The organism is Staphylococcus lloydii, from assembly GCF_015775975.1.
In the GTDB taxonomy this organism is placed as follows: domain Bacteria; phylum Bacillota; class Bacilli; order Staphylococcales; family Staphylococcaceae; genus Staphylococcus; species Staphylococcus lloydii.
In genome coordinates this window covers 346,029-403,699 of the sequence record NZ_CP064056.1, presented here as the reverse complement: position 1 = coordinate 403,699, position 57,671 = coordinate 346,029, and the positions used below count along the sequence as shown (strand labels likewise).

The following is a 57,671-nucleotide window of genomic DNA, read 5'->3' as shown; positions in this document are numbered from 1 at the left end:
CTATAACAGCAATACTTTTATTCGTCTTATTATTAGTCATTTTATATTCCTTCTTTATTTATATAATTTATCTAAATCTGCTGATGTTTGTTCAACAAACTTTTTAAATTGTTGTTTCTTTTCATCGTCATTCATCGCTTCTTTGCCAGCTAACATGAATTTTTTAAATAACTCCTGTAGCTCACCGCGCATGGCTTTCATTGCTTCAAAGTCCATATTTTTAAATTGTTCCATACGTTGTAACATATCATCATTTTGCATATTATCTGCTAAAAATTGTTCGCCTTCTTCTGTGATTGTATATACTTTTTTCTTACCATCTTGCGAAGTTGAAACAAATTCTCTGTCTTCTAACATTTGTAATATTGGATATACAGATCCTGGACTTGGAGAATAAAATCCTTTGAAACGTTCTTCTAAATCTTTAATAATTTGATAACCGTGTTTCGATTCATCTTGTAACATCTTCAAAATTACAAATTGTAAGTTTCCTTTTTTGAAAAATCGATCTTTACCTCGTGCTCTAAATGCACGTTCCATATCTTCTGGACCATGTCCACCAAATCCAAATCCGTCTCTATTCATCATTCTGCTTCTCATATGGTGAGCCTTTTTCTCAAATTGTTTTCTAAACATAATAATCACCTTTCCTTATTTCGATATATCGAAAGTATAAGCGATATATCGAAATAAGTCAACGATATATCGTAATTTTTTATCGATTTATATATAAATGCCTCTATATCAGCGTTTAAAACCAAAAAATACCTAACAGAAAGTTAATTCTGTTAGGCTATGCGCAATTATTTTATTATTGTTTGTCCTTAAAATTGATTGAAAATCAAATTATCAATCGTATGGTTTTCAGCTTTATGCAATATTAAATCTGCTCTACTTTTTGTTGGATAAATATTATTTATCACATTAGGTTCATTTATATTCGTCCATAATTGTGTCGCTAATTTAATTGCTTCGTCTCGTGATAAATTTTTATACTGATAAAAGTGAGACTCTGGTTTTTGGAAAGCACTTTCTTGTAATTTTAAAAATCTTTGAATATACCATGATTTCATTAAATCTAACGAAACGTCTAAGAATATTTTATAGTCAATATAATCACTTACTAATTGTTCTGCATTTCCATGCACTTGGAAAATATTAACCCCTTCAATAATTAAAATATCTGGTTGGTCAACATAGTGAAAATCATCTTTCAAACGGTCATACGTTAAATGCGAATAAGTATAAGTCGGTACTTGTTCACCATCTTTTATACTTTTCAAATGTTGAATCAATGTGTTGGATTCATAGCTTTCAGGAAATCCTTTTTTAGACATGATATCTTGTGCCAATAGTTCTTTCTTCGGCAAAATATAACCGTCTGTCGTTATTAAATCCACATTCCAATCAGGGTTATGTTTACTTAACAATTCAGCTAATAAACGCGCAACAGTACTTTTACCAGCGGCTACACCACCTGACACACCAATAACAAATGGTATCGTACGTTTGCGATCCACTATTTTTTGTTGAATATAGTTAATATATTCTTTATGGCTACGTGTTTTTTCACTCAACATCTCTATTAAAGGAAAGTACAATGTTTTAATTTCTTGTTTTGTAGCATAGTCATTCAAACTTAATAAGCTTTCAAAATCGATATCTTCCAAATTTATATCTACTGAGCTATCTATATTTTGCCACTGCTTTTTTGAAAATTCCAAGTTACTATCTCCTTTTAAACAACACATTACTGGTTATATTTACCAATAAAATTTTAAGCGCCTTCATTTAATAATCTCACCCAGTATAATGCAACATGTGCTGTGATTCAATACAACTTTTCAAAAAAATTGAACACAATTACTTTTATAAACTTAAATAATGAAATTGTCGCACCTTGAACATCTTCAATGCATTACTATATTTTTAAATTCAGATATTTCGTATTATAATGAAAGTGCTTACAAATTAATTTTAAATAGGATGCCAATTGTTACTGGAGTGATTATTTTTGAGAACAGAAATTTTATACGGTAAATCAAACATCGATATTGAAGTTCCAGATAGTAGTACGCTCATTGAGCCTCAAGACATAGAGCCTCTGAATGATGATATAGCAGCAATAAATTCTGCATTAGAAAGTCCTATAGGTACGCCACCATTAAAAGAAATGGTTAAGTCTGATGATACAGTGTCTATTGTTATTAGTGATATTACGCGCCCTACTCCAAACCATATTTTAGTACCTTGTATTTTAAATGCATTACCTCACGTACCGCGTGAAAATTTTGTCATTATTAATGGTACAGGTACACACAGAGACCAAACAAGAGAAGAATTAATCCAAATGCTAGGTGAAGATATCGTAGACTCAGTTAAAATTGTGCATAATCACTGTCACGATAAAGATTCATTAGTAAACGTCGGTCACAGTGAATATGGTTGCGACGTCTATTTGAATAAAGATTACGTTGACTCAGATTTTAAAATCGTTACCGGCTTTATAGAACCACATTTCTTTGCAGGATTTTCAGGTGGCCCGAAAGGCATTATGCCTGGGATTGCAGGGATTGAAACTATAATGACATTTCATAATGCTCGCATGATCGGTGATATACGCTCAACTTGGGGTAACATGGAAGATAATCCACTACAAAATATGACGCGTGAAATCAATGCCATGTGTAAACCAGACTTTATGCTCAACGTGGCTTTAAACAAAGATAAATTAATCACACAAGTCTTTGCAGGTGAACTATACGAGGCACATGACGTTGGCTGTGCTTATGTCAAAGAACATGCGATGTTTCGTTGTGACGACCGCTTCGACGTCGTTATCGCTTCTAACTCAGGTTACCCACTTGACCAAAATTTATATCAAACGGTAAAAGGCATGAGTGCTGCGCATAAGATTGTTAAAGAAGGTGGCACCATCATTATGGTTTCTGAATGTGCAGATGGTTTACCTGATCACGGCAAATTCGCCGAAATATTTAAACGCGCCGAATCGCCACAAGCCCTATTAGATATGATTCATGACCCTAATTTTGCAGAAATGGATCAATGGCAAGTACAAAAACAAGCAAGCATCCAAGTATTTGCCAATGTTTATGTATATTCCAAACTAACTGATCAACAATTAGAAGAAGCTATGTTAAACCCCACTTCAAATATAGAAGAAACACTTAAAACATTAGAAGCATCGTATGGCAGACCTTTATCTATAGGTGTTATGCCACAGGGGCCATTAACTATACCTTACGTTGAATCTTAAAAAGGAGAATGATGTATTATGTTGACATTAAAAGAAAAAGAACAACAGCTCGAAAAAAATTTACAAGAGATGAAGCAAGTCGTTGTAGCATTTTCAGGTGGTGTTGATAGTACGTTAGTATTAAAAAAGGCGCTTGATGTATTAGGAGAAAACAACGTTATTGGTGTCGTTGTGGAATCCGAATTATTTAGAAGCGAAGAATTCGAGCAAGCTGTAAACTTAGGTCATCAATTAGGAGCGCATATTCTTAAAACAAAAATTTCAGAATTAGAAGATCGTCACATTGTGCAAAACACTCCAAAAAGCTGGTACTACAGTAAACTATTGTTATATAAAAAATTAGAGAGTGTAAAAGAAGCCTATCATTTTAATTATGTGTTAGACGGTATGATTATGGACGACAATAAAGACTTCCGTCCCGGTTTACAAGCACGTGACGAACTTGGCGTTAGAAGCATTTTACAAGAAGTTGAATTATATAAAGACGATGTACGTCAATTAAGTAAGCAGTTAGACTTACCAGTATGGAATAAACCTGCATTGTGTAGTTTGGCCTCTCGCGTACCTTATGGCGAAACTTTAGACGAGACGAAAATTAACAAAATCAACGAAGCTGAAAAATTTATTTTAAGTTTAGATATTAATAACGTTCGTGTACGATATCACAATAATATAGCTCGTATAGAAGTAGCCGAAGCGTATATCGACCAATTAGTACAACACCGCAGAAAAATTATCGCACACTTAAAAGCACTTGGTTTCGACTATGTTACCTTAGACCTTGAAGGTTACCGTACAGGAAGTATGAATGAAGTACTTACAGCTGAAACAACAAATTAATTAGTGAGGGGCAGTGTTTAGAATGTCAGATAGTAAGAACGATATTGAAGAAATATTAACAAAAGTACAACAACATGAACTATCTATCGCAGCTGCTCAGGCTAAATTAAAACATTATGATGACTTGGGTTTTGCTAAGATTGATTTACACCGTCCCCAAAGACAAGGCTTCCCAGAAGTTATTTTTGGTGAAGGTAAAACGCAAGAGCAAATCGTTTCGATTATTAATAGTTTAAATCATAACAACCAGACAATATTAGTCACTCGTATTGACGATGACAAAGCCCAACACATACTGTCTATATATCCTACATTAGAACATCATCCTACTGCACAAATCGTTTGTACGCCTATCGCTAACATTAATAAATCCAACAATGTCGCTTCCATCATTAGCGCTGGCACTTCAGACATTCATATTGCAGAAGAAGCCGCAATAACAGCTGAAGTCATGGGTGTTACCGTCAAACGTTTTTATGATGTTGGCGTCTCAGGCATTCATCGTCTGTTCGAAAATATAGATGAGATTAGAGCGAGTAAAGTTTCAGTAGTCGTTGCAGGCATGGAGGGCGCACTATGTAGCGTCATTTCAGGATTAGTAAATCATCCTGTATATGCTATTCCAACGAGTATAGGCTATGGTGCAAATTTAGCAGGTGTCAGCACACTTTTATCAATGATTAATTCATGTGCTCCCGGAACAAGCGTATTAAATATTGATAATGGCTTCGGCGGTGGTTATAATGCCGCTCAAGTCATCAATATGCTCGAAACAAACTAGACTGGAGAGATTTAGATGTCACAAGCCATTTATTTAGATTGCCATGCAGGTATCGCTGGCGACATGATTTTAGCAGGATTAATCGATTTAGGGGCAAATCCAAATTACATCACAGAAGCATTATCACAATTACCCTTAGATACTTTCGATTTGTCATTTAACCATGTAAATAAAAAAGGTATCCATGCACAGCATTTAACAATAAATATAGAAGAAAGTCATCACCATCGTACTGCTCAACACATTTTTAGTATGATTGAAAACAGTACACTACCACAACGTGTTAAATCTCGTAGCACTGCTATTTTTAATGTTATTGCCGAAGCTGAGGCTAAAATACACGGCATGAACATTGCAGACGTACACTTCCATGAAGTAGGTGCAATGGATTCAATTATTGATATTATAGGTAGCTGTTTAGCACTTGAAGATTTAAATATTGAGCATATTTATTGTTCCGCCATTCCAACTGGGCATTGCAAAGTTAATATTGCACACGGACTTTACCCCGTCCCCGCTCCTGCAACCGCCGAAATTTTAAAAGGCATACCACTTGCTTCATTAGACGTTGCTAGTGAAATGACTACGCCAACAGGAGCAGGTTTTGCTAAAAGCCTAGCTACTCAATTTGGTCCACTACCAGCTTGCACGATGACTGAAATTGGTTATGGGGCTGGCACAAAAGATTTTGATTTTCCTAACGTATTACGTATTATTCAGTTTGAAGAAAATCAAAATACACAAGATTACGTGCAAGTGTTAGAAACACAATTAGATGACATGCCTGCCGAAATGCTTGGACATTTTATTGAAGACGCGCTTTCTCAAGGTGCTTTAGACGTTTACTACACGCCGATTACAATGAAGAAAAGCAGACCTGCAGTACAACTTTCTGTAATTTGTCCCCTATCAAAGGCAAGTTTTTTTGAAAATTATATACTACGACACACAAGTTCCTTAGGCGTTAGAAGTTATAGCGTACGTAGAACCATTTTAGACCGTGATTTTACAACGATTGATACAGATTATGGTAAAGTAACGATTAAATTAGGCATACTAGCGGACAAAGTGATAAAAGCAAAGCCTGAATTTAGTGATCTACAAGCCATTGCAGATCGTACACAGTTGCCATTACAACAAATTTATCAACACGTAATGAGCCAAATAGAACATTTGAAGTAATATGGATTAACCCACCCCTTTAAAAATAATTCAACTATGTTAAACTATCTAACAATTATCATAATCACTTCAAAGGGGGTTATCGTCATGAGCGCATTAGTTCTAATTATCGTCGGACTAATACTAGGTATTTATTTCTATCGTAGAAAAGCGCCAATGACAGTAAAAGATTGGTTTTTAGGTCTACTTATCATATTAGTATGTATGCTTATTGTAGATGGCTTATTGCATCTAGGCGCTATTATAGAAGGCGGAAAAGAAGGCATGCACACAGGTTCCAAATCATAATATAATTGTAAATTATTAAAGGCGTCACCATTTTAAAATGGTGGCGCCTTCTTTTTATGATTTTATTTTCTTTAAAACGAAAGAACTTAATGCACTTAGCACGGTGATTACACATAATATGCTGAGAACTATGAACTGATTGCCAACAATATTTATGCCAAATTCAAAACTGCCATTGGCGCTAAAATTAGAATATGCATTGACAACAAAAACGATTAATATACCTAAACTAGCTAATACGCCTATACAATCAATAAGAAATTTAGTGTTAGGAAATTTTATACCTTTCGTTATCATATGCTCACCTTCCTTAATCACATTATAACAAAAATAGTCTTTAATTAAATACTATTGTAAAAAATATAAAACGATTTGCTTATAACCTATGCTTTTAATTAAAAAGCTCTTCAAAAATTAGCACATAATATTTACCTGTTTATTTAATAAAGCCTATATACTTTTACATTCAAAGTGATTTAATCTTTAAAATGCAATCACTTTATTTTCAATTTTTTTACTATTTAATTTGAATTGTATATTTAATTAATCTAAAATTCTTTAAATGAGGTTAATTTTATAACATGAACAAAGCGATTCATCTATATTAGAGGGCTTCAATTTATATTTAAGAAAGAAGTGTATGTTTATGAGTATAAGAGATCAGTTGTTTCAAATTTTAGAAGCTAAAGAGCAAGAGATGATTGAACATCGTCGTCATCTACATCGTCATCCTGAATTATCCTTTCAAGAGGAAAATACTGCCAAGTATATTAAATCATTCTATGAAGACAAAGACGTAAAACTAACACAGCCTGTGCAAGATGCGCATGCAATCATAGTAGAAATCGACAGTGGTAAACCTGGTAAAACGATTGGGTTGCGCGCAGATTTTGATGCCTTACCTATTAATGAAGAAACAGAGGTGCCTTTCAAATCTGAAAATGAAGGCGTTATGCATGCATGTGGTCATGATGCACATACAGCCTACCTACTTGGTGTAGCAGACGCTTTAATCGAAGTTAAAGATCAACTAACTGGTAAGATTAAAATTATTCATCAACACGCTGAAGAACAGCCTCCTGGTGGTGCACAGCAAATCATAAATTCAGGTGCATTAGATGATTTAGACGAAGTATATGGTATTCATATCGTCCCTGCTGTAACACCCGACACGATTCTCTACAATAAGAACAATGCATTCTCTGGAAGTTCAACGTTCACACTTAAAATTAACGGTTTAGGTGGACATGCTTCTAGTCCTCATAAAACGCACGATGCTATCGTTGCCGGTACAAATTTTGTAAATTCAATTCAGACCATAGTCTCTCGTAGAATCGATCCACTAAAAATGGGTGTCGTAACTATCGGCGCATTTGAAGCACCTGGCGCAAGCAATGTCATTCAAGATTCAGTAACAATTAAAGGTACTGCGCGCTACTTAGATGCTGAATTGGAACAATTCATGTATCAAGAAATTGATAAAATAGCTCAAAGCGTAGCGCTTGGTTTCGATGTTACTTATGATTTAGATTATACATTTGGTTACCCTGTGCTATACAACCATCCTACTGAAACAGATAATGTAGCTCGTGTCTTATCGGAAAGTAAGGGAGATTATTTCCAACATTTAATGGAAATCCCACCTGTTACCGGTTCTGAAGACTTTGCATACTATCTCCAAAAGATACCTGGTACTTTTTATATTGTCGGTAGTAAACCTTATGACGTTGAAGACCCTTATATGAATCATCACCCTAAATTTGACGTTAATGAAGACTGTCTACTTGTCGCTGCAAAATCTCTTACGGACATCGCTTTAGATAGATTACAATAAAAATAATGGAACGGGACTAAAAATCTCATTTAAATAAAATGATTTAGCAGTCCCACTCTGACAAAAATGATTAGCGTCGGAAAAGCTAAGTCCAAACATTTTCAACTCAGTTATCAAATAAGAGCCTAGGACACGACAATATGTCCTAGGCTCTTATTAATTAATCATTTATACGTATTGCATAACTTTATCTACTGGCATTCTATAAGAATTACGTGCTTCTCTTGCTGCCTTACCAATAGCAATGATAACTACTGGTACATAACGTTCAGGGTCTATGCCTAATGCTTCAGCGATTTGATCTTCTTCAAAGCCGCCAATTGGGTTTGTATCATAGCCATGTTCTTTCGCAACTAACATAAATTGCATAGCTGCTAAACTGCTATCAATTTTTACGATATCATTAATTTTTTGCTCTGAATATGTTTGATATACGCCATTAATTTTAGATAATAATTGTTCTTTTACATCAGCAGGCATTAAGCCATTTTCTACTGCTTGTGAATAAATAAATTCACCATTTTCATGGCTATCTTTATCTCCAAAAATAACTACCATCGCAGATGATGTATCATTTTGATTAGTATTAAATTGAACTAATGGACGTAGTGTATCTTTACCTTCGTCACTTTCAACTACGACAAATCTCCATGGTTGTAAGTTAACAGAAGATGGTGCCATTGTTGCTTTACGAATCATTTCTTCCATTTCTTCATGAGGGATTTTATAATTTTCATCAAACAATTTAATTGATTTTCTGCCATTTAATACTTCACTAAAACTATTATTTACAGTCACTTTACTTCCTTCTTTCTAATAATAAATTACACTTAATTTAATTCCACATAGAGTATAATAATTATATCGGTATAATTTTGCAATGATTTAAACTCATTTTAAATATTTTTCTTCAACCTAGCTATACACTTGTGTTTCTATAGTTCACTAAAACCTTTATAAATTAAATAGACGCTCAATAAAATCAATACTATTTTAAGTAAGTTAGATAGCTTGGCCGAATCGATTTTACGGTTAATTGTAACACCAATTTTAGTACCGACATAACTGGCGATAATTAATACGAGTCCATAATGCCAAATAACATGGCCTTGTACGATATGACCTAATGTACTTGCTAAACTTGAAGTAAAGATAATAATCATGCTGGTAGCCACTGCCACGTGTGGTGAGAAATTAAATGCAATAATCATTAAAGGAGTCATTAAGACGCCGCCACCTATACCGAAGAGCCCTGCACTAATACCAACAAAGAATGAAAAGATTATTGCCACTGGCGTGTTGACCTTTTTTTCAGTATCTGAAGATTTTTTGGATGCTAAATAATCCTTAACTATTAATACAATTGAAATGATAAATAGAAAAATTCCAAAAATAATATTAAAGTATACGTCATTTAAGAACCGACTTAAATAAGCACCTACCAATGAGCCAGGAATTATTCCAATTGAAAATAAAAAACCTTGCTTAAGATCAATCGCATTTTTGCCTTTCTTACGATAAGCAATAATCGAAAACAAACCTGTAAAGACCAAAGTTAGCGATGAAATGCCGACCGCTGTTTGTGTTGTAATACCTGTAAGTAAATCTGTTTTGGAACCTAAAAAAACTAATGTAGGAACGATAATAATACCGCCACCTATACCGATTAAAGAACCTATTATAGCTGATATCATCCCTATGAGGATTAACACTACAATTGCCATAGTTACACACCTTTCATAAACATGAACATATTTTTACATATAATCATTCTAACATGTTTACAAAGGACTTTAGTCAGTAGATTTATCATATATGAGATATAACAAGAACGGGACTGAAACCTTAAAGATTTCAATCCCGTTCGATTAATCTTATTTATTTGTTTATTTAATATAAAGCATATCTTTCATTATAAGTGTCTGTCTCAGATTCGGTATTTCTGTTATCCGATAGCGCATTTAAATGTTGATGGTTTAACGTTAACAACATAATGCCCATGACAAGTAAACTACCGAGCGTGTCTGAGAAATAGTGCGCATGTACAAAAATTCTTGATACGATAATACCTGCAATAAGTATTACACCGATCACTTTAGCCCAGCTACTGCGTGTAACTAAAATGACTAAACTAACTACTAAACAAACACTTAAAACATGCATACTAGGAAAACTATAACCATCAAAATGTGTAGATGGTCTAGGACGCTCAATTGCATATTTCATAATAGTACCAATTAAGAATACGCAAAAACTCCAAAATCCTAGTAACCAAAATTTAGCTCTATTAAAGAAGAATAATATAGCTAAAATGATAAGGACCATAATTAAACAATTAGATGGTTCAAATATAGACGATAACATGCTTAATATGAGATTTAAAAAGTCATTATCTAAATATTTATGTAACGTTTGATATACTGCTTGATCAATGCCTTTTATACTGCCAGTAATTATTGCAATTAATAAGGCAATCAACAATACATAGAGGATACTCATCCCAAAAATTTTTTTCATTATATGGAGCTCCTTTATTGCTATTTAATTTTTAGTAAACTCATCTAAATGGTTTGTATGACCATGAAAGTCTACTGAAAAACATACTTGTTTGTAAATTTTGAGTATTATAATTAGTTAACCAAATTTACATAATTTTAACAATCATACTTTAGTTCCACTTTGCTCAATTAAATGACTACTGTATTAACGATTAAGTTATCGATTTTATTAATTAAATATTTTCGATTAATTTAATGAAATTTTTATTAAGTTTTTAATTTTGTCAAATTATTTTGAAACTTTTGTGACATTAAATTAATATAGTTGTATATAAAATAATTTAGGTTGATAATGAGGTTGTAATGACTGAGGAGGTATTCAAAATGTTAACAGAAAAAGAAATACAAACTATCCGCGAAACGGTGCCACTACTAAAAGAACACGGTCAAACAATCACTTCAAAATTCTATGACAGATTGTTTATTGAACATCCTGAATTAAAAAATGTGTTTAACCAAACAAACCAGAAAAAAGGTTTACAATCATCAGCTTTAGCTATGGCAGTATTAGCAGCTGCAGAACATATCGATGATTTATCACCTATCGTACCTGTAATTATGCCAGTAGTTTACAAACACTGTGCTTTACAAGTACTTCCAGAACACTATCCTATCGTTGGTGAAAATTTATTATGGGCTATTAAAGAAGTGACTGGATTAACTGACGACAGTGAAGTTATTCAAACTTGGGGCAAAGCTTATCAAGAGATTGCAGATGCCTTCATAGGATTAGAACAACAAGTTTACGAACAAATGGCTTGGTCAGGTTTCAAACCATTTGAAATTACTAATATTAGCCAAGAGACGAGCATTATTAAATCATTCACAGTGAAATCTGACGACATCGATTTAAGTCAATTTACACCAGGTCAATATATAACAGTAGATATTGATAGTCCTAAATTGCCTTATAATGCGAAAAGACACTATTCAATCGTCGACGGCGGTAAAGATTATTTAACATTTGGTGTGCGTAGAGACGTATCCGAAGGTCATGAAGGTGAAGTATCAACAATTCTTCACGACGACATCGAAGTAGGAGATACGATTTCACTTTCTGCACCTGTAGGTGGCTTCGGCGTTGTAAACAGTGAAAACAAACAATTATTCCTAGGTTCTGGTGTAGGCGTAACGCCATTAGTGTCTATGTTTAGACAAGCAGTTTCTGAGCACACACCTTCAACTTTCGTTCAAGTAACTTCTGATAGTGACAACGTTGCATTTGAAGAAATGTTAAAAACAATTGAACAACAAGATGATAACAGCAATTTAGCATTACACTATCGTGATACAGAGGGTTACATTAAAGCAGAAGATTTACAACAGCTTATCGATGAAGATACAGAAATTTATGTATGTGGCGGACAATCATTTATTAACTCTATGATAGTGAACTTACAAACTTTAAATGTTCCTCAAGGTAAAATTCACTTCGAAACATTCGTACCAAGATTAAGTTTTGCAGTTTAATTCAGCAAAATTATCTTTATAAAATCTCATCACAGAACGACTAATGAACAATTTAAATAATTTTATGAAAATATTTAAAAAGCTAACAATATATTCCGTTAACAACTTCTATAAAATGAAAAAAGGCTGAGATATTAATCAAAATATCTCAGTCTATTTTTATATACTGCTATAAATATTTATGTTCTTTCAGATAATTTATAATTTCTTGTACCGCTTCCTCAACCGATAATTGTTCTGTATCAATAACAATTTCTGGATTAGAAGGTGCTTCATACGGTGCATTGATACCTGTGAAGCCTTGTATTTCACCTGCACGCGCTTTTTGATATAAGCCTTTAGGGTCACGTGATTCACAAGCCTCTAAACTACATTTCGTATAAACTTCAATAAACTCACCATCGTCTAACGTTTCACGTACTTGCGCTCTATCTTCTTCGTAAGGTGAAATAAAAGCAGTCATCGTTAACAATCCTGCATCCACCATTAATTTTCCTACTTCGCCAATACGTCGAATATTTTCTTTACGGTCCTCAGGACTAAAACCAAGATTATTATTCAAGCCATGTCGAATATTGTCACCATCTAAACGGTAAGTATGCACTTGTTGATCATAAAGTGCTTTTTCTAACGCTACTGAAACCGTCGATTTACCTGAACCCGATAAACCCGTAAACCACACTACAGCACTTTTGTGATTGTTACCTTGTTGTCGTTGTTGTTTCGTTACTTCCGAATCATGCCATGTTATATTTGTCGCTTCGCTCATTCGTTTCACTCCTAAATTATGCCTTTGTTTCTTGTAACCCTTTAATCAATACATCCGCAACCTCTGGTCTTGAGAATTCTTTTGGTAGTTGTTCACCGTTACGAAGTTTCTCACGTACTTTCGTACCACTTAAGTGGACATGATAAGACTGATCGTGTGGACACGTTTTAGCAGTTGCCATGTTGTCACATTTCGTGCAGTAAAAAGCATGTTCAAATTTGAATATTTGAATACCTAATTCGTCTTCATATTGTGCAATAAGTTCTTGCGCATCATATGTACCATAATAATCGCCTACGCCTGCGTGGTCTCGGCCGACAATGAAATGTGTACAGCCATAGTTTTTACGTACAGTCGCATGTAAAATAGCTTCTCTTGGGCCCGCATAGCGCATCGCAGCAGGATAGATGACTAATCTATTTCGTTCTTCAGGATAGTAATGTTTCAAAATCACTTGGTAACTTTCCATACGCACATCTGCAGGAATATCATCAGATTTTGTCTCACCAACTAAAGGATTTAATAACAACCCATCTACGGATTCTAAAGCTGCTTTTTGAATATATTCATGTGCACGATGGACTGGGTTTCTAGTTTGGAAGCCCACCACTGTTTTCCAACCTAAATCCGCAAATAATTGTCTTGTTTCAGATGGATCTAAATGAAAGTCAACAAACTCATCATGTTTTGGACGGTCTACGAGTTCGATAGGCCCTGCTAAATAAACATTACCTTTTTCAAACACCTTTTGGACGCCAGGGTGTTCAACTTCAGTAGTTCCATATACTTTTTGAGCTTCATTTGCTTTATCATAAGTGTATTTTTCTTCAAGTGTTAATACACCATACAAATGATTATCTTCACCATAGAGTGCAATTTGTTGGCCTATTTCAAAAGTGTCGGCTTGTGCTTCGGTAACTGGTAAAGTAATAGGTATACTCCAAACTAAACCGTTAGAAAGGTGTAGGTTTTCAACGACATTAGTATAGTCATCTTCACCCATAAATCCTGTTAATGGGCTGAAACCACCGATAGCGATTAACTCTAGGTCTGATAAACTCCAAGGATTCAAAGTTAAAGACGGAAATGTTTGTGCTTCTGAGATAAGTTGTTCTTTACGTGTTCCTTCAACTTGTCTATTAACAAGTTCACCACCATGTGGCTTAATCGTATTTTCAAGTAATTCTTTAGATAATGTCATTTTGTCTACTCCTTTTTTAGTTAATTAGTTTGATCAATTTTGTTACTTTGCTTTTTTGGGGACAGGAATGGTAGTTGCTTATTTTGGTATAACGTAAATATTGCTAAAGCAAACCATAAGACGATAACTATAATCTTTACGACGTTACCCACTACAGCATCGTCTACAAAGCTGCTTAACAACGTGTTAATATTTGTGAAAATAATAATGCCTCCAACGCAAACTGCTAATAAATAAACCGGTAATATTTTCACAATCCATGCTGCAAATGGGGCTGCTATGGCACCACCGACAGCTAATGCAATGACTAAACCAATATCAATTAGATGCCATCCTAAGAAAATAATGAAGCCAATTGATGCCGATAAAGTAATAAAAAATTCGCTCGCTGATACTGTGCCGATGACGTAACGCGGTTCAATTTTGTTACGTGATAAAAATAACGGGGTATTGACTGGTCCCCAACCGCCACCGCCTATAGTATCTAGAAATCCTGCGATAATCCCTTGAGGTATAATTTGCCATTTAGAAAATGTACCGCCTTTTAGTTTTCTTTCATGTTGTTTTCTAAAGACGAATTGATAAATGATAAACAAACCCATCGTTAATAGAAACATAGAAATAAAAGGCTTAATTAGACCACTATCTAACTTGCTCAACACTGCCGCTCCAATAAATGCTGCAATCGAGCCTGGAAGTGCTAATTTCAACACCATCTTTTTATCTACATTTTTAAACTTATAATGTGAGACGCCTGAAGCTGCAGTAGTTGCAATTTCAGAAAAATGGATAGTCGCAGAAACAATAGCTGGCGTAATACCTGCCGTTAATAATATAGAAGATGACGTTGCACCGAAGCCCATGCCTAATGATCCATCAATCATTTGTGCAAAGAATCCAGCGAGTGCAAATATTAATAATTTTTTCATTTAGCACTGCCTTCCTTTCGTCTATCATATTTGTGACTTAAGCCAACTCAATGCTTTTTGTTGCTGCGCCGGATTTTTATATTCGTCAGCCAATACTTCACTTAACAATTGATTCTTTTTCTTTTCACTAACATTAAGTTGTTTTACCGTTTGTCGATATTCATATAAAAAATCTACGTAAGCTCCATAATCTTCTGTATATTGCGCTTTTAGCTGTTTAACAATATCAGCAGTAAGCTTTGGACTGGCGCCACTTGTCGATATACCGATAGATAATTTGCCGCGTTGAATGATTGCAGGAAACATTGCATTACCTGAATTAGCTTCACTCGACATATTAACTAGCGCATGTGCTGGCGCTTGTTCTTTAATCTCATTGTTCACTGTTATGTTATCCGTAGCTATAACGATGAAATCCGCATTATTTATATCGGTTAACTCGTATTTTTTCGCATGCCAAGTTACGAAACCTTGCTTATTATAATATGCCAACGTTTCTGTTAAATGAGGGCTGACAATGTCGAGATGTGATATATATTGCAGTAACGTTTTAACTCTACGTTCTGCAATTTTACCGCCACCAATAACTACGACATGTTTTGCTGAAAAATCTATTAATAACGGCATGAATGACATTATCATTACCCCTTTCTTTATTGTTGTGGTGATGTTGTTAATGTTTCATAAACTCGATCTTTTAATGCTTCTTTCATTGCTTCGTGATGTCCTAAATGATCACACAATATAATATCACCATGTTCTTTTGAGTCATCTACTGTTTGTCTAATGTGTTTCTCCAATACACCTGTAAACCATATGTAGGGCACAATGAAAATTTGAGAATATTCTGAATCTAATGCAGATGATAGTGCCTCTTCAAAAGATGGTTTGCATGCTGCAAGATAACATACATCGATATCTTTAAAACCAGTTATATTACCTAGTTCATTTGCAATAGCCTCGATATCAATCTTTGTTTGTGGATTATAACTTCCTCGCCCGACAACTAAAATTTTAGCGTCATCATGTGGTACGACGTTTGTTTCATCTATACGTTCTTTTAGTATGTGTGTAAGTCTAGATTGCACACCTAATGGTTGCCCATAAGTAAACGTAAGATCTGGATAGTGCTGTTTGGCTTCATCTAGTTCGGCTGGAATATCTTTAAAATAATGACCCGCACTAAGTAACAAGACAGGTATAACTGAAATTTCAGTCGCTCCTTTATTTACTAACGTTTCTATACCTTGAGCCACAGTAGGCTCGGCTAATTCTAAAAAGCAAATCTCTTGTAACGGGATGTCAACCTTGTGTTCTACAGCTTCAATAAATTGAATTGCCTCAGCAGTTGCTTCAGCAATTCGACTTCCATGACTGACATATAATATGCCACGCATAACGCCACCTCCAATAATTAGTAACTTATTGCTTCTAACAAATTATCTTGAAGTTGCGTTGATTCAAACCAACTAATTTTGTCTCTTAATTTAACAACCTCTCCAACGATAATCATTGCTGGATTTTTAATGCCTTCTGCACGTTCAACTATATCTGTTAAAGTACCGGTAACTGTTTGTTGATTGTCTGTAGTGCCATAATGAACAAGCGCTACTGGCGTGTCTTCTTTTTTACCGTGCTTTAATAGCATCGTACAAATGTCCGGTAATTTTTTAACGCCCATATAAATACATAACGTATCAGGACCATGCACTAAACTTTTCCAATAGTCATCAGCATCTACATCATCTTTAATTACACCTGTAACAAAAGCTACGGATGAACTATAATCACGATGCGTGACTGGAATCCCAGCATAAGCTGGAGCAGCAACGCCTGACGTAATGCCAGGAACAATTTCAAATTGTATATTCGCTGCTGCTAGTTGTTCAGCTTCTTCCCCACCTCTTCCAAAGATAAATGGGTCTCCGCCTTTAAGCCTCGTAACAGTGTTACCGTTTTGAGCTAAGTCAACGAGTAAATCATTTATTTCTTCTTGTGGCAATGAATGATGGTTTGGATGTTTACCGCAATACACTAATTTTGCTTCAGATGATGCGTAATCTAATAGTGTTTGATTAACGAGACGATCATATAATATTACATCCGCTTGTTCTATTGCTTTTACGCCTTTGACCGTTATTAAATCTGGGTCACCAGGCCCGGCTCCAACTAAAAATACTTTTCCCATTATGCCACCTCATTTTTGAAATATATTAGCTGTGAAATTTTTGGCCATCTGTAACTTTTTCAACAATACCTGCACGAATAACGAAGTCACCAAAGTGTTCGCCTTCTTCTCTTTCTTTCGCATATTGAAGGAAAATTGGACCTAATGTTTCTAAAATTTCTTCTTCGCCAATATTTTCTTTATATAATTTATTCAATCTATCTCCAATAAAGCCCCCACCAAGATATAAATTATATTTACCTGGTGCTTTACCAATAAATGCAATCTCTGCTAATGCTGGTCTCGCACAACCGTTAGGACAACCCGTCATACGAATAGTAATCTCTTCTTCTTGTAAACCTGCTTCATCTAATAAACCTTCGATTTTATTTAATAGTGATGGTAAATAACGTTCAGATTCGGCCATTGCTAAACCACATGTAGGAAATGCTACACATGCCATTGAGTTACGACGTAGACCTGAATAATTTTCACCATCCGTAATGCCATATTCATCGATGATTTTTTGAATAGCTGGTTTTTGTTCTTCAGAAACATTGGCTATAACTAAATTTTGGTTCGGAGAAAGTCTGAAATCTCCAGTGTGTATTTCAGCAATTGCTCTTAACGCAGTTTTTAATTTATAGTCTTTTGTATCTTTGACACGACCATTTTGGATAAATAATGTGAAGTGCCATTTACCGCTTCCTTCTGTCCAGCCATAACGATCACCGTTGTGCTCAAAATGGAAATCGCGTGTTGCTTCGACTTCATATCCTAAACGTCTATTAAGTTCTTCTCGTACCCAGTCTAAACCAACTCTATCTACTGTATATTTAAAACGTGCATTTGTACGCTCTTTACGGTTACCGTAGTCACGTTGAATCGTTAATATTTTCTCACATACATCAATTATTTGATCTTTAGGTACATAGCCTAGTAGTTTACCAACTTGTGGGTAAGTTTCTGGCATACCATGTTTCATACCCATACCTCCACCAACGGAGATATTGAAACCAATTAATTTTTCGTCTTCATCTGTTATGGCAATTAATCCAATGTCTTGTGAATAAACATCTACATCATTAGATGGTGGTACTGAAATACCAATTTTAAATTTACGTGGTAAATATGTGCGACCATACATTGGTTCTACTTCTTCGCTCGTGCTTAATACTTTTTCTCCATCTAACCATATTTCATGGTAAGCGCCTGTTTGTGGTGATAAATGATTACTTATTTGTGTTGCGTATTCATTCACCTCTTCATGTACGCCTGATTGATAAGGGTTTGGATTACACATCACATTACGGTTTACGTCACCACAAGCTGCAAGTGAATCCATTAGTGCGTTATTAATACTTTGCATGGATGATTTAAGATTACGTTTTAATATGCCGTGGAATTGGAACGCTTGTCTTGTTGTTAATTTAATTGTGTGATTAGCATAAGCGTCTGAAATATCATCCATTGCAATCCATTGTTCAGGTGTAGCAGTACCTCCAGGTACGCGGACTCTAATCATAAAACTATATGCCGGTTCTAATTTTTGTTTACGTCGTTCATCACGTATGTCTCTATCATCTTGCATATAACTACCGTGGAATTTTAATAATTTTGTATCGTCTTCAGCAATTGACCCAGTTATTTGATCTTGTAAACCTTCAACGATTGTTCCTCTAAGGTAATTACTCTCTGCTTTAATTCGTTCCATTTCATCGAGTTTTTCTAATAACTCTGAATTAAAATCAGCCATGCTTTCATCCCTTTCTAATCTTAATAAATATCGCGTTGATATCTTTTCTCTGTCTTCATTTGATTCAAGTATGCTTCTGCATCTGCTTCGCTCATGTTACCTTCTTTTGCGATGACACGAAGAATCGCTTCGTTAACATCTTTAGCCATATATTTTTCATCGCCACATACGTAGATGGCAGCTCCTTCTTCTAACCATTGGAAGAATAATTCGCTGTTCTCTTCGATACGATGTTGCACATATACTTTCTCATCGGTGTCACGAGAGAAGGCTACATCTAGTTTGCTTAATATGCCATCATTTAACCAAGTTTGCCAATCTGTTTGATATAAGAAATCAGTCGTAAAGTGCTGTTCTCCGAAGAATAGCCAAGTATTACCTTTTAAGTCTAATTCCTCACGTTCTTCAAGATAACTTCTAAATGGCGCTACGCCCGTGCCCGGACCAATCATAATCACTTTTTTATCTTCCTCAAATGGGAATTTAAAGTTTGGGTTTTTCTTTAGATACATTTTCACAGTATCACCCGGTTGTACACGTTCAGCTAATTGAATTGAACAAACGCCTTCGCGATCTCTATCATGTGCATTGTATCTTACAGCACCTACTGTTATATGCACTTCATCAGGATTCGCTTTATAACTACTTGCGATGGAGTATTCTCTAGCTGGTAATTTTCTTAGCGCTTCTAGCAAATCGCTTGGTTGAACATTTGATGCATTATACGCTTTGAAGAAATCGATTAAATCGCGTCCTTCAACGTAAGTTTGAACCCAACCATCTTCGGCTAATTTGTCGTTAAGCGAATCATCATCAACTAATTCCGCTAATTTCTTCACTAAAGGAATTGTTAATTTAGTAATTTCAAAATGTTCAGTAAATGCTTCTGTTAAAGTAGCAGTGTTACCTTTATTATCGATTTCAACTGTCAGTTCTGGATCCCAACCAAGTAAACTAATCAGTTGTGTTACTATGACGGGATCATTTTCAGGAATGATCGCTAAACAATCGCCTGGTTCAAATCCTTCACCATAATTATCTAATAATAACTCAACGTGTCTCACTTCTTTATTAGAACCGCGCCCTGTTAAGTTAATGTTTTCTAATACTTCTGCTTCATAAGGATTTGATTTAGAATATTTTTTCTCTTTTGCAGATTGAACAGTTTCAGTAGTCTCTGCTACTGCAGCACGGTTATCGTTTGGACCGCTCAATGCTTCTAAAACATTTTGCATCCAATTTTCTGCTGGTTCATCAAAGTCTAAGTCACAATCAACTCTATCGGTTAATCGTTCGCCACCTAATTCAGCTAAGCGTGCATCAAAGTCTTTCCCTGTCTGACAGAAGAATTCATATGATTCATCACCTAGCGCTAATACTGAATAACGTAAGCCTTCTAGTTTAGGTGCTTTTCTACTATGTAAAAATTCATGGAATGTAATAGCGTTATCTGGTGGATCTCCTTCACCGTGAGTCGCCGAAACGATAAATAAGTCTTCAACCTTTTTCAAGTCTTTCGTTTTAAAAGCGTCCATTGAAGATAAGGTTACCGTATAACCATTTTCAGTGAGTCTTTCGTCTAATAATTCGGCAAGACTTTGCGCATTTCCTGTTTCCGAACCATAAAGTACTGTAATATCTCTTGGTTTTACAGCTTCTGTAGTTGGTGTTGCTTCAGGCACTTGCTGTACCTGTTGTGTATTGTCACTTGTCGTAGATGCTTGTTGATTCGCAGCTAAATATCCACTCAACCAAAGACGTTGTTCTGGTGTCAACGATTGGACAAGTTGATTTAATTGAGCTGCTTGTTCTTCATTAAATGGACTGTTCGTTACGCTAAATTGCAAGGGAATTTCACCTCATATATTAATATTTGACTAGTACTGTAATTGGAATAGTGCGAAAAAACTATTAATACTAGCCATTTCGCTTTATAAATCTAATATATAATATTCTTACTAAATCTGCTTAAGAAATAGGTATATCTATATGAAAAATTTATAAACGTATAATTCCAATTAGAATACTAGGTTTTATGTTTTAAAAAATAAGCTATCTTACAATAGCACTGTCTGTTACTTAGAATTATTATCTATTGTGTGAAGTCCACACTCTGTTTTACCAAAACCAGACCATCTTCCCTCACGAGAATCTCCCGAGGCCGAAACAGCTGACGTACATGGTATGCATCCAATACTTGGATAATTAAAATCATGTAATTCATTATAAGTTAAATCATGTCGTTCAATATATTGCCATACATCATCCCATGTCCAATGGATTAGTGGACAAACTTTGATCGATTTAAAACGTTCATCTTTGTTTAAAAAGTTTGTATTTTGTCGACTTGGCGATTGTTCTCGTCGTAATCCTGAAACCCAAGCAGTAGCACCAGATAGTACTTCTTCTAATGGCTTAATCTTACGTATATAGCAACATTGATTAGGATCTTTTTTCCATAATGCTGGACCATATTGTTCTGATTGTTCATCTAACGTTAAATCTGGTTTCTTAAGTTCAATATTTAACTCAGGGTATCTTTCTTTCACTCTATCAATGAGATCGTATGTTTCTTGAAAGTGTAAATCTGTGTCTAGAAAAACTATCTTAGCGTCAGGTCTAACTTTAGATATTAAATCTATTAAAATCATACCCTCTGCACCAAAGCTACAAGAATAAATAATGTTATCTCCGTAACTGTCATACGCCCATTTTAACACTTCATAAGCGCCTTTTGTTTCGTTATCTATATCGATATTTTGAAACACATCGGAAGTAAAATTATTATAGGTAACCTTTGTTTCTGTCATAAAATTATAGGCCCCCTCGCATTATTAAATTACTTACATTATTGACTCTAGCAAAACTCTAATTTAGAATTTTTAGAAAATAATAATTATGCTAATTACCATACCCGATGCACATATACATGTCAATACAAATTTAAAAGCAAAAACCCATAAAAAAGCGCTTAAATTAGCTATAAATACGATGGTGTAAGCATCTATTTCAGCAAAAAAATAAACACTTTTTTATTTTCAAATTTCTCTCATTGAATTACATTAATTTTAATCTGACTTATTTTTGAATTTAGCCCTCATTATTTATATCATCGTTTCTTTAATAGCGCTCCTTCAGTCTAACGTACCTCTAAATTACATATTTTGCGCAAATGCAACAATAATATCTTTATAATTATCGACTGATTCAACTTCAACGTATTCTCCATCTCCATGCCAATGATTACCACTTGGCCCAAATTCGACGGCTGGGACATTAAATCTTGAGAAATAACGTGTATCTGCAAAACCATGTTGTCCGAATAATTTCACTTCATCTTTATTTGTATGTTGTTTAATGGTATTAATCAATTGTTGTATATAAGGTTCATCTTTGTCATTCATTACTGGTGGCCCTTCTAAATTTATATGAATTTCGCCGTCGGTAATGTTTTCTATTTCTTTTAATATTTGTTCTTTGTTTTGTGTTGGTAAATAGCGAATATCAAACGATAACGTACATGCGTCAGGTACTTTGTTATAAACTTCTCCACCGTGTATTTTAGCTAAATTAATAGACGGACCATCATAAAATTCAGTACTTTCACTCGCAAACGGTAATGTTAACAATTGATTGTAAACTTCAAATGCTTTGGCAATGGCGTTGACACCTTCCCAAGGGCGACTGCCATGTGCCGACGAACCCGATAATTCGATATCGATTTGCAAAATACCTTTTGCCTGAAAGCCAATGTCGATTTGCGTTGGTTCAGGACAAATAACAAAATCTCCCAAATACCCTTCGTTAGTTAAATAATTAGCACAATTACCTCCACCAACTTCTTCATCAGTTACTAACTGTAATTGAACTTGTGTATGTTTTAAATCCAATTGATTAAGTTCGGAAATGGCAAGCATAATCGCTGCAACACCAGCTTTCATATCTGCACTACCTCGGCCATATAGTTTACTATCTTCAATTACTGGATCAAATTGAGTTGCTTTACCGCTTACGACATCTACATGTCCGTTTAATACTAATGTTTTATCCCCTTGTCCTACTTCACAAATCAACATATTAAAGCCATTATTAGTCACGATTTTAGAAGTGAGTCCTTCGTTAGCCAACCACTGTTTACAAAAATCAATCGTTTCATTAGCGACGGTTTTATCAGAACTATCGAATTTAATTAATTGCTGTAGTAATTCTATTGCTTTGCTCATCTTATACCCCTCCGTCTATTAAATTTGAAAAAAGTATAAGTCATTTTCTGAATATTGACAAGGTTTTGATAATTTAATACAATAAAGCTAACTTGGAGTATAGCTCCAATATTTTTAACAATTAACTTTAAGTGAATATACTAAGCAATGGCGCTTATGTAACGCTTGACTTCATGTCAAAGCGAGTTACATAAGTGCCTTTTTTTGTATGTAAAGGGGGCGCTTTTATGAGTGAAGAATTAAATCATAATTGGATTAACGGGCAACAACTACAAACGACTGATACGTTAGAAGTAGTTAACCCTGCTAACGGTGACATCGTCGGTCAAGTACCCAAAGTTACCGAAGCAAATATCCAACAAAGTATAGAAGCTGCACATGGTGCATTCCAACAATGGTCTAAATATACTGCAGATTATCGTGGTGACATTTTAGAACAATGGGCTAATAATTTATTAGCCAAACAACACGACTTAGCTTTAATTATGTGTGAAGAACAAGGTAAACCATACGCAGAAGCATATGGTGAAATAGGCGTCTGTGCCAAATTCATTAGATGGTATGCTGCTGAAGGCAAACGAATTTACGGAGAAATCATCCCGCCTTCCTCACCACAACAACGTATTTCTGTATTAAAACAACCCGTTGGTGTCTGTGGCTTAATTACACCGTGGAACTTTCCAGGTGCCATGGTAGCGAGAAAAGTTGCACCTGCCTTAGCAGCAGGTTGTACTGTGATTGTTAAACCATCGAGTGAGACGCCAAGAATTGCAATCGCAATATTTGATGAATTGATGGCGACCGAAATTGATGATGGTGTCGCTAATATTTTAACTGGTAGTGCATCGTTAATATCAGACACACTATTTAACGATTACCGCGTTAAGAAAATGTCGTTTACAGGCTCAACTCATATCGGTAAGTCATTAATGCAAAAAGCAGCGAATCACATTACGCGTATTTCACTAGAACTAGGTGGTAATGCGCCTGCAATCGTCTTACCAGACGCAGACTTAGAAGCAGCTGCAGACGCAATCGTCGACAATAAATTTGAAAACACAGGTCAAATGTGTAACGGCATCAATACTATTTTAGTGCATAAAGATGTTAAAACTGAATTTACAGACAAAATCATTAATAGAGTTAAACAATTTAAAGTTGGTCCAGCAAATGATGACAACGCTCAAGTCGGGCCACTTATCAATGCAGACGCAATTAATAAAGTAGAACAATTAGTCAATGAAGCTCAAAATAGTGGCGCAACAGTTGCTACAGGTGGTAAAAAATTACCTATTTCTGATTTTGGTTTATTTTACGAACCGACAGTGGTAACTAACGTCACGCCAGATATGTCTATTGCCCAGGAAGAAATTTTCGGCCCAGTCGCGCCTATTATCGAGTTTGCAGACGAACAAGAAGCAATCGAAATCGCCAATGCTTCTCCATACGGTTTAGCAGCTTACTTCTTCTCTAACAACGTAAACACAATCCATAAAGTTAGCGAACAACTCGAATTCGGTATGATTGGCGTTAACGGCACTCAACTTAGCGTACCTCAAGCACCATTTGGAGGAATAAAAGAAAGCGGTATGGGCAGAGAAGGCGGACATCACGGTTTAGATGGCTTCTTAGAATTAAAATATATTTCATTAACTTTAAATGAATAACTAAATGAAGGGGTTGGAAGTTATGTTTAAAGAAATTAATCCTAACAATAAGGCTGGTAATATTGATAAAAATGAATTACTACAACTTATCGAGGAAGACAAAATCAACACTGTAGTGCTAGGTTTTTGTGATATGCAAGGTCGTTTAATGGGGAAACGAATTACTGGCGATTTTATCTTAGAAAATGACATTTCGGAAGGCACTCATTTTTGTAACTATTTATTAGGTACTAATTTCGAAATGGATACAAATGAAGGCTATGAATATATGAACTGGGATAAAGGCTACGGTGATTATTTAGCTAAACCGGATTGGGACACGTTAAAAATTGTGCCTTGGTTAGATAAAACAGCAATGGTTTTCTGTGACGTATTTACCGAAGATGGTAGCGAAGAAATCTGTATCGCGCCACGTTCAATTTTACAACGTCAAATTAAAAAAGCAGAAGCGCATGGCTTGTCACCTCACCTTGCGAGTGAATTAGAGTTTTACTTATTTAATGATTCATTCGAAAATATTGATAAAAAAGGATTTGCCAATTTAGAAGCTGCAGGCCACCTTAACGAAGATTATAACTTGCTACAAGGTACTAAAAACGAACCCATCTATCAAGAAATCAGACATCAGATGCATCGTATGGGCATCGTTATTGAATCGTCTAAAGGTGAAGCATATAAAGGTCAACACGAAATCAACTTAAAATACGACCATGCCTTAAAAGCTGCAGACCAACATATTATGTTTAAACACGGTATGAAAGAAATTTGTATCCAAAACGATAAAGCCGTAACATTTATGGCCAAACCTTACGCAGAATGGACTGGTTCAAGTGGCCACATTCATCTCAGTATGATGGAGAAAGGCACTTCTAACAATGCCTTTTATGCTGGCGACGGTGCAGACAATCCAATGTCTGAGACGATGCAACATTTCTTAGCAGGTGTTATCAAATATACTAAAGATTTCGCTTTAATGTATGCCCCATACGTTAATTCTTACAAACGTTTCGCACCTAACTCTTGGGCGCCAGTAAGTATTGCATGGAGTCATGATAATCGCTCTGCTGGTTATAGAACGGTTGGTCATGGTAATGCATTACGTTTTGAATCTCGTATTTCCGGTGCAGATATGAACCCTTATTTAGCATATTCTGCCTTAATTGGTGCCGGACTTTACGGTATCGAACATAACATTCCACTTGAGGACGAATTAAAAGGTAATGCTTATGAACAAGATAGTGTAGATCGCATCCCTTCTTCTTTACATGAAGCTATTTATCATTGGAAAAATAGCGATGTCGTAAAAGAAGTATTGGGTGAAGATGTAGCAAAACACTATCTACATGCAGCACGTTCTGAACAAAATGATTTTGATTCCTTTGTAACAACTTGGGAACGTTCACGCTATTTCGAACAAAGCTAATTCATCGATATTTAGGAGGTAACATTTATGAGATTAAAAGACAAAGTATGTATCATCACAGGTGCTGGTGGAGGCATGGGTCTCGTTGCGGCACAAAAATTTGCAGCTGAAGGCGCGAAAGTAGCAGTTTTCGAAAGAGACGAGTTGGCTGGTCAAACAGCAACTAACGACATCGTTCATAACGGTGGAGAAGCTAAGTTTTTCCAAGTTGATATTTCAAATGAACAACAAGTCAAACAAGCAGTCGCACAAACAGTGGAGACTTTTGGCAAGATCGACGTGTTATACAATAATGCTGGTGTTATGCCTTCTGCCGATAATTCTGTAGTTAATACCTCTGAAGAAGTTTGGGATTTAGTAATGAATATTAACGTTAAAGGCATATTCTTTATGACAAAATACGTCATCCCTGAAATGGAAAAAAATGAATCAGGCTCAATTATCAACATTGCATCATTCGTTGCAGAAATGGGCTGTTCAGTGCCACAAGACGCTTACACTGCTTCAAAAGGTGCGGTAGTATCACTGACAAAATCATTAGCAATTCAATTTAGACCTAAAGGTATTCGTACAAATGCAATTAGCCCAGGGCCTATTGAAACACCATTATTAATGGAATGGCTAGTCTCTGATGAAGCCGCTAAGAAAGAACGCTTAGACAGACAACCGACAGGCAGATTTGGTAAGCCTGAAGACATTGTAAATTGCGCATTGTATTTGGCTTCTGATGAATCTGACTGGACTAACGGTGCTAACATTAATGTTGATGGTGGTATTACTGCAAATTACTTCTAAAATAATGCTAATCTAATCACTAACAAAAATAAGCCAGACGTTTCATAGCGTCTAGCTTATTTATTTTGCTTTGCATACAAAAAATCGACAAAACAAATTATAGCTTTGTCGATAATAATAATAATAAGATTTAACCCTGCTTGTGTTCGTGATGACGATTTGCTAATCGTTCTTTTTCTAAGTATTCATCAGGACCAATAATACCTGCTCTTCTATCTATGTCTTCTAATTTTCTAGCTTTTGGTATACATAACAAGTATGCAAATATAACCGCTAATATACCGGCACTTAATTTACCTATCATCACAGCTGGAATTAATGTAGGTTGGAAGTTAGCGGTATATGATAAGTGATCTCCAAGTAGAAAGGCAGAACACACACCAAAAGCAATATTAATTACTTTATCTTTAGGTGGCATATCTTTAACTAGCTTAAACATTGCTAAAATATTCGCGACCGTAGCAATAATACCTGCACTACCTACTTCACTCAAACCAATCTTACTACCAATTTTAGTTAAACCATTAGAGAAGTATTTACGTATCAAGTAAACCATTGGGAATGCTCCGGATAACATAATTGCGATGTTACCTGCATTTTCTAATGCCCTAAAGTTATCTTTTTTATCAGCCATGATTGGGTCGAAGCCCCAAACGCCAAACACATTTGTAAAGAAACCAGTAAAGATTTGTACAACTGAAAATACAAATACGAGTTTAATACAAACATCCAAGATCTTACCAAAAATTATAAATATTTTAATCATAATATCTGAGAAGAAATATAATCCAATTGCTGTAATCACTACGAAAATAATTAATGGTAATAAGTTCACAAACACCGTTGATAGACTAATAGAAAACACGTGTGTCGCAGCACCAGTAGTTTCAACTACAGTACGTATTTTCATATGACTCATCAAGATGATAAATGTTGATATAAAAACACCAAAAGGAATAGCTAACAAACCAGATAAAATACCTAAAGCCATATATTTATGATCTCTTTTATCTAACATTGGCAAACCTAAAGGTATAGAAAAGACGATTGTTGCTCCGGCCATAAAACCTACTATCATTGCCATAATCCAGCCTTCATAACTGTGCTTTAACACATCTGCCAATTGATAACCACCCATATCAGTCGCCAATATCGACGTCGCTGCAATTGCTGGGTCTGCTCCAATCTTATTGAAAAACGGACCACAAATATTTTCGATAAACTTTGAAATAAATGGAATAGATGCCATGATACCTGCTGAATTGGCAAATATCGGACCGATAGTAAAGATCCCTTCCATAAATTCTTTCCCGACACCTATTTCGGGATTACGTATAGCACCGAAAGCACCAATAACCGCACAAATCATAATGATATATATAATTACCGTACCTATATGTTCCATGATAATGTCCCCCTTTTTCAACCTCATAAAAAGCAAAAAGATGCCTATTTGAATTTCAAATAAGCATCTTTGCTCGAACGTATTCACTTGTATAGTGGTAAAACTATGAACCTAATTGTTCAATCACTTTTATAGCTATCTGTTGAATATTCGTATGATGATTCATGCTTAATTTCCTCAATTTCTTGTAAGCCGCTTCTTCACTTATATTTTGTCTATGCATTAATAAGCCTTTTGCTTTTTCTACTTGCTTACGTTGTTCAATCGCTTCATATGATTCTGTTACTTTTTGTTTTAAGTTACGCATTTGTTCGGATTGCGCCATTGCAATCTCTACGGCTGGTAATAGTTGTGACTCTGAAATAGGTTTAATGATATAGCCAACAATGTTTGATTGCTTCGCCTCTTGTACAAACTCACTTTGGCTATAAGCTGTCAGTATTAAAATAGGTATATCATGCCGTTTACTTATTATTTTACTTGCTTTTAATCCATCTAATTTAGGCATTTTAATATCCATTATAATCAAATCTGGTTGTTGTTTCTCTGTATATTCTATTGCCTTTTCTCCATTCCCGACTGCTGCAACAACATTGTACTGAGCTTCTTTTAATGTTTCGACTATATCCAATCTGACGATGGCTTCGTCTTCAACAACCATAATTTTGTTCATATTCAATTACTCCCCTTTGTATTGAAATACGAGTTGCGCCAGTGTTCCAGTATCATTTTGTGCAATATTAAAGTAGCCATCTAAGTCATTTTCAGCGATTGTACTTACAATATTTAAACCAAATGAACTTGAATAATGGCCATTCCCAATGCCATTATCTTGAACTTTCAACGTGTAAAATGCTTCTGTTTGTTTATGGCATAAAGTGACATCGATATTACCTTTGGCCGTTTGTTTAAATGCATGTTGTAAACTATTGGTTATGATTTCATTGCCTATTAAGGCTACAGAAATTGCTAAATGCGATGGTAAATATAATTGATTGTCTATATCATAACTAATATTAACCGCTTGCTCTGCAGTTTCGCTATAGACGAGCGCATTACCAATCTTTTCGATAAGCGTAGCAATATTTACATGATCTGAATCTGATTCACTCAAAATAACTTCATAAACCGAGGCGATACACAATATACGATTCAAGCTTTCTTGAAAATAATGCTTACTTTCCTCTGGTACGTCCATCCTCATTTGTAGCCTTAATAAACTAGCCACAGTTTGCAAGTTATTTTTAACACGATGATGTACTTCTCGAATTGCTACTGTTTTGGAAATTACAGCTTTTTCTTTTTCTTTAGCATCTGTAATATCTTTTAACATCATCAAATATCCAGTCAGTTGTTGGTCGGTAAATAATTTAATACATTTGATTTGAAAGTGTTTGTTTAGTATTGCCTTATTTTCAATCACAAACACTCTGTCATCATTCAATATGTAACCAAAATCTGGGAAGATATCTAAAATCGATATATTCAAATCGCATTGTTTATCGGTTAAATCTTGAACAATTTTCTCACCTTTTAAATTGTAGTACTGGACGATGAATGACGTATCAAGATAAAACAACGCTTCTTCAATCATATCTGGCACAAATATTTGTTCACTACTAGGATATTTAAATAATTCACTTATCGTTTCGGTTGCCCTTGAAAGCACATATAACTTCTCTTCATTTTTAATTTGTCGCGTTATATCCTTTTCCATGATTAAGGCGCCAATAACATTGCCATTTACTTTAATAGGCGTCACATTTTGTTCAACGACTTGGCCTTCTTGCGTTACTGCCTTATGATGGTGTACATCTTTATCAGTACGTAAAGATCGGAAAACGGCAGGTTCAAACTTCTCATATACATTTTGCGTTAGTACAGAATTTTGGTATAAATTAGCTTCTTTTGATGGCACGGCTTCAGCAACCACAATAAGATGGTTTGATTCTTTAAAAAAACAATCAATAAATACATATGACCTATTTAAATCTGCAATACGCTGTAATTGTGCCGTTAATTGTACAATCTCTGTTATTTCTTCTTGCGATAATGTCGTGTAGTTTTTACAAATGTCTGTAACATTGTCGATGACCTATCATCCCCATCATGATGTGTGAATATTTTGATAATTCAATTTATATGTAACAATTATCTATTTTTGTCTAACTATTGTCAATTATAAATAAAAGTTACAGTTGATTTAAAAATTTATATTTTACACTATATATTATTATAATCTTTACCTTCATTGTAATTGCTAAAATAATTTAATAAACTTTCTTTCGTAACTTTAACAATAGGCAACTGGTCTGCTTGAGTTAAATAACATAAACCTATAGTACGACGTGCTTTATAATTACTAATTGGAATTTGAGTAAGATTCGGTAATTGTATGTTTTTTAATTTAGGTAAGATAGAAATACCTAACCCTGCACTAACGAAACTTGCAATCGTCAACGTTTCATCGCTTTCAAAATTAATTTCTACATTATTTATATTATGGTCATGAAAAATTTTATCAACTTGTTCTCTTAATACAAAGTTCTCTTTGAGTAAGATAAATTGTTCATTAACTAAGTCGGCAATATTTAAACTTTGCTCTTGGGCTAAATCGTGAGTACTATGTAGCGTTATAAACAATTGCTCTTGTAGTAACGGTATAAAACAGACACTATTACTAGCCGGTGCCACCATCGTAATCGCTACATCTATATCCCCATTCTCTAATTTAGAAATTAATCCTTTGGCATGGTCTTGTACCAGTTTCACTCTTATATTAGGATATTGTGAATTAAAGGTTTTTAAAAAGTCGGATAAATATGTGGGCCCTACAGAATGTAAAAAACCAATATTGATATCGCCATTTAACATATCGATTGATTGCGTTACTTCACTTTTAAACATATCCATTTCCTGAGTAATCGTATTGACAGTCACTAAAAATGATTGGCCATATTTATTTAATTTCAGCGACCTACCTACTCTATTAAATAGTGGCGCGCCCACTTCTTCCTCTAGTTGTTTAATTGCACGACTTAAAGCGGACTGGCTGACATTTAATTGCTTTGCTGATAAAGATACATTTTGTAACTTTGCTAATAGTTTAAAGTATTCTAAGTGGTGCCATTCCATTTTCAGCTCTCCCTTATGCGTTTAGCGCATTAATTTTATGAAAATTATGCATTTTATTTATTGTTATTTACATGCTAACATAAAATCATTACTTAAAAGAGAGGTATTCCACCAATGCAAACTATTTCCAACAACTTTGTAGAAAAAGGAACGCCAGCGTATTTAAAAATTAATATCGCTTTATTTATTGCTGGTTTTACAATTTTTTCTATTTTATACAGCGTTCAACCATTAATACCTCACTTTTCACAAACCTTCCATGTCGATAAAACTACAGCGAGTTTACCGTTATCGACTACAACACTAACATTAGCTTTTGCGATGCTATTTTTCGGCGCTATTTCTGAAGTTGTCGGACGTAAACCTGTTATGATTTTTTCAGTTATATCTGTGTCATTATTAGCCATCGTCCAACCGTTTATTACTGACTTCGGGGCTTTTTTGGTCGTTAGATTAATACAAGGCATTTGTTTAGCAGGACTACCTTCAATCGCAATGGCTTATATCGGAGAAGAAATTTCACCAAATAGTTTACCAGAAGCGATGGGTATTTATATAGGTGGTAATGCGTTTGGCGGTGCATTTGGTCGTATTTTCACAGGTTATATTTCCAGTGTATTTGATTACCAAACTGGTTTATTATCTATTGCTGTACTAAGTGTTATAGCAGCTATTTTATTCACCATACTATTACCTAAATCACAGCATTTTGAACAACAAAAATTTTCATTCAAAGAACTCATTATGAGCTACTGGAGCCATTTACGAAACATACGACTCTTAAAACCGTTTATGCTTGGCTTTTTATTTTTAGGAAGTAATATCGCAGCATTCAATTATATATCTTTTGAATTAAAATCTGCGCCTTATCACTTACATCCAAGTGTAATCAGTTTTGTTTATCTGCTATTTTTAATCGGTATGCTTTCTTCTATGTTAAATGCTAAATTACGTGAGAAATTAGGCTCTATCAACGCGCTAAAATTCAGTATTTTAATGTTAACCGTTGGTATTTGCGTAACGCTACTACCATTTTTAACTTTTAAAATTCTCGGTTTAGCCATTAGTATTTATGCATTCTTTAGTGGGCATGCTATCGCAAGTGCAGTAGTAGCAAGACGTTCCGAACATCACAACGCTCAAGCTTCAAGTCTTTACTTATTATTCTATTACATGGGATCTTCTGTCGGAGGAACATTGGCCGGCTATTTCTATAGTTTAATTTATTGGCCTGGCGTTGTATTAATGATTGTTTTATTTATGGTTATCGCCTTTATCATTTCATTAACAATCAAAGCAAGATAACTATCGACACAACAAAAAAGCCCAGCAATGCATTATAACATGTATTGTTGGGCTTTTTTATTTATTGCTGACTCAAAGGCGAATTTATCCATATATTGCCGACATCACCTTTTTAAATTGATTAAATACTGTAGTTTGCACATTATCTTTACGATACATAAAGCTTACTGGCACATGTTCAAAAGGTGTCGTCACTTGATAAAAATCTAATTTATCATGATCTAGTTTAGCTATTACTGATTGAGGTAACATGGCAATGCCTAAACCTGCTTGGACACAGCCGACAATACCGTCGAGTGTGTTCAATGTCATTAAACTATCTATAATCATCTGATGGTGATTTAACCATTTTTCAAAATAACTACGATAGAAGCAACCTTCTCCAAAGACAATAATTGCTTGACCTTTGTTTTCAAAGACGGGATTGCCATATCCTTTCTGCGTAATTACAACCATTTGTTCATTATATAGTGGTACTGCTTCAATCGTTTCATCATTAACTGCGCCTGAAATAAATGCGCCTTCAATTTCACGGAGCTTAATTTTCGATAATAATTGCGCAGTAGAAGCTGTAGTTATTTTTAATTTCGCTTTTTTGTTCGTTTGCCTGAACTGCTCTAGCACGTTTGGTAAATGCGTAGCAGCAATCGTTTCGATTGAACCTATGTGTAATTCACTATAAGGATTATCAATCAATTCGGCGTCAGCCGCTTCAACTAGCGTTAATATTTTATTAATGTACTCTAGTAATGCTTGTCCTGCTGGCGTTGCTGTTATCGCCTTTTTATCTCTATAAATTAACTGTGTCTGATAGTGTTTTTCTAATCTTTTAATCTTAGCTGTAATATTAGACTGCACAAAGTTCATTTCTTCAGCAGCACGCGTAAAACTTTTCACTTCACATACTTTTTTAAATGCTTTTAAATCATCAATATTCATTAACATCATCTTTCCGTTCAGTGACTTTAAAACTTACTATGGCACTTATTAAACCTACGATTAATATTATTGTGGCAAAAATTAATGCTGCATTATAGTTTCCAGAATCTCCTATTAACCAACCCGAAATAGATGGCGCAATCATCTGTCCAACACTATAAATCACCGTTAATGTCGCCACATAATTGGCCTTACCATTTGCCTTATACATTAATTGTTGCCCTTTCGACATAAATAATGTCGTTAACCCAAGAAATGTTGCACCAAATAATAAAGAACTAATTATTAAACTGATAGTATTGTGGGAGAAAACAGGCATACTTATACCAATAATCTGTAATATAAAACCGCCATATATTGCCTTATCATAACCTATTTTTTCTGCAATCATTGACCATATTACTGTAGATGGAATTGCACCTAAGCCAACAAACATCCAACTTAACGCTGCATAATCAGCCAATGCTGGTATCGATTTAACTATAGCAACTAAAAACGTACCTGTAATGATGTAGCCCGCACCTTCGCAAAAGTAAGCAATTGAAAAAAAGCGCATAAATTTAGGAAACCTTTGTCCTTGTTGCTGTGTATGTTCATGGACACCGTTGTCTTGCTTAACTGATTGATTCTCCGTCATACCTATAACTACAAGCAATCCGCCTATTAACGAACAAATACCTAAAATTATCCAAGTCGCCTGCCATCGTACATCTGTTGTAAAGAAGTAAATAAATATACTACTTGAAAATATTCCAATACCGACCGCACTATACAATAAACCTGAAATACGCTCACGACGTCCTTGTTTTAATGCTTCTAAGACAACATTAGATGCTAAAACGAATACGGCGCCACTCGTAATACCAGATATGATACGATACACCGCCCAAACAATATATTGTTCTGTAAAGCCCATTAATATTGTAGTTAAAATATTTATAATTAAATAAACCTTTAAATCAATCACCTTACTTTTATAAATAAAGCCTAATGGAATGATAGCGCCTATTAAATAGCCTAAATAATTAAGTGTCGCTAAAAAACCTGCATTCTGATCATTCATCATTCCAACATGTTTCATAAACGGCAAAATAGGCGTATAAGCAAAACGTCCAATAGCCATAACAATAAATAACGCAATCATTCCTAACACGAGTTGTCGATAAGCGTGCTTAGCCAAACAATCACACCTTTCTTTCTGTATAAAATGATTATAATACTACAATGGCATTAATAAAAATGATTGTTTTTAATAATTATTATCAATATTTTTAATCTTATGGACTGAATTACCATAAAAAAACCATTTTCGCTAAACTCCCAAGAGTACACGAAAATGGTTTTAATTGGATGCTGACATTTTATTTTTTAATATCTAGTTATTCTTTATTAAATTGCTGTGCTAGATCATTGTTTAATTTAAAGACGATGACACGTTCACCTGTACGCGCACTCAAATCAGTATGCACACTTTTGACAGATTCTCCTGTAAGCTGCAGAATAATATCTTTTAAATCTTCTGCGCCCGATTCAACTAATTTATTTCTCGTTCTTTTTATTGAAATTAAACCTTCTTGCGTTTCACAAACTGTATACTCAGCTGGAGTTAGTACACCTTGCAAATCAACAATGATCATATCCTTTACGATATCTGTTTTTACCGACAATGAGCCTCTACCTAAATATTCCTTTTCCCATTGCGTAATAGCTTTACTGATATCAGATTCACAAGCACCTTTCGTTAATGGCATTTAGAAACAACTCCTATGGTTTTAAAACTTATAATAATCTATGCAATTTCATTATACATGTTCATTCGTTAAATGTATAAACAATACTGCAAATTAGAAGTTATGACCAATGTTGCCATGTGCCATCATTATCAATACTCGCTAATTGTAGCCAACCATTCGTAACTTTTTGCTGAAAGTCACTATTAGTAGACAATAATTTTTCAATATAAGCATTTGGCGCTTGAATAACAATTAATAATCTTAAAGGTGCATGATACGCTTCGAAGTCTGATTTCATAACAGATTGCCAAGGTAATCCAGTTAATAAGTCACTCGCATTCCCTTGCATGACGCCGATACCACCGGTAACTGTTTGAGTCGTTTTACTACCACTGCCATAATAATGCGGCGCAACCGTCGAAGCGTAATACTGTAGGTTAATCCATTGTGCTACCGTAGCTGGACCTGCAATAATATTACCTAAAATTGAGCCGTCGCTATCCTGTTGCCAATCATAATTGTGTAAGAAGGCTCTACCCTCTAAATTTTTATTTTGAGTCGACCTACGTGGCGCAATAATAAATGAAGCGTTACGTGCTAATCCCCATTCAGGTCTGACTTCACTCCAATCATTAGCTAAACGGTGCGCCTCCTCTTCTGGATTTGCAATATTATTTTTTATCGTTGGCATTGTTAACATACGTTGTTTATTCGCTTGTTTACTCACTTGTGGCATTACTTGTTCAATATGTTCATAAGATGCTTTCGCTTCACGTGATAATGTTGGCAAATATATCCATGTCAGGTTATCTACAGAAGTATTATGTTCAGCTGCTGTAAATACTGTTTCTGTTGGAATTTCTACACCCAACTCGCTCAATCCTTTTCTTACGTCAGGTAAATTACATAACATCGCTAACACTTTAGCGTTAAATCCACTTGCGGCGCCACCACAAGCACCACAGTCTAATGAAGAAGCGTATGGATTATTAGCACTTTGACTCCCATGACCACAGAAAACAACTAACGGTGCAAATGCCTCTGTTAAGCCCATCAACTTTAAAGCTTGATGTACGTAATTAATTTGTTCTTGCTTAGAGAAACCTACTGGTAGTCCTTCTTCAACACCAAACTTGTCATGAGATAACGTCAATGATGTTTTCGGCTTTTGCAACCAACGGGCATAAAACTTATGAATAAATCTGCCAATAGGTCTTGGTAAAAACGTACGTGATAACATTTGCGCACTTAACCATGAACCAGTTAACTCTGGCAATAATAAACTTGGTAACACGTTTTGCTTCATTTTCTTAAATGTATAAATAAGTGTGCTTATTGAATTTTTACGTTCATGATACGTTTTCATTTCGTGAGGTCGTGCATACTCTTTAATTTTATGTTGTGGCGAATTCATAACAGGTAACGAAGCATGACTGTGATTGCTGCCTAACTTTGCGCTCGCAATCGGCAAACCATAAAAACCTGCAATACCTATCGTTTCGAAAGGTCCGGCATTTTCCAATTGACTACGGAATTGTTCAGAACGCACATCGATACAAAATGCTAACTGCGCTTCAACTTGGTTATTTTGTTGGTCTTGATTATGCGTTAAAAGTTGCTCTTTTAATTGGTCTTCATATGTTTCTTCCCAAGCTTCTAACCAAATTTGTCGCCGTGTTTTATCATCAAATGCGAGCGCAAATTTAAGGTATTCTTGTTGCTGTTCCAGTGACATTTGTTGCCAGTTTGTTACGTCCAAACCACCCCACTCATACCATTCACCTACTAAAGTTTGCAACGAACGTCGTGGAATAGGACGTGTCGTTGCAATCGGTAAATATGGGTTAATAAACGTCCATTCTAAAGCAAGTCGAATCGCTAAATATTCAGTAATTAAATGAGACTTTTTATGCGTTTGTTCCATTTGCCATAACAACATACCAGCCCATCCCGGTAAGGCTAATAAATGACTTTCTAAATATCCTTGTCTTGAAGCTTCCGGTATATCTAACGACGTTAAGGCTTCCGCAATGACTTCATATGGATCATTCGGTAATGTTGCTAAAGTTTGACGTTCTGTTTTAGACAACGCGGGGTCATGCACGACTAATTTTTTCCATGCATAAAAGAAGCCTTGCTCACGGTTAGGTAACGTCCAACTAGATTGATTTTCATCTAAGTATAATTTGCACCATTTGATGACATGATAATCGAGTAACTGTAAATACGTATGTGGATTTTTATATTTAATATGTTTACTTCTTGGTGGCATGGAACGTACCATGTGCGTGTCATCCATTAATTCACTTAATGACACTCGGGCTAAATTACTTTGTTTTACTTCTTGGAGTGTATCTTTTGCTAAATCTTCAAATTTTAAAGCACCGGTACAATAGCGATATTTTTCTGTGGATGATAGTTCACTATTATTGGTATTTAACCATTGGCTCAACTTTTCCTCTAGTATAGTATCACTGATTTCACCGTCACGATAGGCTTGTTTTATTGTTTTAGTACCAGGATAAATATCAACATCTCGAGTATTATCTAGCCAACGAACGACATGCTTAAAGTCCTTATCTTCTAAATTTACCCACGGATGTCGCGCCGCAAAAATAGAAATTGGAGACAATGGCACGATCACATTACTCGCATGAGCTATTAGCGTTGCAATATCTTCACCAGTTAAAGATGATTGATTTGTTTGAGATTGAGTAGTCGTATTAACCATTTTTACGTCTCCTTTACGATAAGAATTTTTTTAAATAGTTTGGGTGTCTTTCGATAGCTTGAGTCTTTGCATCTCCAACATGCACGAGCCACAAGTAAATTTTAGCAAAGATTTTTGATGAACGATGGCGTGCCACCCAAGTGCTAGCAATACTACCCAATACAAGTATTACAGCAACTGCAATAAAGACGACTATTGATGGATGGTTTTGATGCATCGTGATACCCATTAACCATTGATAAAAATAATGATGTACAGCTAAATATACAATTCCGATAATAACGAGTGCACCTAATCCTATCAATCGACCAATGACGCCTTCTCCAAATGCAACAAGTTGCGTCCACGATACAGATAATGACCATGCTAAAATAAGTGCACTTATAATGCCATAGCCTTGTTCTGGCGATGTCCACCAAAAGACTACAGCTAATACACAAGCAAGTAAACGTCCAATTAAAATCCAAATATAAGATAATCGTTCACGCGCTCTTGCAGGCACATCAAAATGTTGTACGGCAGAACCTGATCTTAAGAATAATGTTGCTTTAAAAAGTCCATGTAATATTAAATGTATAATTGCAGCAATATAAGCACCTAAAGCACATTGAATTAACATAAAGCCCATTTGGCCCATCGTTGAACCTACAAGTTGGCGCTTATAATCTACATGCACTAGACTAATCCCAGAACCAATTAACACAGAAATACATGCAATAATAATCAAAATAATTGTTGCTACATCACTCGTAAATAATGGTGAAAAACGGGTTAACATGACACCACCAGCATTTACAATACCAGCGTGCATAATCGCCGAAACTGGCGTTGGCGCCGCTACAGATTCAATCAACCAACGTTGAAATGGCCACTGCGCTGCTGGAACAATGACTGCTAAAATAATTAACATCGATAAGCCAAAATATTCCCATCCATTTATAGAAGATAGATGTGATGCGGTTAACACTGTTGAAAATTTCCATTCTCCTGTAATAAAGAAGCACCACATTACAGCAATCGCTAACGCTAACCAACCTAAAAAGAAATAGCGGTCAGTCACTTTAGCTGCAGCTTTAGTTACTTTCCAACGTCTATTTAAACGCATTAATAGTGTTAAGCAGACTAATGTTAGACCCCAAAACAAAGTCATAAGACGTAAATCATCACTCAACCAAGCGATAGAAGCAAAGCTTGTAACTGCCTGAAACAAGACAAAATATTTTCTGTAGTTAAAGTCACCTTTTAAATATTGCATAGAAAAACGCTGAATAATCAAACCTATAACTAATACAAAAAATGCCATCAACCACGCTAAAATATCAAAATGAAAGGGCCCCATAAATACGCTTTGTCGTGTTTGAACAAGTGCTATGAAAGACACAATAATTGGTAAGGCACCTAATATTAAATGTATATGTATATAAGAAAGTGGCACACGTTTATTAATAAAAACAAGCCCACTCACGCTTGCTATGATAAGCGTAATGATAAATATTAACATGAGCGTTAATAACGCAGTCGATGTAAACATATAATTGTCTCCTTTAAAAAGTAATGTCGTGACTGATTCATTCATTTTACACAATAAAAAAAGAAGCCAACAATTTGCAATAAATAGAATTCATCTATTACAATTGTCGGCTTCATTACAACTTGAATTTGCACAGCAATTAAGTTACCAAGAACAATTAACCTATGATACCTAACCGTTTGGCCTTTGTCGGTTGTTTCGTATGGTCGTCATTCTTGCAACTATTATTCGCCATCTGTCACAAATTCATTTTGCGCTGCTACCTGTGTATAGTTAAAGTGCAATGTATGTATATCAGTTTATAAAATATTAAACATATGATTTTGACTACTTCTTCATTCAATCAATAAAGTATATTAATTGTCTGCTAAAGCTTCACTCTCACTGTTTAATTGTTAATGTTATATTTAATCAGAATAACAATAATTTATAACTAATTGCGTAAAAAGTCAAGTTCGTTACAACGCAATACCAACTAAAAACGCTACAGACTCTAACATCTGTAGCGTTACTTGGTATAACTAACACTTAGAATAACCCTGTTGGATTTTCATCATAACTCACAAGTAAGTTTTTAGTTTGTTGATAATGTTCTAACATCATAAGATGATTTTCACGACCGATACCACTCATTTTATAGCCACCGAAAGCTGCGTGCGCTGGATAAGTGTGGTAGTTATTCACCCAGACACGTCCTGCTTGAATACCTCTACCAATTCGATATGCTGTGTTTTGGTTTCTAGTCCATATACCAGCACCAAGGCCATACATTGTGTCGTTAGCCATCGCTAATGCTTCTTCATCATCTTTAAATGTTGCCACGGACAACACTGGTCCAAAGATTTCTTCTTGGAAAATACGCATGTTTTGAGTACCTTTGAAAATCGTTGGTTCGATATAGAAGCCATTACCTAATCCGTCATCTTCTTCTCTAATTCCGCCACCAACTAGTACTTCTGCGCCTTCTTCTTTACCGATATTTAAATATTTTTTAATTTTTTCTTGTTGTTCGTTAGAAGTTTGTGCACCAACCATTGTTGTATCATCTAACGGATTACCAAACTTGATTTTATTTACCTTATCGATACACAGTTTAATGAAATCTTCATAAATATCTTCATGAATTAATGCACGTGATGGACATGTACACACTTCACCTTGGTTAAGTGCAAACATAACTAAGCCCTCTACAGCCTTATCTAAGAAACTATCTTCTTTATCCATAATATCTTTAAAGAAAACGTTTGGTGATTTACCACCGAGTTCTAACGTAACTGGAATAATATTATCACTCGCGTTTTTCATAATTGTTTTACCCGTCGTTGTTTCACCAGTAAATGCAACTTTATTAATATCTTTGTGTGTTGCAAGTGCTTCACCTGTTTCTGCACCAAAACCATTCACTACGTTTAATAAACCTTCTGGTAATAAGTCAGCAATAAGTTCGACCATATGCAAGACTGATATTGGCGTTTGTTCTGCAGGTTTTAAGACGACCGCATTACCTGTTACAAGTGCAGGTGCAATTTTCCAAGTAGCCATTAATAATGGGAAGTTCCAAGGAATGATTTGTCCTACGACACCAAGTGGTTCTTTATAATGATAGGCAACAGTATCGTTATCAATTTGTGATATGCCACCTTCTTCTGCACGAATAACACCTGCAAAATATCTAAAATGATCTACGACTAAAGGTAAGTCAGCCGCTAAACATTCTCTAATAGGTTTACCATTATCAAATGTTTCAACAACAGCTAAATATTCTAAATTTTCTTCTACACGGTCCGCAATATCTAATAATAACTGTGAACGTTCAGCTAATGATTTTTTGCCCCATTCAGCTTGTGCTTTATGCGCTGCCTCTACAGCCTTATCAACATCCGCTTTTGTAGAGCGTGGTACTTCTGAGTACTTTTCACCAGTGATCGGTGAAATATTGTCGAAGTAATTGCCTTCTTGAGGGGCTACCCATTGTCCACCTATAAAGTTCTCATACTTTGATTTCACTTTGTATTGCGCGTCTTGCTCAGTTGGATTTTGAAATATCATTAACATTACCTCCTTTTTTATAAATTCTACCCATTTTTTCAAAAAAGTAAGCGTTTTCTATTTAATTTCACAATGCTTTTGACAAAGTAAATTTACACAATAATGCTAATTATTACTTTTGAACTCTAATACAAAAGGGTATAAAATTTGTAATTGAGTCTTAAACAATATTTTAGATAAACCCTATCACAACAAGTAAAAAATTTATTTTTATCGAAACTTTGCTAACTTACAATACCGTATTAGGAAAATTTTTTCTTTTATTTTAGTAGTTGACCAACGTTAACTTATAATTTATTCGTTTACTAGCAGTAATTTTTCATAAAAATTTACTATCAAAATTATATTTATAAGGAGCGTAGACTGTGGAAGATATTAAAATTGGTTTAATTGTGGCGCCAGATATGCCAGAGAAATTGACCTATAAATGTTTAGATGCATTGCAACAACAACTTAAAAAGTTACTCCCTGACATTGATTGTATCTTCGATATTGAAACAGATAGTGTTACGGGCAGTGCAGAATATGTTCATGAATGTATAGACTATGCTTATCGACGTAAAAATGAAAAGAAATGGGATTTCTCCATTTGTATTACCGATTTGCCAAGCTTCTCGAATAGCAAAGCGGTTTTAGCGGACGTAAGCACCGACAACCAAACGTCACTGATTTCGATACCACCCCTCGGCGTTTATCGTTTAAAACATAAATTTGTACATGCATTAAGTGACATCGTTTATTACTTATATAATGTATCTATAAATGAGGCAACTGAACTCACTTTTAATCATTTAGCAGTCGGTAATATTAAACAAGTTGATCCAAAGGATCACAATTCAACAAATGAACGTTACATTTTAAACTCTACAATTATAGGCAGTATAAAAACTGTGTTAGGTATGACCTATGCTAATCAACCTTGGAAAGCCATTGGTGCATTCAAAAAAATCATATCACTTGGTTTTGCGACAGGTACTTACGTTTCTATTTTTCCAACACCTTGGAAATTAAGTATTGATTTCAGTATTTTGCGTTTTATTATATTGATGTTTATCGCGGTCATCGGCATGGTCGCGTGGCTCATTTATTCCCATCATTTTTGGGAAAAGCCTTCTACTAAAAACCAACGTAAATACAGATACGCATATAATTTAACTACGCTATTGACTTTAATTAGTTTAACGGTCTTTAACTACATTATCCTATTCTTATTTTTATTTATTAGTGTCATGCTCTTTGTCCCAGATGAGTTATTCCAACTTTGGGGTCAGGCAGACGGTGATACTTCATTTTCCAATTATTTAAGATTAACATGGTTCATCACTTCAGTTGGACTATTAGCAGGTGCATTAGGTTCTGTATTAGAAGGCGACGAAAAAATGAAGGAACTTACTTATTCTTCACGTCAATTTGCTCGTAGTCAAAAAATTGACGAACGATTAAAGAAAGAAGAAGCATCATCAAGTTACAAAGAACGCGAAGATCAACACGATGGACAAGTCCAATCACATAAGGAGGGTAGTAAACAATGACTAAAAAAATAGGTATAATTGCAGCCCCTGGTTTGGCAAAACGTTTAGCGAATATATTTTATGATTCATTGCCTGATATATTATATAAACAATTTGGCGACGGTGAAGAATGGCAAATCGAAACCGTAGAAGACCCTTTGGCAGGTTCAGCAGAATCTATCTATGAAATCCATTCTGCCATCGAAACCTATATTCATAATCATGACTGGGACTACATTGTTAGTTTGACAGACTTACCTATTTTTGAAGATAAAAATGTAGTTGCAGTTGACATTAATAAAGAAAATGGCGCCATCATCATTTCACTCCCTGCTTACGGTTGGCGACCACTCAGAAAAAGAGTCAGCCAAACTATTGCCGAAAGCATTAGCGTCGTAGCTCATTCCTATTCTAATGTACGTACTGACTCAAACGGCAAAGTGAAAAATAAAAATTTACAACAACAATTTCCACTAGCGCCGTTAAAAGTCATTGATACAACCGTTGGAAATGATGATTCAGTACATCTTCGTTATTTAGTAGAGCCACATTTCAACGGCAGCATCAGATTGGTTATCGGCATGACCTTTGCAAATAACCCTTTAAATATGATGCGCAGTTTAAATAATTCGGTTGCCCTAGCCTTTACCACTGGCGCCTTTGGTATCGTATTTACTACAATGTGGAATTTAAGTTATGTCTTTTCAGAATTACGGCTGTTCTCAATTAGCATAGCTACTATTATCGCAATGGTCTTATGGATTGTCGTTGCACATCAATTATGGGAAAAACCTCCAAGAAATCAAAGCAAACGTATTACTCATTTATATAACTTTACAACAATCGTCACTTTACTCGTTTCGGTAATTATTTATTATCTAACTTTAATGTTGCTATTTTTAATTACTGCTGTAACGCTCATCCCACCCGATTTCTTTGGTAAGACGATTGGTCTTTCTGGTGCTGCAGGGCCAGTTAATTATATTGAATTAGCATGGTTTGCCGCTTCGATCGCTATCGTAGCTGGTACAATTGGTGTCGGTTTAACAAACGTCACATTAGTAAAAGAAAGTACGTACGGTTATAGACAGTTAGAACGTTACAAACAACGTGAAAAGTTAGCGGAAGAAAGCGATAATAATAATTAAACATATTAAAAAGGTTGAGACATTGAATAACTGTCTCAACCTTTTTGTGCTTACAACAATTTTTAAATTAATAAATAAGCTAATAATGATACTCCCGCTGATACGACTAACATTGCAATTAATGGTTTTAATGCACGCTCTTTAACGTCCTGTAAATTAACGTTTAATCCAAGCCCAACCATGGCAGCAGTTAGTAACCATGTTGTTATTTGAGAAATACCAGTCATCATACTTTGTGGTAATGTAATGATATTACCAAGTACATAAGTACCAATGACGCTCATTATGATAAAACCAATTAAGAACCATGGAAACTGTATTCGTGTATTTTCATCACCTTGCTTTTTCTTTTTCATATAAGCCAAGAAAATAAATGCTAGAGGTACAAGTAAGAATACACGGCCTAACTTCGCTAACATAGCAATCGCTATCGTATGACCACCTAGTGGACCCGCTGCAATTGCAACGTGTGCTAACTCATGTAAACTACTCCCTGACCAAATACCATACTGTTGATGACTCAAAGGCATTATAGGTTGTATTAATGTGTAACCTATGCCAAAAACGGTACCTACTAAAGCAACTAAACCAACGCTAATCGCCGTATCATCATCTTCTGCCTTAATGATTGGCGATATTGCTGCGATAGCTGCGGCACCACATACACCTGTACCTACGCCTAATAATAAAGTAATCATTTTATCCGTTTTAAAAATTTTGGCTATTATCATCATGGTTATAATCGCAAATGCAATAATGATCGCATCTTTAACAATCAACATTAAACCATGATGTAATATCGCATCGACATTTAACTTTAAACCATACAAAATGATAGCTAAGCGCAATAATTTTTGTTGTGAAAAAATAATGCCAGCCTTTAGTTGGTTAGGATAGCCAAATATTTGCCGATAAATTACAGCCAAAATAATAGCACAGGCTAATTGTCCGATATGATCTAGTCCAGGAATCAACGACAATAGAAATCCTAGTCCGGCTATTATAAAAGTAAAAACGATACCTAAAACAAAGTTTTTAAAGTATTGTGTATCTCCTTTTGTGTCTGTCATAACAATACCTCCCGTCATATATAAGGATATGATTTGTCTAGCTATAAGTAAAATTATTTATTATAATGGTGATAATAAGTAATTACTTATACACGGAAGAAGGTATTGTTCATGGACCAATATTTAACTGTTTTTATAACCGTAGCTGAAAAACAAAGTTTCTCACGTGCTGCCGAAGTACATCACATGACGCAACCGGCAGTGTCACAATATGTACGTTCCTTAGAAGAACGTATGGGGACTAAACTATTAGAACGTAGTAATAAGTATGTATATTTAAGCAAAGCAGGAGAAATTGTTTATTCATACGCCAAAGAAATTATGAGCCTCTATGATAATATGCGCGAACAGGTTAATGATTTAAGTCAATCTCCTAGTGGCACATTAAAAATTGGTGCCAGTTATACTTTCGGAGAATATGTGTTACCACATATTATTTCCCAAACGTTGCATGTTTATCCCGATATTAAACCTAGTGTAACGATAGATAATACGGAAGAGATCATGCATTTAGTCGAAACACGGCAACTAGATATAGGTATTATTGAAGGTCATGTCACACATCAATCTATTAAAAAGACCATTTTTGCAGTAGATTCTATGGTCATTGTTGCTAGCCCTCATCACCCTTTAGCCCAATTGTCTAATGTAACTACAGCACAATTAGAAGAACAAAACTGGATTGTACGTGAATATGGCTCTGGTACAAGAGAAGCTATGGATAGAGTATTCAAATTATTGGCGATTGAACCACGTAAATTATTGCATTATAGCAGTACACAACCCATCAAGGCATCAGTAGAAGCTGGCCTCGGTCTCAGTGTGTTATCTACTTGGGCAATCAAAAAAGAACTAGAACATAATGAATTAACCACAATTGACTCGCCAAAATTACCATTCCAACGTTCATTTGCCTATCTGGAACACTCATCTTTTAGAACGAAGGCCCTTCAAGCATTTATCGATATTATGAAACAACACGTTGATCAACCATAATCGCTGCTTTTTAAAGGCTGTACTGATATCTGTTTAGTATATATAAAAACCCCTCCACTTTTTCATAGTGAGGGGTTTATTTAAATTGTGACATATACTGATACGCCGTCACACCATAACGATATTTAAAACATTTGTTTAAATGCGTTAAATCTACGAATCCACATTCTGTGATTGCCCAATAAACATCTTTATATGTTTCTATAATATGTTTAGCCATTTCAACTTTATAATTTATATAATATTGATAGGGTGTTATACCGGTTTGTCGCTTAAAAAATCGAATAAATTGATACTTAGACATCTCTAAATAATGTGCAATATTATCAATATTGAGTTTATCGGCTAATTGTTTTTTTATCATTTCTTGCGCTAAAATTAATTTTTTATCATCAATCTGTGTGAATAGATGTGAATTATCAACTTGTAAACTATCAACTAGCGTTATAAATAAGCCATAACAAACATCATCGGGTTCCTCATTAAAAATAGCAGATGTAAGACGTAAAATATTATGCTTAATTGTTTCGTCATACACGTTAGGTTTATCAAATTGATATAAATCTTTTAAGTTTGTCGCTTCAAGTAATTGTTCTGGTTTAATATATAACATGACATATTCCAGCGTTTGGTTGTTATATGCCATTCCATCGTGGTTTTGTTCAGGGTTAAAAAACATAACACCATTACTGTGATTCAAAATAAAGTCATTTTTTAGATTATATGCTTGTATACCATTTAAAGTAACACCGATAGCGTATTCTTGATGGGCATGGGTTTTGTACATAAAGTCATCGAATTTTGCATGCAGTGCAGTAATATTAATTGCATTTTTAAATGTAAATTCATTCATAGCTACACATCCTTACTACATAATTAGAACCAAACCATAATCGCCGCATAAAATAAAAATATAGCCATCACTATATTCATCCCTAGTTCATGGTGTCTGAGAAAGTTTTGTAATAAAGAGCCGAAAATTAGCCATAAACTAAAAGCAAACATTGCAATCATTGAAGTCACAATAATATATATGGTAATCATTGATACAGATTTATAATATACAAGTACAAAAGTCGGAATCACAGTCATAGTAAAAGTTATTACTTTAGGGTTTAAAAATTGCAATTTAAAACCTGATTTAAAAGTGCCAAGATTGATGTCACCTTTATCGTTATCGTGTTTTTTAAAAATCATGTAAACCAAGTATAGCATATATACACTACCAATTAGCTTCATCGCAATCAGCAAATTAGGCATGATTGCTACTAAAAAAGTATTTAAAATCGCCGAGATAATTAAGAGTGTGAAAAAGGCTGCTGAGGCACCATAAGTGTATCTTAAGCCTGCCTTAGTTCCTCTATTTTTTATAGTATTTAAAATATCAATATTCGTAGGACCTGGTGTCGCTGTAACTACTATAGTATATAAAAAGTAAGATAAAATATTCATCTTTTCCACTACCTAACTTATTATTTTTATATTGCTACCTCAGTTTATAAAATCGACTTAATTTGAGATAGTACAAAATTGCAGACATTAAAAAATATTTTAAATTAGCATGTGCAAAAGATAGCTATATTAAGTAACTCAATTTATATTTACCATATTATAAAAAAACGACAATCTCTATTGTATTGAAATAGAAATTGTCGTTTCGTTGTTATAGCTTATACCTTATGTCTTTTTATTTAAAAGCGGAAAATCTTCTAAGCATAATGATCGTTATCCCAACAGCCATCAACACACCAACAAAGATGTAATCACGCATCGTATCCATCATACCTGTTTTAGGTAATTGTTTTGCTGATTTTGCGTCTTTAGACTTGTTATTGGCTTTGTCTTTTGCAGTTGTTTGTTTTTGTTTGTCAGTCGCAACTTTTTTATTCTTATCAGTAGCCTTTGCTTTATCCTGAGATTGTGTAGCTACCGCTTTATAGTTTGCTGCTTGTTGGTTTTTGTTACTTTTAGCATTGTCTGCAACTTTTGTTGTTCCTTGTTTAGGCATTTCAGCCGGCATTTTATGGTTTGGCTGTTGTTTCGTAGTTGATTGTACTTGCGTATTACCTTGAGTTACTTTATTTTGCATTTGTGATTTAGCTGGTAATTGTTGAGTCTTGCTATCTTTCCTTTGTGATTGCATCGGTTGTTCTTTTTGCTCTTGTGGTTTTACTTTAGCATTCGTTCTTTTTTGACCGTTCTCTCCATTACTTTGTTTATCCACTTTTGTTTCAGGTGATTTAGTATCAGCTAATTTATTATTAGGTGCTTGTGCTTGCTTATTAACGTCCTTGGCAGTACTGTTTGATGCATTTTTATCTTGTGGCATTGTTTGTACCTTGTTGTCTTTTGGTGTGTCAGCTTTAACTTGAGGTTGAGCCTTATCCGTAGCTTTTTGAGTTGATATTTCATCACTAGGTTGTTTTGCATTATTTTGTTGTGATGGTGCATCCATAGGCTTAACTTTATCTGCTGTGTTAGGCGTAGATACTTTCGGCGTCTCGACTTGTGGCGCTACTTTAGTATTGTTGTTACTTTGATCCGGTGTTTCGGATGCTTTTGGTTCAGTGGTGTTGTCAGTAGCTTTATCGTTTTTCTCTGCATCATTATTTTTTTGCGTATTTGCATCTTTAGCATCTTTATTTTGTGGTGCTTTATCACTATCATTCGGTGCTTTTTCATCTGCTTTATTAGCGTTGTTATCCTTCGGTGGTACTGGCATCACATTATTATCTTGTTTACTTACATCCTCAGGTTTTTTAGCATCTGTAGTATTTGTATTAATAATATCAGATCCTTTGTTTTGATCATTAACTTGTGGTTTCACTTGAGGTTTCACCGGAGCTACTGTTGACTTATCAGGTACAGACTTAGCTACATTAAATTTCACGTTATTAAATTTTGTTTCAAAGTTTGCCACGTCAATTAAACCAAACGCATTTCCGAATTCATCTGTCGCACTAATATGTGAAAACTTATAACTACCGTCTGCTAAATCGCTTGGAATCGGAATATTTACATTAACTACCCATTGCCCTTCACTATTGCGTTGCACATTACTTAAATCTGCAACTTTATTTAATCCAATTAAACCTTTATCCGGATAATTTTCAAAACCAACTGACACTTCACTTAACTTACTTTTATCTGAAATTTTTAATTGTGCTTTAATTACGTCGCCCGGTGCATATGTTTGCTTATCTACCGTTACGCTATCAAATTGAGGTAACTCAGTATCTACTTTCGATGCACCTTTATTAACTACTTTAAATGATAAATCTTTAGTATCGAGTGACGTAGGTGCCAGTTCCGGTGCTATCGTTGTGCCATTTTCTGCTGCATCATCTACAATAGCTGCCGAAAAATTATATGACGTGTTGCCAATTTTGTCTGGAATATAAATTTGAATCGTTACCTTCCATAAGTTATCACCAATTTTTTCGATGTTCGCTTTATCGGCTACACCACTTAAAGATGGCGTGCCAACTTGTGTTGCATTCGAAAAGCCGATTGAAACATCAGCTAGACTGCTCTCATCTTTCACGATTAATGTTGCAATTGCAATTTCTCCAGGTGCATATTCACGCTTATCCATCTTAATACTTTGAATTTCTGGATTTGTCGTATCTTTCTTCTGCGCAGTTTTAACCGGTGCATTAGTCGCTGATTTCACATTGACATTACTACCATTATGTTCCGCCGCTGAAGCATTGTTTTGCGCACTAAATAATAATACGCTACTAATAAGTAATATGCCTGCTCCTTTTGCTAACTTTCTTATACTATATTTAGATATTTCTTGATGTTGATTCATAGTTGTCCTCCAGTCTTGTATTGAAAGGTATCTCTGTTTAATATGATAATATACAAAATTGTATTTTTAGTCAAATTGATAATTTTTTTATCTTAACAATATTTTATCATAAAACATTGCGTTTTTCTATGTTTATAAAAAGAGTGGGACATAATCTTTAATCGCTTTGTAGCCCCACACTCACTCTATTTTAATTATTGATAGTGCCCTAGTTATACATAAAAATTCCAATACTTATAATAATTTCAAAATTAATTGTCTTAATTTATCAAAAGCCGGCTCTATATCGTCCTTATTTATATATGAATAAGAAAATCTTATATATTGTTGTGCCTGTCGATCGTATATTTCGCCTGGATGGATAATGAGCCCCGCTTCAGTTGCCATATTAAATAATTGCTTCATATCAATAGGTAGCTTTAGTTTAAACCACACATAAAATGAACCTTGCGGTTTATTCCATTCTCCTAAGTCTGCTAAAAATTTAGCCATAGCCGCTAATAATAAATTGCGCTTTTCTAGCAATATGGTCTTTAATTGTGTGACATGCTGTTCATGAAATTGTGGTTGTGACAACCATTGTTGTGCAATATATTGCGATATAGAGCTAGCGCCATAATCGCTTTGCATTTTCAAATCTGCTAAATGTTTAACAATATGTTTATTAGCAACAATCCAGCCAATACGTAAACCCGGACTAACTGTTTTCGAAAGACTCCCTAAATAAATAACATTTTCACTATTCGGTAATGACTTCATCGGTTGTGGACGTGTGTCACCAAACCATAAGTCTCCATAAATGTCATCTTCAACAATAGGGATACCATTTTGTTGACATTGGTTAATGATTTTCTGTTTTTCTTGTTCACTATAACTATGTTGTGTCGGATTATGCAACGTAGGTATACAATAGAAGATACTATTATAATAATTACTATTTGCTTTAAATATATTATTAATATGTCGTTTAATATAATCGATGTGAAGCGGCTTAATGCTAGCACTTATATTGTTCCACGTACGTACTGAATGTATATATGAAGGTGTTTCGATGATGATATTAGATTGTGGCACTAACAAGCCTTCAGCTATCAATTTCAATCCTTGCAGAGCGCCCGATGTAATACATATTTCGTCTACAGTACATACGACCCCTTTATACTTCATATAATCTACTATCGCTTGACGCAACTCTAATTTCCCTTTTGCTTCTTCATAATTCGTAGTTAGCTGCAGATTGCCCTTTGACAGGATTTGTTTAAATTTTTGATTGGGTATTAAATCTGGAGCTAATTCTCCTGTACCCATACGAATCATATTGTCGGCAAATTCTAATTCATTAATTTTTTGCACATAATACAAATTATTTTTAGAAGCATTATTTCCTATAAAATCCTGCCATTTCATATTATTGGAAATTAATGAATTCCAACTTTGATTAGATACGTAGGCACCTTTTTTCTCAGAAGTTGCAATAATACCATAACTTTTCAATATATCTAATGCTTGTACTACAGTAGATCTATTTACATCATATTTATGTGACAATGACCTTTGTGAAGGCAATTTGTCATTCGGCACTAATCTGCCTTCTTGGATATCATTTACGATATCATCGATTATTATTTTATATTTTGGTTTTGCCATCATATCAACTCTCATCTGGTTGGTTTTTTATTTTATAACTGGATGGTTACGTAACGTTAACAGTATTATAGCATAGGTACAAATATCAATGTCAGCGAGACTTTTCTCCTTTTTAAAAGTTGCAATTTGTCGTGCTGAAGTGGTTGGTTTAACAAGCAAATTTAATTTTAGGAGCGATTCATTTATGCTACAACCTATTATTCACGGGTTCTTATTAGCGCTAGGTTTGATACTTCCTTTGGGTGCCCAAAATGTCTTTGTCTTTAACCAAGGTGCGAACCATAAAAGTTTAATAAAAGCAGCCCCCGTTATTATTACGGCTGGTTTATGCGATACTTTACTCATTAGTCTAGCTGTCCTCGGCGTCTCTGTCGTACTAGTATCATTTCCAATTTTACAATTGATTGTCTATATCGTTGGTTTAATATTTTTACTTTATATGGCATGGTCTTTATGGCATGAAGCCCCCGCTAGTTTGGAACATTTCGACCCATTAAGTAGTAAAAAACAAATTGGGTTCGCCTTATCTGTATCGTTATTAAATCCGCATGCCATCATGGATACGATAGGCGTTATTGGCACGAATGCTTCACTCTATTCACATGGTGATAAAGTATTATTTAGCTTGGCAACGATTGCTGTTTCTTGGCTTTGGTTTATATTTTTGGCAGTGGCAGGTAAGATGTTAGGTTCCATAGATAAGACAGGTAAATATATTGTTATCGTTAACAAACTTTCCAGTTGCATCATAATTATCATCGCTATCCTTATCATTAAAAACATAGTGAAAATTATCGTGCATTAGTCCTTTTTACTGTATCGTCTGCGTTTTTGAATTTTAGTATAGCGCTACTTTTTAGCTAACCCTAGCAAATGATATAATTAAGAAGTCGCCTACTCTCAGGCGTCAACTGACGATGAGGGGGTGGTGCATGCTTGGTTGATATCTTTGTTCATATTATAACTACTGTTATTAGTGGTTGTATCGTTACATTGTTTGCGTATTGGCTGCGTAACCGTAATGACAAGTAAATAGGCGACGATAGCCAACACCAAAAAAATCCCCTCACTACGCCATTAGTGAGGGGATTGGTGCATTGATGTCGATATCTTTGTTATCTATATTATAACACTGCGCATTAAGTAGACGCAACGCTCTGGATCACTTATCCAACGACAAATGACCTCGCAACGTTGTGGTCGTATAATTGTGACGATAAAGATCACGTTTCTGCAGTTCAGGAACAATATATTCTACGAAATCTTCTAAACTTCCAGGTAATGTAGGTGGCATTAAATTAAATCCATCTGCCACTCCATCATTCAGCCAATGTTCCATCTCATCCACGATTTGTTCAGGTGTTCCTATTAACGTTAAATGTCCGCCTCCCGCACTTATATAACCTAATAATTCACGTACAGTTGGTTGCTTTTCTTCGATAATAGCTAATATCGTTTCATAACGGCCAATCGGTCCTTCGAATTCATTTAAAGCAGGTAACTCTGGCACCGGTTCATCTAATGGCCATGTCGAACAATCTTGTTGGACGAAAAAACTTAATTGTTTCAATGCTTTTTCTATTGGCATATGTTTATCTAAATATGTTTTTTTAGCTAATGCTTCTTCATAAGTATCTCCAACGTAAGTCACCAAACCTGGAAATACTTGAATGTAATCATGTCTATTCATTTTCTCTAATTGCACATCTAACTTTTGTCGATAGTTACGCGCCTGTGTTAAATTCCAAGATACTGAGTATACGGCATCTGCGTATTTAGCTGCAAGTGCAATACCTTGTTCCGAAGCACCTGCTTGCATCGCCACAGGTTTGCCTTGTGGACTTTGAGGTGTCGTTAATGGGCCTTGCACATGATAATACTTACCCGAATGAGAAATCGGCTTGATTTGTTGTGCATCAATAAGTTCTCCTGTAGTACGATTATATCCTAAAGCCTCCACGTCCCATGACACCATCAGTTTATTCATCACTTGCGCAAACTCATCTGCTTTACCATAACGTTCTGAATGGTTAGGCAATTTTGTCATACTATGATTCATTGCTTCTAAATCTGTCATCGAAGTGACTAAGTTCCACCCAACGCGACCGTTCGTAATGTGCTCTAAGCTTAAAAGTTGTCTTGCCGCTGTAAACGGATTAGCAAAACTACTTGAAATTGTTGCGACTAAACCTACATGTTTCGTCACTTGAGAAATAGCTGTTAAATTAATTAAAGGATCGTACCAAAATGACGGCATATCATCATTACCAGATACTTGTAATGCTTGATTATCCGCAAAAAACACCGCATCAAAATAACCTCTTTCAGCAAGTTGAGCTAACGATTGATAATATGCTATATCACCAATGCGTTCAACTGAAGAATCTTCCATTAACCATGCCCCAGAGTGATGGCCACAACCAATTAATAGCACTCCAATATGAAGTTGACGTTTATCCATAAAATATACTCCTTTATATCACTATGTTTTAATTCATTGTTAAGCCACCGTCGACAGTGTAATTTTGTCCAGTGATACCACGTGCATCATCTGAAGCTAAAAAGGCCACCATATTCGCAACATGTTGCGGTGTCGTCACTTGGCGTAACGGTGTCGTTTGCGCAATAATATCAAACACTTCTGGCGTTGTAGCAGCGCTTGCATCAGTCGTTTTTAATAATCCTCCTGAAACCACATTTGCTGTAATACCATATTGACCTAATTCAGCCGCAATATTACGTGTAAAACCAATTAATCCAGCTTTTGCCGTCGTATATTGGTGATAAGGTACGACTGGGTTTTGATATAGATTTGTTCCTATACTAATAATGCTACCTTGCTGACGTTCTTTAAATTGAGGCACGACACTTTGGGTAACATTAAAAGCAGCTTTTAACGTCCCGTCTATTTGCTGCTGGTAATCTTCCCATACTAATTCTGTAAATGATTGTTGGGCAGTAGGATCGAATTTAAAGTCTACTAATGCATTGTTTACTATCACATCAATGCGCCCAAAATTTTTAGTCCCTTGTGCAATCATTTTATCTACCGCTTCACGTTGCGTCACATCACCTTGAATGGCAATTGCGTTATCAGAACCCAATTCATCTACTAAATCTTGAGCCGCCTGTTCACTATGACAGTAATTAATAATTACCTTCTGACCTTGTGCTACTAATGTTTTCACAATCGTTGCACCTAAACCTCTACTACTCCCCGTCACTAAAATTACTTTCGACATAATATTTCACTCCTATAGTTAGATTTATAATTAAAAATTGCCACGTGAACGTGTCTATGTAGTGTCAAAACAACAAAAACGCGACCTCCAATTATGGAAGCCGCGTCAAAAATACATCTTAATATATAATAAAGCGTCAGCGCTTAAATTATAGTTTGACGAACACACTTCCCTACGCTAGTTCCAACTAGATCAGGTTCAAAGGGTTTGAGGAAATCCTCATCTCAGTGCAAAAATGACACCCCTAGTGGTTATTTAATTATTACTTTAAATGTATGTGCTTCATTACATAATGTCAAGTTGCCTCCTTCAAACCTCCTCCAACAACAATAAATTTACAATATAACTGATTTTTTATACTTTTATTAAAACAAAACTCTTTAAATTATAAGTTTTTATTATTATGAACTATTAAAACTTTTACATCATTTTTACACTATGGTATATTCTATGTAAGGGCTTACATATTCGAAAGGAGGCAGTCTTCCTATGAGAACTTGTGATGTTATGCAATGAAAATTATTACAGCAAAAGAACTAAAAACTTTAGTGAAAAGTCATGACACCATTGCCCTTTCAGCATTGTCAGTAGGTAATTTACCAGTAGAAATATTAAAACACCTGATTGACTATTATGACGAAACGCAACAATTAGATAATTTAACAATAATGGTTGCTAATGATATTAGTGACTACGCTGGAGATGGTGTCGATTTAGACGCATTTATTAAACGTAAAATGGTAAAGCGTTTAATATTAAGCATTATAATAGCTTCACCCGCTACAATCTCAGCAATAAAAAATAGTGAAGTAGAAGCCTACTTTTTACCCCAAGGCGTTATGACTACGAATTATCGTAATCAAACTTTTGCCAACCCAGGTACAATAACAACGATAGGCTTACATACAACGGTGGATCCTAGATATACAGGTGGCAAAGCAAATGTTCGAACGAGTGAGGACTTAGTACAATTAACGAAAGTAAATGGTAAGGAATACCTACTCTACCAATTTCCTGAAGTTGATGTAGTCCTGTTACGAGGAACTTACGCAGATCGACAAGGTAACATTTATATGGATCATGAAGCACATCTTAGCGAAGCATATAGTGTTGCACTAGCTGCACATAGAAACAACGGCAAAGTGATTGTACAAGTTAAAGCTGTTGTTGAAGATGGTAGCTTTAAACCAACAGATGTATTTATACCAAGTGCCCTAGTTGACTACGTTATGGTAAACGACAATCCACGTTACCATAAACAAGTTGTTCAAACTTATTATGACCCTGCATTGTCTGGACATTATAAAGTATTAGATATGCCTGGTCCCTACATTAAAATGAGTTCACGTAAAGTCATCTTACGACGGGCAGCACAATTTTTAACACAAGGTGATATGGTTAGCATTGGATTTGGTATAAACAATGAATTATCTAATTTATTAGTTGAAGAAGGTGTACGTGATTTAGTACATCTCAATATCGATACAGGCGTCTTTGATGGTTATATCGGTAGTAATGACTATTTGAGTATGCACTACAATTTAAGTGCACGTATGCGTCACGAAATGACATGGGATTTTATTTATAATGGTGGGCTAGACATTGCATATTTGAGTTTTGCTGAAATAGACCAACATGGCAATGTAAATGTCTCTTCTTATGGCAATAAATTAAATGGCTGCGGTGGCTTTATAGACATAAGCCAAACTGTTGATACCATTGTTTTTTCTGGCTCATTAGTTGTCGGGGGTCAACTAGATTGTGTACATAATAAATTAGTAATCAACGAAGATGGTAAGGCTACTAAATTTGTAGACGAAGTACGCAACGTAGATTTTAATGCCGAATACGCACTATCCAAAGCTCAGACTGTTTATTATGTGACTGAGCGCGCGGTATTCCAACTTACAAATTCAGGTTTGAAGTTAATCGAAATCGCACCAGGTGTAGACATAGAAAGAGATATATTAGCGAATATGTCATTTAAACCTATTGTTCCTGACGACATAGGTTTAATGGATGCTAGTATGTTTCAAGAACATTGGGGTAATTTACACAAAACGTTAGGGAGCAATAGTTAACCGATTACAAGGGGGTACAAACTATGAATTTCGATTGGATTAAGACAAGAGCTATATTTGAAGAAGAGAAACCTGCAATTATTGACCCAGCTAAAGGCACTGAGTGGACATACCAACAATTAAATATCCGTGCAGAAAACTTGGCATCACATTTACGTGAACAAGGCACAGAGC

Annotated in this window: 52 protein-coding genes and 1 riboswitch (2 of these 53 cut by a window edge); of the genes, 19 read left to right on the top strand and 33 right to left on the bottom strand. The window is 35.0% G+C overall.

Annotation, left to right across the window (positions count from 1 at the left end; genetic code table 11):
* From ISP08_RS01765 to coaA, 3 genes are all read right to left on the bottom strand, one after another.
* Positions 1-40: the 5' end (the start) of an FAD-dependent oxidoreductase gene (locus tag ISP08_RS01765; RefSeq protein ID WP_195719139.1), read on the bottom strand. Its footprint begins 1,109 nt before the window's first position; only the first 40 of its 1,149 coding nucleotides appear in the window; the start codon lies at positions 38-40; its stop codon lies beyond the left edge, outside the window.
* Positions 41-54: 14 nt separating this feature from the next.
* Positions 55-636, bottom strand: coding sequence for a PadR family transcriptional regulator (locus tag ISP08_RS01760; RefSeq protein WP_195719138.1), 582 nt, complete (start codon positions 634-636; stop codon positions 55-57).
* A 188-nt stretch (positions 637-824) separates the two neighbouring features.
* Positions 825-1,724 carry a type I pantothenate kinase gene (gene coaA, locus ISP08_RS01755; protein WP_195719137.1) on the bottom strand — a complete coding sequence of 300 codons (900 nt, stop codon included), beginning with the start codon at positions 1,722-1,724 and terminating at the stop codon, positions 825-827.
* A 290-nt stretch (positions 1,725-2,014) separates the two neighbouring features.
* Here coaA and larA point away from each other — a divergent pair, with 290 nt between their 5' ends.
* From larA to ISP08_RS01725, 6 genes are all read left to right on the top strand, one after another.
* Positions 2,015-3,277: a nickel-dependent lactate racemase gene (gene larA, locus ISP08_RS01750; protein WP_195719136.1), complete on the top strand. Its 1,263-nt coding sequence runs from the start codon at positions 2,015-2,017 to the stop codon at positions 3,275-3,277.
* A gap of 18 nt (positions 3,278-3,295) precedes the next feature.
* Complete coding sequence (larE, locus tag ISP08_RS01745) at positions 3,296-4,117, top strand: ATP-dependent sacrificial sulfur transferase LarE (RefSeq protein ID WP_195719135.1); 822 nt, start codon at positions 3,296-3,298, stop codon at positions 4,115-4,117.
* A 22-nt stretch (positions 4,118-4,139) separates the two neighbouring features.
* Entirely contained in the window at positions 4,140-4,898 is a 759-nt protein-coding gene (gene larB, locus ISP08_RS01740; protein WP_048793768.1) for a nickel pincer cofactor biosynthesis protein LarB, read from the top strand.
* Positions 4,899-4,913: 15 nt separating this feature from the next.
* Positions 4,914-6,080: a nickel pincer cofactor biosynthesis protein LarC gene (larC, locus tag ISP08_RS01735; protein WP_195719134.1), complete on the top strand. Its 1,167-nt coding sequence runs from the start codon at positions 4,914-4,916 to the stop codon at positions 6,078-6,080.
* A gap of 87 nt (positions 6,081-6,167) precedes the next feature.
* Positions 6,168-6,368, top strand: coding sequence for a membrane protein (locus ISP08_RS01730; protein ID WP_048793766.1), 201 nt, complete (start codon positions 6,168-6,170; stop codon positions 6,366-6,368).
* 646 nt (positions 6,369-7,014) lie between these two features.
* Positions 7,015-8,202, top strand: a complete 1,188-nt coding sequence (locus tag ISP08_RS01725) for a M20 metallopeptidase family protein (RefSeq protein ID WP_195719133.1) — start codon at positions 7,015-7,017, stop codon at positions 8,200-8,202.
* A 168-nt stretch (positions 8,203-8,370) separates the two neighbouring features.
* On the opposite strand, the gene ISP08_RS01720 is transcribed toward ISP08_RS01725, so the two are convergent.
* The 3 genes from ISP08_RS01720 to ISP08_RS01710 all read right to left on the bottom strand — a co-directional run bounded on the left by ISP08_RS01720 (position 8,371) and on the right by ISP08_RS01710 (position 10,719).
* Complete coding sequence (locus ISP08_RS01720; RefSeq protein ID WP_195719132.1) at positions 8,371-9,000, bottom strand: nitroreductase family protein; 630 nt, start codon at positions 8,998-9,000, stop codon at positions 8,371-8,373.
* Between the two features lie 137 nt (positions 9,001-9,137).
* Entirely contained in the window at positions 9,138-9,926 is a 789-nt protein-coding gene (locus ISP08_RS01715; RefSeq protein ID WP_195719131.1) for a sulfite exporter TauE/SafE family protein, read from the bottom strand.
* Positions 9,927-10,092: 166 nt separating this feature from the next.
* Entirely contained in the window at positions 10,093-10,719 is a 627-nt protein-coding gene (locus ISP08_RS01710; RefSeq protein WP_195719130.1) for a phosphatase PAP2 family protein, read from the bottom strand.
* A 365-nt stretch (positions 10,720-11,084) separates the two neighbouring features.
* Between ISP08_RS01710 and ISP08_RS01705 the strand changes: the two genes are divergently transcribed.
* Positions 11,085-12,230: a globin domain-containing protein gene (locus ISP08_RS01705; RefSeq protein ID WP_048793760.1), complete on the top strand. Its 1,146-nt coding sequence runs from the start codon at positions 11,085-11,087 to the stop codon at positions 12,228-12,230.
* Positions 12,231-12,399: 169 nt separating this feature from the next.
* On the opposite strand, the gene cysC is transcribed toward ISP08_RS01705, so the two are convergent.
* From cysC to ISP08_RS01655, 10 genes are all read right to left on the bottom strand, one after another.
* Positions 12,400-12,999 carry an adenylyl-sulfate kinase gene (gene cysC, locus ISP08_RS01700; protein WP_195719129.1) on the bottom strand — a complete coding sequence of 200 codons (600 nt, stop codon included), beginning with the start codon at positions 12,997-12,999 and terminating at the stop codon, positions 12,400-12,402.
* A gap of 16 nt (positions 13,000-13,015) precedes the next feature.
* The gene (gene sat / locus ISP08_RS01695; protein WP_195719128.1) at positions 13,016-14,200 is read right to left on the bottom strand and encodes a sulfate adenylyltransferase; all 1,185 of its coding nucleotides are present in this window, start codon (positions 14,198-14,200) and stop codon (positions 13,016-13,018) included.
* Positions 14,201-14,220: 20 nt separating this feature from the next.
* Positions 14,221-15,129 (bottom strand): sulfite exporter TauE/SafE family protein, encoded by a 909-nt coding sequence (locus ISP08_RS01690; protein ID WP_195719127.1) that lies wholly within the window; start codon positions 15,127-15,129, stop codon positions 14,221-14,223.
* Positions 15,130-15,153: 24 nt separating this feature from the next.
* Entirely contained in the window at positions 15,154-15,771 is a 618-nt protein-coding gene (locus tag ISP08_RS01685) for an NAD(P)-binding protein (protein ID WP_208456868.1), read from the bottom strand.
* An 11-nt stretch (positions 15,772-15,782) separates the two neighbouring features.
* Entirely contained in the window at positions 15,783-16,526 is a 744-nt protein-coding gene (locus ISP08_RS01680; RefSeq protein WP_195719125.1) for a sirohydrochlorin chelatase, read from the bottom strand.
* Between the two features lie 17 nt (positions 16,527-16,543).
* On the bottom strand, positions 16,544-17,317 hold the full coding sequence (cobA, locus tag ISP08_RS01675) for a uroporphyrinogen-III C-methyltransferase (protein ID WP_195719124.1): 774 nt from the start codon (positions 17,315-17,317) through the stop codon (positions 16,544-16,546).
* Positions 17,318-17,342: 25 nt separating this feature from the next.
* Complete coding sequence (locus ISP08_RS01670) at positions 17,343-19,052, bottom strand: NADPH-dependent assimilatory sulfite reductase hemoprotein subunit (protein WP_195719123.1); 1,710 nt, start codon at positions 19,050-19,052, stop codon at positions 17,343-17,345.
* 20 nt (positions 19,053-19,072) lie between these two features.
* Entirely contained in the window at positions 19,073-20,899 is a 1,827-nt protein-coding gene (locus ISP08_RS01665; RefSeq protein ID WP_195719122.1) for an assimilatory sulfite reductase (NADPH) flavoprotein subunit, read from the bottom strand.
* Positions 20,900-21,127: 228 nt separating this feature from the next.
* On the bottom strand, positions 21,128-21,862 hold the full coding sequence (locus tag ISP08_RS01660) for a phosphoadenylyl-sulfate reductase (RefSeq protein ID WP_195719121.1): 735 nt from the start codon (positions 21,860-21,862) through the stop codon (positions 21,128-21,130).
* A gap of 345 nt (positions 21,863-22,207) precedes the next feature.
* Complete coding sequence (locus ISP08_RS01655) at positions 22,208-23,275, bottom strand: M20 family metallopeptidase (RefSeq protein WP_195719120.1); 1,068 nt, start codon at positions 23,273-23,275, stop codon at positions 22,208-22,210.
* A 227-nt stretch (positions 23,276-23,502) separates the two neighbouring features.
* Here ISP08_RS01655 and ISP08_RS01650 point away from each other — a divergent pair, with 227 nt between their 5' ends.
* Genes ISP08_RS01650 through ISP08_RS01640 form a run of 3 tightly spaced genes read left to right on the top strand, consistent with a single transcriptional unit; the run spans position 23,503 to position 27,160 of the window.
* Positions 23,503-24,942 (top strand): NAD-dependent succinate-semialdehyde dehydrogenase, encoded by a 1,440-nt coding sequence (locus ISP08_RS01650; RefSeq protein WP_195719119.1) that lies wholly within the window; start codon positions 23,503-23,505, stop codon positions 24,940-24,942.
* Between the two features lie 22 nt (positions 24,943-24,964).
* Complete coding sequence (locus tag ISP08_RS01645; RefSeq protein ID WP_195719118.1) at positions 24,965-26,365, top strand: glutamine synthetase family protein; 1,401 nt, start codon at positions 24,965-24,967, stop codon at positions 26,363-26,365.
* A 27-nt stretch (positions 26,366-26,392) separates the two neighbouring features.
* Positions 26,393-27,160, top strand: coding sequence for an SDR family NAD(P)-dependent oxidoreductase (locus tag ISP08_RS01640; RefSeq protein ID WP_195719117.1), 768 nt, complete (start codon positions 26,393-26,395; stop codon positions 27,158-27,160).
* A 130-nt stretch (positions 27,161-27,290) separates the two neighbouring features.
* On the opposite strand, the gene eutH is transcribed toward ISP08_RS01640, so the two are convergent.
* From eutH to ISP08_RS01620, 4 genes are all read right to left on the bottom strand, one after another.
* A complete protein-coding gene (gene eutH, locus ISP08_RS01635) occupies positions 27,291-28,565 on the bottom strand; it encodes an ethanolamine utilization protein EutH (protein WP_195719116.1) in 1,275 nt (424 codons plus the stop codon).
* Between the two features lie 103 nt (positions 28,566-28,668).
* Complete coding sequence (locus ISP08_RS01630) at positions 28,669-29,238, bottom strand: ANTAR domain-containing response regulator (RefSeq protein ID WP_195719115.1); 570 nt, start codon at positions 29,236-29,238, stop codon at positions 28,669-28,671.
* Positions 29,239-29,244: 6 nt separating this feature from the next.
* Complete coding sequence (locus ISP08_RS01625; protein WP_195719373.1) at positions 29,245-30,639, bottom strand: sensor histidine kinase; 1,395 nt, start codon at positions 30,637-30,639, stop codon at positions 29,245-29,247.
* Positions 30,640-30,788: 149 nt separating this feature from the next.
* Positions 30,789-31,700, bottom strand: coding sequence for a LysR family transcriptional regulator (locus ISP08_RS01620; protein ID WP_195719114.1), 912 nt, complete (start codon positions 31,698-31,700; stop codon positions 30,789-30,791).
* Positions 31,701-31,814: 114 nt separating this feature from the next.
* On the opposite strand from ISP08_RS01620, the gene ISP08_RS01615 reads away from it, so the two are divergent.
* Positions 31,815-33,005 (top strand): MFS transporter, encoded by a 1,191-nt coding sequence (locus ISP08_RS01615; RefSeq protein ID WP_048793742.1) that lies wholly within the window; start codon positions 31,815-31,817, stop codon positions 33,003-33,005.
* An 84-nt stretch (positions 33,006-33,089) separates the two neighbouring features.
* Here the strand turns inward: ISP08_RS01615 and ISP08_RS01610 are convergent, their stop codons facing one another.
* The 5 genes from ISP08_RS01610 to ISP08_RS01590 all read right to left on the bottom strand — a co-directional run bounded on the left by ISP08_RS01610 (position 33,090) and on the right by ISP08_RS01590 (position 39,939).
* Positions 33,090-33,953 carry a LysR family transcriptional regulator gene (locus ISP08_RS01610; protein ID WP_196931186.1) on the bottom strand — a complete coding sequence of 288 codons (864 nt, stop codon included), beginning with the start codon at positions 33,951-33,953 and terminating at the stop codon, positions 33,090-33,092.
* A complete protein-coding gene (locus tag ISP08_RS01605) occupies positions 33,934-35,124 on the bottom strand; it encodes a YbfB/YjiJ family MFS transporter (RefSeq protein ID WP_195719112.1) in 1,191 nt (396 codons plus the stop codon). Before ISP08_RS01605 ends, ISP08_RS01610 begins: the two co-directional genes overlap by 20 nt.
* Before the next feature lie 199 nt (positions 35,125-35,323).
* Complete coding sequence (locus ISP08_RS01600) at positions 35,324-35,695, bottom strand: Na-translocating system protein MpsC family protein (RefSeq protein ID WP_048793740.1); 372 nt, start codon at positions 35,693-35,695, stop codon at positions 35,324-35,326.
* A gap of 100 nt (positions 35,696-35,795) precedes the next feature.
* Positions 35,796-38,408 carry a DUF2309 domain-containing protein gene (locus ISP08_RS01595; RefSeq protein WP_195719111.1) on the bottom strand — a complete coding sequence of 871 codons (2,613 nt, stop codon included), beginning with the start codon at positions 38,406-38,408 and terminating at the stop codon, positions 35,796-35,798.
* Between the two features lie 13 nt (positions 38,409-38,421).
* Complete coding sequence (locus tag ISP08_RS01590) at positions 38,422-39,939, bottom strand: NADH dehydrogenase subunit 5 (RefSeq protein WP_195719110.1); 1,518 nt, start codon at positions 39,937-39,939, stop codon at positions 38,422-38,424.
* A gap of 4 nt (positions 39,940-39,943) precedes the next feature.
* Between ISP08_RS01590 and ISP08_RS01585 the strand changes: the two genes are divergently transcribed.
* Positions 39,944-40,114, top strand: a complete 171-nt coding sequence (locus ISP08_RS01585; protein WP_196931185.1) for a hypothetical protein — start codon at positions 39,944-39,946, stop codon at positions 40,112-40,114.
* A gap of 353 nt (positions 40,115-40,467) precedes the next feature.
* On the opposite strand, the gene exaC is transcribed toward ISP08_RS01585, so the two are convergent.
* On the bottom strand, positions 40,468-41,988 hold the full coding sequence (gene exaC / locus ISP08_RS01580) for an acetaldehyde dehydrogenase ExaC (RefSeq protein ID WP_195719109.1): 1,521 nt from the start codon (positions 41,986-41,988) through the stop codon (positions 40,468-40,470).
* Positions 41,989-42,353: 365 nt separating this feature from the next.
* Here exaC and ISP08_RS01575 point away from each other — a divergent pair, with 365 nt between their 5' ends.
* Complete coding sequence (locus ISP08_RS01575; RefSeq protein ID WP_195719108.1) at positions 42,354-43,520, top strand: hypothetical protein; 1,167 nt, start codon at positions 42,354-42,356, stop codon at positions 43,518-43,520.
* Positions 43,517-44,647, top strand: coding sequence for a 5,10-methylene-tetrahydrofolate dehydrogenase (locus ISP08_RS01570; protein ID WP_195719107.1), 1,131 nt, complete (start codon positions 43,517-43,519; stop codon positions 44,645-44,647). The genes ISP08_RS01575 and ISP08_RS01570 overlap by 4 nt, the downstream gene beginning before the upstream one ends.
* A gap of 62 nt (positions 44,648-44,709) precedes the next feature.
* Here ISP08_RS01570 and ISP08_RS01565 read toward each other — a convergent pair whose 3' ends face one another.
* Positions 44,710-45,717 carry a YeiH family protein gene (locus tag ISP08_RS01565; protein WP_195719106.1) on the bottom strand — a complete coding sequence of 336 codons (1,008 nt, stop codon included), beginning with the start codon at positions 45,715-45,717 and terminating at the stop codon, positions 44,710-44,712.
* Between the two features lie 111 nt (positions 45,718-45,828).
* Here ISP08_RS01565 and ISP08_RS01560 point away from each other — a divergent pair, with 111 nt between their 5' ends.
* Positions 45,829-46,713 (top strand): LysR family transcriptional regulator, encoded by an 885-nt coding sequence (locus ISP08_RS01560; protein ID WP_195719105.1) that lies wholly within the window; start codon positions 45,829-45,831, stop codon positions 46,711-46,713.
* A 76-nt stretch (positions 46,714-46,789) separates the two neighbouring features.
* Here ISP08_RS01560 and ISP08_RS01555 read toward each other — a convergent pair whose 3' ends face one another.
* The 4 genes from ISP08_RS01555 to ISP08_RS01540 form a co-directional block, all read right to left on the bottom strand.
* On the bottom strand, positions 46,790-47,566 hold the full coding sequence (locus ISP08_RS01555; protein WP_195719104.1) for an AraC family transcriptional regulator: 777 nt from the start codon (positions 47,564-47,566) through the stop codon (positions 46,790-46,792).
* 23 nt (positions 47,567-47,589) lie between these two features.
* Complete coding sequence (locus ISP08_RS01550; RefSeq protein WP_195719103.1) at positions 47,590-48,165, bottom strand: LysE family translocator; 576 nt, start codon at positions 48,163-48,165, stop codon at positions 47,590-47,592.
* A gap of 235 nt (positions 48,166-48,400) precedes the next feature.
* Positions 48,401-50,527 (bottom strand): LPXTG cell wall anchor domain-containing protein, encoded by a 2,127-nt coding sequence (locus ISP08_RS01545; protein ID WP_195719102.1) that lies wholly within the window; start codon positions 50,525-50,527, stop codon positions 48,401-48,403.
* A 234-nt stretch (positions 50,528-50,761) separates the two neighbouring features.
* Positions 50,762-52,174, bottom strand: coding sequence for an aminotransferase-like domain-containing protein (locus ISP08_RS01540; RefSeq protein ID WP_195719372.1), 1,413 nt, complete (start codon positions 52,172-52,174; stop codon positions 50,762-50,764).
* A gap of 184 nt (positions 52,175-52,358) precedes the next feature.
* Between ISP08_RS01540 and ISP08_RS01535 the strand changes: the two genes are divergently transcribed.
* Positions 52,359-52,979, top strand: a complete 621-nt coding sequence (locus tag ISP08_RS01535) for a LysE/ArgO family amino acid transporter (protein WP_195719101.1) — start codon at positions 52,359-52,361, stop codon at positions 52,977-52,979.
* Between the two features lie 131 nt (positions 52,980-53,110).
* Positions 53,111-53,206, top strand: coding sequence for a type I toxin-antitoxin system Fst family toxin (locus ISP08_RS01530; protein ID WP_152906115.1), 96 nt, complete (start codon positions 53,111-53,113; stop codon positions 53,204-53,206).
* 130 nt (positions 53,207-53,336) lie between these two features.
* Here the strand turns inward: ISP08_RS01530 and ISP08_RS01525 are convergent, their stop codons facing one another.
* Together ISP08_RS01525 and ISP08_RS01520 are read right to left on the bottom strand one after the other, a co-directional pair.
* Positions 53,337-54,635, bottom strand: a complete 1,299-nt coding sequence (locus ISP08_RS01525; protein ID WP_195719100.1) for an LLM class flavin-dependent oxidoreductase — start codon at positions 54,633-54,635, stop codon at positions 53,337-53,339.
* A 28-nt stretch (positions 54,636-54,663) separates the two neighbouring features.
* A complete protein-coding gene (locus tag ISP08_RS01520; RefSeq protein ID WP_195719099.1) occupies positions 54,664-55,416 on the bottom strand; it encodes a 3-oxoacyl-ACP reductase in 753 nt (250 codons plus the stop codon).
* 152 nt (positions 55,417-55,568) lie between these two features.
* A riboswitch (TPP riboswitch) is annotated at positions 55,569-55,672 on the bottom strand.
* A 256-nt stretch (positions 55,673-55,928) separates the two neighbouring features.
* Between ISP08_RS01520 and fadX the strand changes: the two genes are divergently transcribed.
* Complete coding sequence (gene fadX, locus ISP08_RS01515) at positions 55,929-57,497, top strand: fatty acid degradation protein FadX (RefSeq protein ID WP_195719098.1); 1,569 nt, start codon at positions 55,929-55,931, stop codon at positions 57,495-57,497.
* Between the two features lie 23 nt (positions 57,498-57,520).
* Positions 57,521-57,671, top strand: partial view of a long-chain-fatty-acid--CoA ligase FadD gene (fadD, locus tag ISP08_RS01510; RefSeq protein WP_195719097.1) — the 5' end (the start) only. It continues 1,373 nt past the right edge of the window; only the first 151 of its 1,524 coding nucleotides appear in the window; the start codon lies at positions 57,521-57,523; its stop codon lies beyond the right edge, outside the window.

Excerpts from the sequence above, each read along its gene's own strand:
- ISP08_RS01760 (WP_195719138.1), bottom strand. The coding sequence starts at position 636 with ATGTTTAGAAAACAATTTGAGAAAAAGGCTCACCATATGAGAAGCAGA.
- larE (WP_195719135.1), top strand. The coding sequence starts at position 3,296 with ATGTTGACATTAAAAGAAAAAGAACAACAGCTCGAAAAAAATTTACAA.
- larB (WP_048793768.1), top strand. The coding sequence starts at position 4,140 with ATGTCAGATAGTAAGAACGATATTGAAGAAATATTAACAAAAGTACAA.
- larC (WP_195719134.1), top strand. The coding sequence starts at position 4,914 with ATGTCACAAGCCATTTATTTAGATTGCCATGCAGGTATCGCTGGCGAC.
- ISP08_RS01730 (WP_048793766.1), top strand. The coding sequence starts at position 6,168 with ATGAGCGCATTAGTTCTAATTATCGTCGGACTAATACTAGGTATTTAT.
- ISP08_RS01725 (WP_195719133.1), top strand. The coding sequence starts at position 7,015 with ATGAGTATAAGAGATCAGTTGTTTCAAATTTTAGAAGCTAAAGAGCAA.
- ISP08_RS01715 (WP_195719131.1), bottom strand. The coding sequence starts at position 9,926 with ATGGCAATTGTAGTGTTAATCCTCATAGGGATGATATCAGCTATAATA.
- ISP08_RS01710 (WP_195719130.1), bottom strand. The coding sequence starts at position 10,719 with ATGAAAAAAATTTTTGGGATGAGTATCCTCTATGTATTGTTGATTGCC.
- ISP08_RS01705 (WP_048793760.1), top strand. The coding sequence starts at position 11,085 with ATGTTAACAGAAAAAGAAATACAAACTATCCGCGAAACGGTGCCACTA.
- cysC (WP_195719129.1), bottom strand. The coding sequence starts at position 12,999 with ATGAGCGAAGCGACAAATATAACATGGCATGATTCGGAAGTAACGAAA.
- sat (WP_195719128.1), bottom strand. The coding sequence starts at position 14,200 with ATGACATTATCTAAAGAATTACTTGAAAATACGATTAAGCCACATGGT.
- ISP08_RS01690 (WP_195719127.1), bottom strand. The coding sequence starts at position 15,129 with ATGAAAAAATTATTAATATTTGCACTCGCTGGATTCTTTGCACAAATG.
- ISP08_RS01685 (WP_208456868.1), bottom strand. The coding sequence starts at position 15,771 with ATGATAATGTCATTCATGCCGTTATTAATAGATTTTTCAGCAAAACAT.
- ISP08_RS01680 (WP_195719125.1), bottom strand. The coding sequence starts at position 16,526 with ATGCGTGGCATATTATATGTCAGTCATGGAAGTCGAATTGCTGAAGCA.
- cobA (WP_195719124.1), bottom strand. The coding sequence starts at position 17,317 with ATGGGAAAAGTATTTTTAGTTGGAGCCGGGCCTGGTGACCCAGATTTA.
- ISP08_RS01670 (WP_195719123.1), bottom strand. The coding sequence starts at position 19,052 with ATGGCTGATTTTAATTCAGAGTTATTAGAAAAACTCGATGAAATGGAA.
- ISP08_RS01660 (WP_195719121.1), bottom strand. The coding sequence starts at position 21,862 with ATGACAGAAACAAAGGTTACCTATAATAATTTTACTTCCGATGTGTTT.
- ISP08_RS01655 (WP_195719120.1), bottom strand. The coding sequence starts at position 23,275 with ATGAGCAAAGCAATAGAATTACTACAGCAATTAATTAAATTCGATAGT.
- ISP08_RS01650 (WP_195719119.1), top strand. The coding sequence starts at position 23,503 with ATGAGTGAAGAATTAAATCATAATTGGATTAACGGGCAACAACTACAA.
- ISP08_RS01645 (WP_195719118.1), top strand. The coding sequence starts at position 24,965 with ATGTTTAAAGAAATTAATCCTAACAATAAGGCTGGTAATATTGATAAA.
- ISP08_RS01640 (WP_195719117.1), top strand. The coding sequence starts at position 26,393 with ATGAGATTAAAAGACAAAGTATGTATCATCACAGGTGCTGGTGGAGGC.
- eutH (WP_195719116.1), bottom strand. The coding sequence starts at position 28,565 with ATGGAACATATAGGTACGGTAATTATATATATCATTATGATTTGTGCG.
- ISP08_RS01630 (WP_195719115.1), bottom strand. The coding sequence starts at position 29,238 with ATGAACAAAATTATGGTTGTTGAAGACGAAGCCATCGTCAGATTGGAT.
- ISP08_RS01620 (WP_195719114.1), bottom strand. The coding sequence starts at position 31,700 with ATGGAATGGCACCACTTAGAATACTTTAAACTATTAGCAAAGTTACAA.
- ISP08_RS01615 (WP_048793742.1), top strand. The coding sequence starts at position 31,815 with ATGCAAACTATTTCCAACAACTTTGTAGAAAAAGGAACGCCAGCGTAT.
- ISP08_RS01610 (WP_196931186.1), bottom strand. The coding sequence starts at position 33,953 with ATGATGTTAATGAATATTGATGATTTAAAAGCATTTAAAAAAGTATGT.
- ISP08_RS01600 (WP_048793740.1), bottom strand. The coding sequence starts at position 35,695 with ATGCCATTAACGAAAGGTGCTTGTGAATCTGATATCAGTAAAGCTATT.
- ISP08_RS01595 (WP_195719111.1), bottom strand. The coding sequence starts at position 38,408 with ATGGTTAATACGACTACTCAATCTCAAACAAATCAATCATCTTTAACT.
- ISP08_RS01590 (WP_195719110.1), bottom strand. The coding sequence starts at position 39,939 with ATGTTTACATCGACTGCGTTATTAACGCTCATGTTAATATTTATCATT.
- exaC (WP_195719109.1), bottom strand. The coding sequence starts at position 41,988 with ATGATATTTCAAAATCCAACTGAGCAAGACGCGCAATACAAAGTGAAA.
- ISP08_RS01570 (WP_195719107.1), top strand. The coding sequence starts at position 43,517 with ATGACTAAAAAAATAGGTATAATTGCAGCCCCTGGTTTGGCAAAACGT.
- ISP08_RS01565 (WP_195719106.1), bottom strand. The coding sequence starts at position 45,717 with ATGACAGACACAAAAGGAGATACACAATACTTTAAAAACTTTGTTTTA.
- ISP08_RS01560 (WP_195719105.1), top strand. The coding sequence starts at position 45,829 with ATGGACCAATATTTAACTGTTTTTATAACCGTAGCTGAAAAACAAAGT.
- ISP08_RS01555 (WP_195719104.1), bottom strand. The coding sequence starts at position 47,566 with ATGAATGAATTTACATTTAAAAATGCAATTAATATTACTGCACTGCAT.
- ISP08_RS01550 (WP_195719103.1), bottom strand. The coding sequence starts at position 48,165 with ATGAATATTTTATCTTACTTTTTATATACTATAGTAGTTACAGCGACA.
- ISP08_RS01545 (WP_195719102.1), bottom strand. The coding sequence starts at position 50,527 with ATGAATCAACATCAAGAAATATCTAAATATAGTATAAGAAAGTTAGCA.
- ISP08_RS01540 (WP_195719372.1), bottom strand. The coding sequence starts at position 52,174 with ATGGCAAAACCAAAATATAAAATAATAATCGATGATATCGTAAATGAT.
- ISP08_RS01535 (WP_195719101.1), top strand. The coding sequence starts at position 52,359 with ATGCTACAACCTATTATTCACGGGTTCTTATTAGCGCTAGGTTTGATA.
- ISP08_RS01525 (WP_195719100.1), bottom strand. The coding sequence starts at position 54,635 with ATGGATAAACGTCAACTTCATATTGGAGTGCTATTAATTGGTTGTGGC.
- ISP08_RS01520 (WP_195719099.1), bottom strand. The coding sequence starts at position 55,416 with ATGTCGAAAGTAATTTTAGTGACGGGGAGTAGTAGAGGTTTAGGTGCA.
- fadX (WP_195719098.1), top strand. The coding sequence starts at position 55,929 with ATGAAAATTATTACAGCAAAAGAACTAAAAACTTTAGTGAAAAGTCAT.